The 57,671-nt window shown below is 31.3% G+C and carries 36 protein-coding genes and 1 rRNA gene (2 of these 37 running past the window's edge); 14 read left to right on the top strand and 23 right to left on the bottom strand.

Annotated features, from left to right (window positions below):
* Both L0U77_RS08000 and L0U77_RS08005 read right to left on the bottom strand, forming a co-directional pair.
* Positions 1 to 273: ribosomal RNA gene (locus L0U77_RS08000) — 16S ribosomal RNA — on the bottom strand; its annotated part reaches 295 nt to the left of the window's first position; the annotation flags it as partial.
* Between the two features lie 883 nt (positions 274 to 1,156).
* On the bottom strand, positions 1,157 to 2,482 hold the full coding sequence (locus L0U77_RS08005; RefSeq protein ID WP_233900996.1) for a dicarboxylate/amino acid:cation symporter: 1,326 nt from the start codon (positions 2,480 to 2,482) through the stop codon (positions 1,157 to 1,159).
* Positions 2,483 to 2,618: 136 nt separating this feature from the next.
* Here L0U77_RS08005 and L0U77_RS08010 point away from each other — a divergent pair, with 136 nt between their 5' ends.
* Complete coding sequence (locus L0U77_RS08010) at positions 2,619 to 3,257, top strand: DUF937 domain-containing protein (protein ID WP_233897675.1); 639 nt, start codon at positions 2,619 to 2,621, stop codon at positions 3,255 to 3,257.
* A 122-nt stretch (positions 3,258 to 3,379) separates the two neighbouring features.
* Positions 3,380 to 3,685 carry a DUF6787 family protein gene (locus L0U77_RS08015; RefSeq protein ID WP_101917608.1) on the top strand — a complete coding sequence of 102 codons (306 nt, stop codon included), beginning with the start codon at positions 3,380 to 3,382 and terminating at the stop codon, positions 3,683 to 3,685.
* Between the two features lie 29 nt (positions 3,686 to 3,714).
* Here L0U77_RS08015 and L0U77_RS08020 read toward each other — a convergent pair whose 3' ends face one another.
* From L0U77_RS08020 to guaB, 4 genes are all read right to left on the bottom strand, one after another.
* The gene (locus L0U77_RS08020; protein ID WP_233861025.1) at positions 3,715 to 4,569 is read right to left on the bottom strand and encodes a mechanosensitive ion channel family protein; all 855 of its coding nucleotides are present in this window, start codon (positions 4,567 to 4,569) and stop codon (positions 3,715 to 3,717) included.
* A gap of 13 nt (positions 4,570 to 4,582) precedes the next feature.
* Positions 4,583 to 7,417: a DNA gyrase/topoisomerase IV subunit A gene (locus tag L0U77_RS08025; RefSeq protein WP_233897676.1), complete on the bottom strand. Its 2,835-nt coding sequence runs from the start codon at positions 7,415 to 7,417 to the stop codon at positions 4,583 to 4,585.
* A gap of 97 nt (positions 7,418 to 7,514) precedes the next feature.
* A complete protein-coding gene (locus L0U77_RS08030; protein ID WP_233900997.1) occupies positions 7,515 to 9,368 on the bottom strand; it encodes a DNA topoisomerase IV subunit B in 1,854 nt (617 codons plus the stop codon).
* A gap of 615 nt (positions 9,369 to 9,983) precedes the next feature.
* Positions 9,984 to 11,459 (bottom strand): IMP dehydrogenase, encoded by a 1,476-nt coding sequence (guaB, locus tag L0U77_RS08035; RefSeq protein WP_233884137.1) that lies wholly within the window; start codon positions 11,457 to 11,459, stop codon positions 9,984 to 9,986.
* Positions 11,460 to 11,687: 228 nt separating this feature from the next.
* Between guaB and L0U77_RS08040 the strand changes: the two genes are divergently transcribed.
* The 3 genes from L0U77_RS08040 (at position 11,688) to L0U77_RS08050 (ending at position 15,628) form a co-directional block, all read left to right on the top strand.
* A complete protein-coding gene (locus L0U77_RS08040; RefSeq protein WP_193699815.1) occupies positions 11,688 to 12,911 on the top strand; it encodes an imelysin family protein in 1,224 nt (407 codons plus the stop codon).
* A 137-nt stretch (positions 12,912 to 13,048) separates the two neighbouring features.
* Positions 13,049 to 14,485, top strand: a complete 1,437-nt coding sequence (locus L0U77_RS08045; protein WP_233900998.1) for a di-heme oxidoreductase family protein — start codon at positions 13,049 to 13,051, stop codon at positions 14,483 to 14,485.
* Positions 14,486 to 14,533: 48 nt separating this feature from the next.
* Complete coding sequence (locus L0U77_RS08050) at positions 14,534 to 15,628, top strand: imelysin family protein (protein ID WP_233900999.1); 1,095 nt, start codon at positions 14,534 to 14,536, stop codon at positions 15,626 to 15,628.
* Between the two features lie 103 nt (positions 15,629 to 15,731).
* Here L0U77_RS08050 and L0U77_RS08055 read toward each other — a convergent pair whose 3' ends face one another.
* The 11 genes from L0U77_RS08055 to L0U77_RS08105 all read right to left on the bottom strand — a co-directional run bounded on the left by L0U77_RS08055 (position 15,732) and on the right by L0U77_RS08105 (position 29,561).
* A complete protein-coding gene (locus tag L0U77_RS08055; RefSeq protein ID WP_193706578.1) occupies positions 15,732 to 16,463 on the bottom strand; it encodes an ABC transporter ATP-binding protein in 732 nt (243 codons plus the stop codon).
* 5 nt (positions 16,464 to 16,468) lie between these two features.
* Positions 16,469 to 18,085 (bottom strand): ABC transporter permease, encoded by a 1,617-nt coding sequence (locus L0U77_RS08060; protein WP_233901000.1) that lies wholly within the window; start codon positions 18,083 to 18,085, stop codon positions 16,469 to 16,471.
* A 32-nt stretch (positions 18,086 to 18,117) separates the two neighbouring features.
* Positions 18,118 to 18,372, bottom strand: coding sequence for a hypothetical protein (locus L0U77_RS08065; protein ID WP_233899193.1), 255 nt, complete (start codon positions 18,370 to 18,372; stop codon positions 18,118 to 18,120).
* Positions 18,373 to 18,540: 168 nt separating this feature from the next.
* Positions 18,541 to 19,587 carry a Fe(3+) ABC transporter substrate-binding protein gene (locus L0U77_RS08070; RefSeq protein ID WP_233901001.1) on the bottom strand — a complete coding sequence of 349 codons (1,047 nt, stop codon included), beginning with the start codon at positions 19,585 to 19,587 and terminating at the stop codon, positions 18,541 to 18,543.
* Between the two features lie 81 nt (positions 19,588 to 19,668).
* Positions 19,669 to 22,149: a TonB-dependent receptor domain-containing protein gene (locus tag L0U77_RS08075; protein WP_233897680.1), complete on the bottom strand. Its 2,481-nt coding sequence runs from the start codon at positions 22,147 to 22,149 to the stop codon at positions 19,669 to 19,671.
* Positions 22,124 to 23,512 (bottom strand): HTTM domain-containing protein, encoded by a 1,389-nt coding sequence (locus L0U77_RS08080; protein WP_233901002.1) that lies wholly within the window; start codon positions 23,510 to 23,512, stop codon positions 22,124 to 22,126. Before L0U77_RS08080 ends, L0U77_RS08075 begins: the two co-directional genes overlap by 26 nt.
* Positions 23,505 to 24,623 (bottom strand): imelysin family protein, encoded by a 1,119-nt coding sequence (locus tag L0U77_RS08085; protein WP_233897682.1) that lies wholly within the window; start codon positions 24,621 to 24,623, stop codon positions 23,505 to 23,507. Before L0U77_RS08085 ends, L0U77_RS08080 begins: the two co-directional genes overlap by 8 nt.
* Before the next feature lie 152 nt (positions 24,624 to 24,775).
* Positions 24,776 to 25,945, bottom strand: a complete 1,170-nt coding sequence (locus L0U77_RS08090; RefSeq protein WP_233897683.1) for a DUF4856 domain-containing protein — start codon at positions 25,943 to 25,945, stop codon at positions 24,776 to 24,778.
* Positions 25,946 to 26,316: 371 nt separating this feature from the next.
* Positions 26,317 to 27,882 carry a bifunctional metallophosphatase/5'-nucleotidase gene (locus L0U77_RS08095; RefSeq protein ID WP_233897684.1) on the bottom strand — a complete coding sequence of 522 codons (1,566 nt, stop codon included), beginning with the start codon at positions 27,880 to 27,882 and terminating at the stop codon, positions 26,317 to 26,319.
* 39 nt (positions 27,883 to 27,921) lie between these two features.
* Positions 27,922 to 28,740, bottom strand: coding sequence for a hypothetical protein (locus L0U77_RS08100; RefSeq protein ID WP_233897685.1), 819 nt, complete (start codon positions 28,738 to 28,740; stop codon positions 27,922 to 27,924).
* A 5-nt stretch (positions 28,741 to 28,745) separates the two neighbouring features.
* Positions 28,746 to 29,561 (bottom strand): beta/alpha barrel domain-containing protein, encoded by an 816-nt coding sequence (locus L0U77_RS08105; RefSeq protein ID WP_394369913.1) that lies wholly within the window; start codon positions 29,559 to 29,561, stop codon positions 28,746 to 28,748.
* A 258-nt stretch (positions 29,562 to 29,819) separates the two neighbouring features.
* On the opposite strand from L0U77_RS08105, the gene L0U77_RS08110 reads away from it, so the two are divergent.
* Entirely contained in the window at positions 29,820 to 30,494 is a 675-nt protein-coding gene (locus L0U77_RS08110) for a phosphatase PAP2 family protein (protein WP_233897686.1), read from the top strand.
* Here the strand turns inward: L0U77_RS08110 and L0U77_RS08115 are convergent.
* Together L0U77_RS08115 and L0U77_RS08120 are read right to left on the bottom strand one after the other, a co-directional pair.
* Positions 30,491 to 32,029 (bottom strand): ArnT family glycosyltransferase, encoded by a 1,539-nt coding sequence (locus L0U77_RS08115; protein WP_233897687.1) that lies wholly within the window; start codon positions 32,027 to 32,029, stop codon positions 30,491 to 30,493. The two genes, L0U77_RS08110 and L0U77_RS08115, sit on opposite strands and share 4 nt — an antisense overlap.
* Before the next feature lie 205 nt (positions 32,030 to 32,234).
* Positions 32,235 to 34,871: a valine--tRNA ligase gene (locus L0U77_RS08120; protein ID WP_233897688.1), complete on the bottom strand. Its 2,637-nt coding sequence runs from the start codon at positions 34,869 to 34,871 to the stop codon at positions 32,235 to 32,237.
* 186 nt (positions 34,872 to 35,057) lie between these two features.
* Here L0U77_RS08120 and L0U77_RS08125 point away from each other — a divergent pair, with 186 nt between their 5' ends.
* The 3 genes from L0U77_RS08125 (at position 35,058) to murB (ending at position 37,959) form a co-directional block, all read left to right on the top strand.
* Positions 35,058 to 35,438 carry a DUF1573 domain-containing protein gene (locus L0U77_RS08125; protein ID WP_101917014.1) on the top strand — a complete coding sequence of 127 codons (381 nt, stop codon included), beginning with the start codon at positions 35,058 to 35,060 and terminating at the stop codon, positions 35,436 to 35,438.
* Positions 35,439 to 35,712: 274 nt separating this feature from the next.
* Entirely contained in the window at positions 35,713 to 36,906 is a 1,194-nt protein-coding gene (locus tag L0U77_RS08130; RefSeq protein ID WP_101917013.1) for a pyridoxal phosphate-dependent aminotransferase, read from the top strand.
* 45 nt (positions 36,907 to 36,951) lie between these two features.
* Entirely contained in the window at positions 36,952 to 37,959 is a 1,008-nt protein-coding gene (gene murB / locus L0U77_RS08135; RefSeq protein ID WP_233897689.1) for a UDP-N-acetylmuramate dehydrogenase, read from the top strand.
* Between the two features lie 1,240 nt (positions 37,960 to 39,199).
* Here the strand turns inward: murB and L0U77_RS08140 are convergent.
* Genes L0U77_RS08140 through L0U77_RS08150 form a run of 3 tightly spaced genes read right to left on the bottom strand, consistent with a single transcriptional unit; the run spans position 39,200 to position 41,971 of the window.
* The gene (locus tag L0U77_RS08140; RefSeq protein WP_233897178.1) at positions 39,200 to 40,519 is read right to left on the bottom strand and encodes a hypothetical protein; all 1,320 of its coding nucleotides are present in this window, start codon (positions 40,517 to 40,519) and stop codon (positions 39,200 to 39,202) included.
* Complete coding sequence (gene coaD, locus L0U77_RS08145) at positions 40,516 to 40,968, bottom strand: pantetheine-phosphate adenylyltransferase (RefSeq protein ID WP_233897179.1); 453 nt, start codon at positions 40,966 to 40,968, stop codon at positions 40,516 to 40,518. Before coaD ends, L0U77_RS08140 begins: the two co-directional genes overlap by 4 nt.
* Positions 40,969 to 40,993: 25 nt before the next feature.
* Entirely contained in the window at positions 40,994 to 41,971 is a 978-nt protein-coding gene (locus L0U77_RS08150) for a D-alanine--D-alanine ligase (protein WP_193700028.1), read from the bottom strand.
* 201 nt (positions 41,972 to 42,172) lie between these two features.
* Between L0U77_RS08150 and L0U77_RS08155 the strand changes: the two genes are divergently transcribed.
* Entirely contained in the window at positions 42,173 to 42,754 is a 582-nt protein-coding gene (locus L0U77_RS08155) for a PASTA domain-containing protein (RefSeq protein ID WP_101917135.1), read from the top strand.
* A 27-nt stretch (positions 42,755 to 42,781) separates the two neighbouring features.
* Positions 42,782 to 43,828, top strand: coding sequence for an RluA family pseudouridine synthase (locus L0U77_RS08160; protein ID WP_193706487.1), 1,047 nt, complete (start codon positions 42,782 to 42,784; stop codon positions 43,826 to 43,828).
* Between the two features lie 99 nt (positions 43,829 to 43,927).
* On the opposite strand, the gene cmk is transcribed toward L0U77_RS08160, so the two are convergent.
* The gene (gene cmk, locus L0U77_RS08165; protein ID WP_233881763.1) at positions 43,928 to 44,617 is read right to left on the bottom strand and encodes a (d)CMP kinase; all 690 of its coding nucleotides are present in this window, start codon (positions 44,615 to 44,617) and stop codon (positions 43,928 to 43,930) included.
* Positions 44,618 to 44,914: 297 nt separating this feature from the next.
* On the opposite strand from cmk, the gene L0U77_RS08170 reads away from it, so the two are divergent.
* The 3 genes in view from L0U77_RS08170 to L0U77_RS08180 are tightly spaced (at most 33 nt apart) and all read left to right on the top strand, a layout consistent with a single transcriptional unit that may run on beyond the window.
* A complete protein-coding gene (locus L0U77_RS08170) occupies positions 44,915 to 47,125 on the top strand; it encodes a T9SS type B sorting domain-containing protein (RefSeq protein WP_233901003.1) in 2,211 nt (736 codons plus the stop codon).
* A gap of 5 nt (positions 47,126 to 47,130) precedes the next feature.
* On the top strand, positions 47,131 to 48,996 hold the full coding sequence (locus tag L0U77_RS08175) for a PorP/SprF family type IX secretion system membrane protein (RefSeq protein ID WP_233901004.1): 1,866 nt from the start codon (positions 47,131 to 47,133) through the stop codon (positions 48,994 to 48,996).
* A 33-nt stretch (positions 48,997 to 49,029) separates the two neighbouring features.
* Positions 49,030 to 57,671 carry the 5' end (the start) of a T9SS type B sorting domain-containing protein gene (locus tag L0U77_RS08180; RefSeq protein ID WP_233901005.1) on the top strand. The gene runs 14,077 nt beyond the window's last position, so 8,642 of the gene's 22,719 nt are visible here — the first part of the coding sequence; its start codon is at positions 49,030 to 49,032; its stop codon lies beyond the right edge, outside the window.

Raw genomic sequence — 57,671 nt, forward strand, 5'->3', positions numbered from 1 at the left:
CCATGGTAAGCCGTTACCTTACCATCTAGCTAATAGGACGCATAGTCATCTTGTACCCATAAATGTTTAATAGTGGTTCGATGCCGAATCACTATATTATGGAGTGTTAATCTTCATTTCTAAAGGCTATCCTCCTGTACAAGGCAGATTCTATACGCGTTACGCACCCGTTCGCCGGTCGTCAGCATAGCAAGCTACCTGTTACCCCTCGACTTGCATGTGTTAAGCCTGCCGCTAGCGTTCATCCTGAGCCAGGATCAAACTCTTCATTGTATATTTTAAATAATATGAATGAATAAGTTTCAAAAGAATTTGTTCTAATTTAATAGAACGTGGTTATTCTACTCTTATTTACGCTGTCAATTTCAATGTTTTCAATGAACGTGTCGAGTCGACATACACAAGTATTTTACTACTCGTTTTTCTTCTCAAACTTCTTTTGTAGAAACGTTAGAATCGAACTAACTGACTTTTTACAGCCATTCCAAATTTCTTTATCGTTTTACGCTTTAGTGTATTTCTGAAAGCGGTTGCAAAACTACAAACTATTTTTAAACTGACAAAATTTAATTTAATTAAATTTAAAAAGTTTTTTTTAGTTTGTTAATGAACTTCAAAACAAGGAACTAATATAGATACATTGTCGACTGCAAACATACAACTCTTTTTTATGTTTTTAAGCTTTTTTAGCTTTTTATTTTCAAACATCTATCAATTAATTGATAATCAATAACTTATTTATTATTATTCTTGACTATAAAGTATATAAGATAGACAAAATTTAGTAAGAATTATCAAATGAACGAATATATAGGTTCGCCTTCTACAGGATTTAGATGTTTAGCAGAAATTATATTGTCACGAGCAAGATGCTCGCGATAGCGTATAAAACATATTAGCTTCACTTTTTAGACTTTTTCAAATGAATTTAAACAAGCTAATTATCAAAATAAATAAAAACGAAACTAAATAGTTAAAAACAAACACAATAAATAGACTTAGCCCCGATTGAAGCATTTGTTTGAGCTCTTTTTTTGATTTTTCTTCAAAAAAAAGCGAGTGCGGAAAGCGGGAAATAGCTCCAAAAAAAAATATCGAGAATTATTATCTAAAATTCTCGATACATTTAATATAAACACTTCTTAAAACTATTTTTCTACTTTACATCATTATAATTATCATCCCAGTTTTTAGGTTTTGGATCGCCTAATTTACCTACCGATTTCGCAACTAAAGTTGCTACAGTAGCATCTCCCGTTACATTTATAACAGTTCTACACATATCTAAAGGGCGATCAACAGCAAAAATTAACGCCAAACCAATTGCTAACTTATCCGCAGGAAAACCTACCGATTCCAAAACAATAACCAACATAACCATTCCTGCTCCCGGAACCGCAGCTGAACCAATTGACGCCAATAAAGCCGTTAAAATAATCGTTAATTGATCGCCAAAAGACAAATCAAAACTCAAGGCTTGCGCTATAAAAACAGCCGCAACAGCTTGATATAAACTCGTTCCATCCATATTTATAGTCGCACCAACCGGTAAAACAAAACTTGAAACCTCCTTATCAACTCCTACATGCTCCTCAATTCGTTCCATCGTTACAGGCAACGTTGCAGCACTTGAACTCGTTGAAAATGCCAATAATTGTGCAGGACTTATCTGTTTTAAAAACCATATCGGGTTTTTCTTGGTAAATACACTTATTAAAGTCATATAAAAAACAACCATAATTAACAAACCGCCAATTACCGTAAACGCATATTTTAGTAAAGCAAGTAACAAATCAGGATCTTTTGAAGACACTACAACACTCGCCAACAAAGCAAAAACTGCAAAAGGTGCCGATAACATAATTAAATCAACCATCTTTAAAACAGCTTCATTTAAAGAATCAAAAAAACTTTTTAAAGGCTTTGCCCGATCCTCTCCTATTAATAACATCGAAATCCCTAAGAAAATAGTAAAGAAAATTACTTGTAACATTGACTTGTTACTTCCCATTGCTTTAATAGCATTGTCAGGAACCATATCAATTAAAAATTGTAAAGGACCACTTGATTGTTGCTTATTTGCTTCCGCAATTTTAGCCTGTACACCACCACTATTTGCATACGTTTCCGTTAAACGTGTAATGGTTTCTTCGGATATTCCTTCACCCGGTTTTACAATATTCACCAATGCCAAACCGATGCTAATTGCAATGACTGTTGTACCTATATATATTGTCATGGTACGAATACCAATATTTTTAAATTTAGAGATATCTTTTAAATCTGATATTCCTTTTATTAAAGATGCAATAATTAAAGGTACTGCGATTAATTTTAATAATTTCACAAAAATAGTACCTATCGGTTTTATCCAACTTCCAACAAAAGAAGCGCCTCCATCTGTAAAAATCATTCCTATTCCAAATAAAATACCCAGAATCATTCCTATTAAAATCTGCCAGTGCAATGCTAGTTTTTTCATGTAATCGTTTTAGTTTTTTTATTTTTTAGTGAGGGCGATAAGGTAAAATAAAAAAATTAAAAAATTGTGACCTTTAATTCGTAACTTGTGTCAAAGAATTAGAACATATTACGAACCTTAACTTAAAAACAAAAAAATGGCAGGAATTTTAGACTTATTAAACAGCGACTTAGGAAAATCAATTATATCTGGAGTAGCAGGATCAACAGGACAAGACACCAACAAAACAAGTAACGTTTTAACAATGGCATTGCCTGTTTTGATGAAAGCAATGCAACGTAATGCTTCAACACCTGAAGGTGCTGAAGGATTAATGGGAGCTTTGAACAAACATGATGGTGGTATTTTAGAGAATCTAGGAGAGTTATTTAATGGAGGAGCAAATGCCGATGTTTTACAAGATGGTGGTAATATTTTAAACCATGTATTAGGTAGCAAACAACAAGGAGTTGAACAAGTTATAGGACAAAAAGCAGGTATGGATAGCAGTGCTGTTGCAAATATTTTAAAAACAGCAGCTCCTATTTTAATGGGTGTTTTAGGACAACAATCTCGTCAAAATAACATTGGTAACTCTAGTGATTTAAGTGGATTATTAGGCGGATTACTTGGAGGAAATTCAGCAGATAAAGAACAAAACTTCTTAGAACAAATTTTAGACGCAGACGGTGATGGTAGCATTGTTGATGATGTTGCTGGTATGGTTTTAGGAAATAGTGATCAAAAATCAGGAGGTGTACTAGGAAATATATTAGGAGGACTTTTTGGAAAATAACAATTTATAATTCTTGATTTTTTTTAAAACAAGAAATTAAAAAAGAGTAAACACTTGTTTACTCTTTTTCTTTTAAGTTTTTGTTGTTTTTGTTTTAACTATTTTTAACTATTTTTGCATCCATGGAAAAATTAAAACAACGTTGGGGCTTAAAAACTAACTGGGATGTAATTGCTGTAATAATTGTATTTTCGATAAATGGTTCGTTTGCCTCTTGGGTTGCCAAACCGATTACCGCTTTTTTAGGAATCTCTTCAGAGACAACTTCTCCTTGGATTTATTGGCCTTTACGTATTTTACTTATTTTCCCTATTTATCAAACAACATTGCCTTTAGTAGGTTGGTTGTTTGGTCAATTTAAATTCTTTTGGGCTTTTGAAAAGAAATTTTTAAGCCGTTTAGGATTCGGATTTCTGTTTAAAAAATAATATTCAAGTAAAAAATAATTAATTTTATATTATCCTTGTATAATTTTATACATCGGGATTGGCAACGCAACTCCTTCAGATAAAAATCGTTTATGAACAGCTTCTTTTAGCGCACATTTTGTTTTAAACTCCTGAAAGGGTTCATTTAACCAAACATAAGCACGCATATGAATATGGTCTGTATGTACATCAATTACTCGAACATCTACTTGTTCAACGTCCGTCATCACTTGTTCTGATGTTCTAAAATCAATAACCGTTGGTAATTTAATAGCTTCTTCTTGAATTATCTTTCGAGCTAAATCGATATCTGCTTTTATCCCTAATTTAAAATTATTAAAACTAAGCACATGCGAATCTTCAATTGTATGATTCAAGACAGAATCCGTGCTAATTACCGAATTAGGAATAATTAATCGTTTATTTTCAAAATTATTAATAACCGTATGTCGGAGTGTAATATCTTCTACAATTCCTACACGAGTTTCATCTAATTTGATATAATCTCCCACTCGAAACGGACGAAAAATAACAATAAACGCTCCAGCAATTAAATTCGATAATGCTGCTTGTGCCGCAAAACCAATAATAGCGGCTAAAATACCTGCCCCAGAAAAAATCAAAGTAGCTTTACTACGAAAAGCAGGTACAGTCGTGATGATATAAACAATACCGAAAAGCCCTAAAAAAAACTTTACCGAATTTCGAAAAAATAAAATACTAGTTCCTCCATAACGGTCTGTTTTTCTGCGTTTCATGATTTGAACAATCGCATATCGGATAACTCTAGAGAGAATCCATGTAATAAACACAACCAACAAAACATATCCAAGAATGCCTACAAAGGAATCTAAATTAAAATGATATTTGAATATTTTATCCATTTAAAAGTCTATTTTAAAATAATGCTGTTTGACTTTCATTATCTTTTGTGTTTTTATTCTTTTTTTGAAGCGCTCGTTCTAAGGCTTTTTTTGCCTTATCTTCTTTTGAACTTAAAAATTCTTTTGTTGGCTCAGTTTGTTCAATTCGTTGAATTGGTTCAATAGCTAAAGGCAACACGTCTTTTTTATTTTTATCTTCTTGATTATTTCCTGTAGTATTCTCTAGATTATTTTCTGAATTATTCTCCAGATTACTCTCCTCTAAAGATGGTTCATACGGTAATGATTCTAGTAAATTAACGGTACGAATTTTATCAATTGTTAATTGATTTCCTTGTGCTTTTATTCCTTTTATGGCGATAAAATCTTCAAAATTAACAGTAATATTCTCTAAGCTACGTTTTGAAAAAACAACCTCAGCCATTGGACGATACTCCGTAGAAATAATTTCTAATTTTGATTTTTCAGCTTCAGAAATAAAGATTTCTTCTTTATCTACCGTTTCAATTAAGAAGCGTTTTACATAATAGCGTTCTTTTTCGGCATCAAAATAAATGGCCGAAATCGGTTTTTGAGGTTGCCATTTTTCTAGGATAATCATATCGTTATCAAAACGAGTGGATAAACTTGGTGAAATAGCTTTTATTTTTCCTGATTGTGTAGCGATTAAAATTTTATCTTCGGCACTAAATTCGCCTAGTAATTCTCCTCGATCATCAACATTTAAACGTTGAACAGTATCATCAAACCAAATTTTACGAGGTTTTAAAGTAGATACTCCTGCGGATTTAAATTCTACTTTTCGAATACCTAATTTTGTTATTTGATTCCCACGAATTGCACGTCCTTTGATTGCTAATTCAGCAAAATCGACATCCCATTTAAGTTTTGTAATTCCAGCAACGGGTCTTAAATTAATGGTAACAGTTTCAGCTTCTCCATTCGGATTGACACTAAAATACCATAATTTTGAACCTTTAACTCCTGTGGTTAAATCATATTCTTTATCACGTGTTACGCTTAACACATTGAAGCGTTTCATATAACTAGCACCTCTTGTTCCATCGCGATATATCATATTATAAACGGTTCGTTTATCTTTCTTTTTAAAGATAGCAATATGAATAATATCTTTACCGACAAAGGTTTTTGGAGCGACTTTGGTAACCATCATTGTCCCGTTTCCTTTAAAGATAATAATATCATCAATATCGGCACAATCATCAACGTATTCATCTTTTTTAAGTGATGTTCCTACGAAACCTTCGGTTCTATTTACGTATAATTTGGTATTTCGCATAACGACTTTTGTCGCTACAATATCATCAAAAATTCTAATTTCAGTTTTGCGTTCTTTTCCTTTACCGTACTTGGTTTTTAAGCCTTTAAAATAGTTAATTGCAAAGGTGATTAAATTTTCTAGATGATGCGTAACTTCGGCTATTTTAGCTTCTAATCCTTCGATATATTGTTTTGCTTTATCGATATCAAACTTCGAAATTTTCTTAATTCTGATTTCGGTTAATCGGGCAATATCTTCGGATGTTATGTCTCTTTTTAGATGCTGAATATGTGGTTTTAATCCTGTATCGATTGCTTTAATGACCCCTTGCCAAGTTTCTTGTTCTTCAATATCTCGATAAATTCTATTTTCAATAAAAATTCTTTCTAAGGATGCGAAATGCCATTGTTCTTCAAGTTCGTGTAATTGAATTTCGAGTTCACTTTTAAGTAATTTCACGGTTAAATCCGTAGAATGTTTTAGCATTTCAGAAACGCCTACAAATACGGGTTTATTATCTTGGATTGTACATGCTAAAGGTGATATCGCATTTTCACAATTGGTAAAAGCATACAGCGCATCTATGGTTTTATCTGGAGATATTCCTACGGGTAAATGCACTAATATTTCGACATCTGCGGCGGTATTATCTTCAATTTTACGGATTTTTATTTTTCCTTTTTCATTGGCTTTTAAAATGCTATCAATTAACGAAGTTGTGGTTGTTCCGAATGGAATTTCGGTAATTACGAGTGTTTTTTTATCGAGTTGTGAAATTTTTGCACGCACACGAATTTTCCCACCTCTTTTACCGTCATTATAATTAGTAAAATCGGCAATTCCGCCTGTTAAAAAATCAGGATAAATGGTAAAACTTCTACCTCTTAAATATTTGATAGAAGCGGCAATTAATTCGTTAAAATTATGCGGGACTATTTTGGTTGATAATCCTACGGCAATTCCTTCTGCTCCTTGCGCTAATAATAGCGGAAATTTCACAGGTAAATCGATTGGTTCTTTTCGTCTACCGTCATAGGATTGTTTCCATTGCGTAGTTTTCGGATTAAAAACAACATCGAGGGCAAATTTTGATAAACGTGCTTCAATATATCTTGATGCTGCCGCTCTATCGCCTGTTAGGATATTCCCCCAGTTTCCTTGCATATCAATCAGCAATTCTTTCTGACCGATTTGCACCATAGCATCGGCAATAGAAGCATCTCCATGTGGATGATATTGCATCGTATGTCCGACAATATTGGCTACTTTGTTATAGCGTCCATCGTCCAGATCTTTCATAGAATGCATGATTCTACGTTGTACAGGTTTGAGCCCATCTTCTAGCGATGGCACGGCTCTTTCTAGAATTACATACGATGCGTAATCGAGAAACCATTCTTTATACATTCCTGTTACTTTGGTAATGGTTTCTGTATTTTCTTGATTTTCTTGAGAATCTATAGAATTATTTAATTCTTGCTCGTTTAATTCGTTTACTGATTCGTTTACAGATTCGTTTATTGGTTTATTTTCTTGTTGATTCGTTTCTTCTATTTCTTCACTCATGGCTCGTACTGCTTGAATTAACTAAAATTGACTAAAGATTATTTTTGATTTTCGCTTCACTTACTTATAAATTTTCACTTATAAAATATGAGTGATTTTATTCTTCAAGTGTATCTACTTCAATTTTTAAATTTTGGATGATAAATTTTTGTCGATCGGGTGTATTTTTGCCCATATAAAACTCCAACATTTTTTCGATAGGCATTTCTTTATCTAACATAATCGGATCTAATCGAATATCATCGCCAATAAAATGTACAAATTCATCTGGAGAAATTTCTCCTAACCCTTTAAATCGGGTAATTTCTGGTTTTCCTGTTAATTTTTTAATGGCGTCTTTTTTTTCTTCTTCGGAATAACAGTAATAGGTATCTTTTTTATTTCGAACTCTAAACAGTGGTGTTTCTAAAATATACAGATGTCCTTCCTTGATTACTTCTGGAAAAAATTGCAAGAAAAATGTTATTAGCAATAAGCGAATATGCATTCCATCGACATCGGCATCGGTTGCAATTACGATATTATTATAACGTAAATCTTCTAAACCATCTTCAATATTTAGTGCTGCTTGTAATAAATTAAATTCTTCATTTTCATAGACGATTTTCTTACTTAATCCGTAGGAATTTAGAGGTTTTCCTTTGAGGCTAAAAACGGCTTGTGTATTTACGTTTCTAGATTTTGTAATAGAACCAGATGCCGAATCTCCTTCGGTAATAAATAGCGTCGATTCTAAATAGGCTTCCTTTTGTGTATCGCCTAAATGGACTCTACAATCTCGCAATTTTTTATTATGAATACTTGCTTTTTTGGCTCTATCTTTGGCTAATTTCCGAATTCCAGAAAGTTCTTTACGTTCTTTTTCTGCTTGTATTATTTTACGTTGTAATTTATCGGCTATTTCGGTATTTTTATGTAAAAAATTATCGAGTTGTGTTTTGATAAAATCATTGATATAGGTTCTAACGGTTGGTAAATCATCGCCCATTTCGGTAGATCCTAATTTTGTTTTGGTTTGACTCTCAAAAACAGGTTCCATTACTTTTATGGCAATTGCCGATATTATTGATTTTCGAATATCGGAAGCTTCAAAAGATTTCCCATAAAACTCTCGAATGGTTTTTACAATTGCTTCTCTAAAAGCCGCTTGATGCGTTCCACCTTGTGTGGTATGTTGTCCGTTTACAAACGAATGATATTCTTCAGAATATTGGGTTTTACTATGTGTAATTGCGACTTCAATATCATTGCCTTTTAAATGAATTATTGGATATAACATATCCTCTTTGCTGTTATTATTTTCCAATAAATCTTTCAGTCCATTTTTAGATAGATATTTTTCACCATTAAAAACAATTGTTAATCCAACATTTAGATAGACATAATTTTTAAGCATTTTAGAAACATATTCGTTTCTATATTTATATTTTTTAAAGATTATTTCATCGGGGATAAAGGAAACTTTTGTACCTTTTCTTCGAGATGTTTGTTCTAAAAATTCTTGGTTAATTAAAACTCCTTGTTCAAATTCGGCTGCTGCGGATTTCCCATCTCTTGATGATTCGACTCTAAAAAAAGAAGAAAGTGCGTTTACCGCTTTTGTACCTACTCCATTTAGCCCTACGGATTTTTTAAATGCTTTGGAGTCGTATTTTCCTCCTGTGTTCATTTTAGAAACGACATCGACAACTTTTCCTAGCGGGATTCCACGACCATAATCGCGCACGATTACTTTATTTCCTTGTATCGAAATTTCGATAGTTCTCCCAGCTCCCATTACATATTCATCAATAGAATTATCTAATACTTCTTTGACTAAAATATAAATTCCATCATCTGCTGATGAGCCGTCACCTAGTTTACCGATATACATTCCTGGACGCATTCGGATATGTTCTTTCCAATCAAGCGAGCGTATATTATCTTCGGTATATTTTGTTTCTTGAGTCATAAAATTTAGGCTATTTATATCTTTGCTAAATTACTACATCCGTTGTCAAAATAAAAAAGTCTATTGCTTTAATTATCAACATTTGACTATTTATTTTTTTGATGTCCCCCTTTATTTTCTCTTTATTTTAAACGAACTATCACTAATTTCACACTAATTATTTAGTGATTATTTCAGCTATAAATATCATAAAAAATAACGTATAAGAGCCTGTTTAAATTTCATCTGAAAAAAATTATCACAGAAAAATAAGAAATCGAATCTGTCAAAGGAATTTTATTTCAGGTTCGCATCCTAATTTGCTGTATTTTTTAGCTTTTTTTGATAATTCTTGATGATTATTGTCAATTCGAGTGATTTTAATGACGAGAAGAAATTAAAATTGTATCGATAATTTGAATTATTTTATCTTGATGAATTTTAATTGACTTTATTACGATTAAATAAGTTCTCGATACTCTCGATACCTTTTTTTGAAAGAAAAGAATCAAATTCTAGGCTATCGGCTATCGCGAGCATCTTGCTCGTGACCACGTAAAAACAACGTAGAAAAATCACAAAAAAACCGCTGTTAAATTAACAGCGGTTTTTCAAAAAATATATTGTAGGCTAAAATTATCTTCTACTATAATTTGGAGCTTCTTTGGTAATTGCTACATCATGCGGATGACTTTCATTAATTCCGCTTGCGGTAATACGTACAAATTTACCTGTATTTTTCAATGTTTCAATATCTTTAGAACCACAGTATCCCATACCTGCACGTAAACCACCAACAAATTGATGAATACTTTCTTCTAAGTGTCCTTTATAAGGAACACGACCAACAATACCTTCTGGCACTAGTTTTTTAATATCGTCTTCGACATCTTGGAAATATCTATCTTTAGAACCTTGTTTCATTGCTTCTACAGAACCCATTCCACGATATGATTTAAACTTTCTTCCTTCGTAAATAATCGTTTCTCCTGGCGATTCTTTTGTTCCTGCTAATAATGATCCTAACATCACACAATCTGCACCTGCGGCAATTGCCTTTGGGATATCACCTGTATAACGGATTCCACCATCAGCAATAACTGGAACTCCAGAACCTTTTATAGCTGCGGCAACTTCTAAAACTGCCGAAAACTGAGGAAAACCAACACCTGCAACTACACGAGTTGTACATATTGAACCTGGACCGATTCCTACTTTTACTGCATCTGCACCTGCTTCTACTAAATATTTAGCTGCTTCTGCTGTAGCAATATTTCCTACAATAACATCTAATTCAGGAAACTTTGATTTTACTTGCTTTAAAACAGCCACCACGCCTTTAGTATGTCCGTGAGCGGTATCAATAATTACAGCATCAACACCTGCTTTTACTAAAGCTTCGGCTCTTTGAACAGCATCTGCCGTTACGCCTAATGCGGCTGCAACACGTAAACGCCCAAAAGTATCTTTGTTTGCAATTGGTTTCTGCGTAACTTTTGTAATATCTCTAAAAGTAATTAATCCTGATAATTTATAATTTTCATCAACAATTAATAACTTTTCAATTTTCTTTTCTTGTAAAATACTTTCAGCTGCTTTTAATGAAGTTCCTACCGATGCGGTTACTAAATTCTCTTTAGTCATTACCTCAACAATTGAACGTTCATTAACATGCTCAAAACGCAAATCTCTATTGGTTACGATTCCTTTTAAAATACCGTCTTGATCAACAATAGGAATTCCGCCAATACCATTTTCTTTCATTAACATTTTAGCATCTAAAACGCTCGCTGTTAATGGCAAGGTTAATGGGTCAATAATCATTCCTGATTCTGCACGTTTTACCTTACGAACCTCTTGAGCTTGTTGCTCAATGGTCATATTTTTATGCAATACACCAATACCTCCTTCTCTAGCCATAGCGATTGCCATTGCAGATTCAGTAACGGTATCCATAGCAGCAGCTACTATTGGTACATTTATCGTTATATTTTTTGTAAATTTTGTTTGAATTGAAACTTCTCTTGGAAGTACGTCAGAGTAAGCCGGTACTAATAAAACGTCGTCATACGTTAAACCTTCTCCTACAAATTTTGATTCGTGAGCTTGCATGTGCAATTAATTTTATGTGTGATGTTAATTAATTGCGTGCAAATATACTATTTATAATACAAATTAACCCTTATTTTAAGGTTAATATATAGAGAAGTTTCAATAATTATCAAAAAAAATAGCTAGTTTAAAATTAATCTTAATAAGTTTTGGTAAATTCAAAAACTCGATTACATTTGCATTATTATACTTAATCAATCTAAATAAAAGAATTAAAAATAAATTAAAATGAAAAAAGTACTAGGATTATCATTATTACTTGCAACCTCTTTTGTGTTCAAATCATGTTCTGATGACACACCAACTCCAGATAGTAACAAAGTTTCCCAAAAAGAAGTTATTGAAAATTATGCCACTATCGTGCATCAAAATTACTTAGATAGCTATACCGCAGCTCTAAAATTACAAACAACTATTGCTTCTTTTACAGATAATCCGACAGAAGAAGGTTTTAAAGCAGCAAAAAAAGACTGGTTAGCTGCAAGAGATATTTACGGACAAACAGAAGCATATAGAGGTTCAAATGGTCCTATCGATTCTGAAAAAAAAGAAGCCTGGGTTATCAATAATGAAGGACAAATGAATGCTTGGCCTTTAGATGAAGCATATATCGATTATGTTACTGTTGCCTCAAGCGCTTACTCAGGCGGTGAAGCTTATAAAAGTGGAATTATCGCAGGTAAAGACGCTATTACAGAAGATTTATTAATCGGTAAAAATGAAGGCGTAAACGATAAATCAATTTCTACAGGTTGGCACGCTATTGAGTTTTTATTATGGGGACAAGATGAAACGAATCCTAAAGAATTAAAAGCTGGACAACGTTCTGTAACTGATTACACAACTTTAGAAAATAACGATCGAAGAAAACAATATCTAAATGTTGTTACGGCTATTTTAGTGAAAGATCTAAAAGCATTAGTAGATACTTGGGCTAAAGGTGGCGCATATCATAAAGTTTTTATGGGATTATCAGAAGAACAAGCTTTGATTAATATTATTTCTGGTCCTTTCTTTTTAGCCAATGAAGAATTATCAGAAGAAAGAATGTTAAAACCTGTTGATTTAACTGATGGAATAGATGAATGTGGTCAAGAAGATGAGCATTCTTGTTTTTCTGACAACACACACAGAGATGTTTTAATGAATGCACAAGGAATTGTAAATGTGTTATTTGGAAAATATAGCACTATTTCTGGAGCTTCTGTATATGATTTAGCAAAACAAAAAGATCCGAAATTAGCCATTGCTTTTAAAACTGTTGCCGACGCAATGATGACTAAAATAAAAGCTATCGATACCAAAGCAAAGAATAAAAAACCTTTTGACCTTTTATTATTAGAGGAATCAATTGCAAAACCTGGAACTATTGTAGCTGGAGGTACCGCTTTGAAAAATTTTGGAGGAAAAATTAGTGAAATCGCTACCAAAATTGGAGCGCCTGTTCAATAATTTCAATAATTTATTGAAAACTATCTAAAAAAGGAACTGAATACGATACTAGTATTTAGTTCCTTTTATTCTTATTAATACTCTTATTAATTTAGACTTAATAAAATCATAACTACTTTTGTGAAAAAATTTGTACAATGAAAATACTTTACCAAACTAGCCAAAAAAGTATCCGTATATTAATAACAGCGGCTGTAATACTACTATTTAGTAATTGCTCGAAAGATACCGTGATAACTGACCAATATAAAGTTATCAATAAATATCAAGAAGGAGAAGAAAATTTAAGCGATGATTTAAGTGTTTTAACCACCAATAATAATTCGTTTGGAAAAGAAATTCCTGGATTAAGCAGAATCGATAAAATTAGATTTGCCTCTGGAAATTCATTATTTAATCAATCGTGGGTTTCTGCCCCTGCTTCAACAACGAGTTTAGACGGATTAGGCCCTACTTTTAACGCCAGAGCTTGTGCTAGTTGTCATTTTAAAGATGGACGTGGAAAACCTTTTGAACCTTCAAATATTGGTTCTGTTGGTTTTTTAATTCGATTAAGTATTGCTGGTAAAAATGCACACGGTGGCCCGATGCCTGTTCCTAATTATGGATTACAATTACAAAATCATGCGAATTTAAACATTCCTAAAGAAGCCGATATTCAAGTTAATTTCACCTTAATCAAAGGAACATATCCTGATGGAACTCCGTATGAATTACAAAAACCAACGTATTCTTTTATTAATGAAAATTTTGGTTCATTAAGTGGTGTTTTAATATCGCCTCGTGTAGGACAACAAACTATCGGACTTGGGTTTATAGATGCTTTATCAGAAAGTGAAATCCTAAAAAATGCAGACGAATTTGATACAGATAAAGATGGAATTTCAGGAAAACCAAATTACGTTTGGGATGCAATTCATAACAATACCGCTCTTGGAAAATTTGGTTGGAAAGCCAATGAACCTACCTTAAAACAACAAATTGCAGGTGCTTTTTCTGGTGATTTAGGCTTATCTACAAGTATTTTCACACAAAAAAACTGTCCTTCGCCACAACAAGATTGTAATAAAGCACCTAATGGAGGTTCACCAGAGGTAACAGACAAACAATTAGATAGAATTGTTTTATACCAAACTTCTTTGGCTGTTCCTAAAAGAAGAGATTTTAAAAACCAAACCGTTTTAAATGGTAAAGTATTATTTACCAAATTAAAATGTATTGTATGTCATGCAACCAATCTTAAAACAAGTAAGTATCCTTTTAATTCATTGGTGGAAAATAAAGAAATTAGTCCTTATTCTGATTTTTTATTACACGATATGGGAGCTGATTTAGCCGATGACAGACCCGATTTTTTAGCTTCAGGTAAGGAATGGCGCACCCAACCTTTATGGGGAATCGGATTGATACAAACCGTAAATAAACACAGTTTTTTATTGCATGACGGAAGAGCTCGTAGCATTGAAGAAGCTATTTTATGGCACGGTGGAGAAGCTGAAAAACCAAAAAATGATTTTAAAAATTTATCTAGTAAAAAACGTAAAGAATTGTTAGCCTTTATCGAATCTTTATAAAGTTTATCATGATAAAATTGAAAATAATAACCTTGAAAAATAATAAAAATGATGAAAAAAAATAAATTTATAGTACTGCTATTAATTAGCATTTTTATTGCCTCTTGCTCAAAAGAAGAAACAACATCCGTGGCTTATGAAACAGAGATTGCCAATACTATTAGCACCGAAATTATTAGCCCAAAAATACGTGATCTTGTTAAAAAAACAGCAGTACTTAAAACTTCTTTAACTAATTTTTCTACTAAAACAAATGAAGAAAATTTAAAAATAGCACAACAGAAATTAACAGAAATTACAAAATTATACGCACAATTATACACCTTTAATATCGGAGAAGTAAAAAATAATTTCATAAACAGACAACTTAATTTCTGGCCTGTTTATAATATTTCTATTGAAAAAAATATCAAAAATGATTCTTTTAAAATAGAAAATATCGAAAATTTAGGAAGTGCCACTAAAAATTTACCTGGATTAAATTATCTATTATTTAAATTCGAAAATCCTGCGGATATTATTGCAGAATATCAAAAAAACCCGAATAGAATCAAATTTTTATTAGGCGTTTTTGACCAATTCAATCAATTAGTTCAGCAATTAAATGATATCTGGTTTTCATCAAAAAACGCATCAAAAAATACTTTTGAAAATCAATTTAGAAACAATACCGACAAAGGTTTAGATAGCTCTTTTAATCAATTATTCAACGGTTTATATAATGTTATTGACAACTGTAAAGTTACTAAAGTTGGAAAACCTGCTGGTTTAGAAAGTTCATCACACGTACATCCTGAAATTGTTGAAAATTATTATACAGGAAATTCTTTAGACTTAATTTATGAAAATATCCTTTCTGTAGAAGAATTATTTTTCAGTAAAAAAATTACTTCTATTGCCGATTATATAAAATCAGTAACTAAAAATGATACGCTTAATAATACTATTTCAGCAAAAATTCAAGAGATAAAAAGCATCCTGAAAAATGATATCAAACAGCCTTTAAAAGAAGCGGTAACTACGGATAAAAAAAATGTAAAAAGACTACACACCGCCTTAAAAGAATTACTTGTTTTGCTACATAATGACGTGCGAAGTTCATTATCGATTATCATTACAGGTACCGATAATGATGGTGATTAATCTTCTTTATTTTATGTATTTTAAAAGATTTTGTAATATCAAAATAGAAAAGCAAGGGATTAAAACCCCTTGTTTTTATTTAAAATAAAATTTTAAATAACCTTTACACACTTTCAAATAATAATTTCACATAACCTTCTTTAGGATTTTCAGATACTTCTTTCGTGTTTCCTTGTTGTAAAATAACACCATTTTGCAAAACTAACATTTCATCAGAAATAGCGATGGCATCTTTTATATCATGCGTTACAAAAATTGCGGTTGTATTGGTTTCTTTCAATATTTTTAAAATGTCTTTACGCAACTGATTTCTTAAAATAACATCTAAATTACTAAAAGGTTCATCTAAAATTAGAAGTTCTGGTTTTGGAGCTAAGGCTCTTGCCAAAGCAACTCGTTGTTGCTGTCCTCCCGATAATTCATGCGGATAACTATTTTCTTTTTCTGATAAACCGACTAATTTTAAAACTTCTTTAATTCTCTCTTTTTTAACTTGAGCCGATAATTTAGAAAGTCCATAGGCGATATTATCAGCCACTGAAAAATGAGGAAATAACGCATAATCTTGAAACACCATTCCTACATTTCTACGCTGTGGCACTACAAATTCCGATATTGATGAAACTACTTTTTCTTTTAATAAAATCGTTCCTTCGGATACCGTTTCTAAACCTGTTATCAAACGAATTAACGTTGTTTTTCCGCTACCACTTTCTCCTACAATCGCAACTATTTTTCCTTTTTTCAATGAAAAAGAAACATTTTTTAACGCAATAACTTTTCCATTATCGAAGATTTTCCCAACCTTTTTTACGGATAACAATTCTGTATTCATGCTATTTAATTTTCTTTGGAGATTAAGCTATTTAAAAATAAAATAGGAATAATTCCTGTTAAAATAATACATAATGACGGCAAAGATGCCTCTGCAATTAACTCATCACTAGCATATTCGTAGGCTTTTACCGCCAAGGTATTTATATGATACGGTTTTAAAATTAAGGTTAATGGCAATTCTTTCATTACATCGACAAAAACTAAGATAAAAGCACTTAAAATCGCTGATTTTAACAATGGAAATTCCACTTTTAAAAAGGTACGAATATTCCCACTTCCCAAAAGTTTTGAAGCTTCGGATAAGGATTTCCCAAACTTTAAACTACTCGATTCTATCGGATTATATGCTACGGCTAAAAAGCGAACTAAATACGCATATACCAAAACTGTAACCGTTCCATTAATGATAAAACCTATTTTGATATCGAACGTATTTTTCATAAAAGTAACCAACCATTTATCCAATGATAACGTTGGGATTAAAACACCTACAGCAATGACTGCTCCTGGGATTGCATATCCTAAAACACCAATTTTAGCAATTGGTTTTATAAAAGATAATCGATTCCATTTTGATAAAAATATCAATAATAAAGCAAAGAATACGGTAGTAAATGCTGAAATCGTAGCAATTCCAAAACTCTGAAGCGATATACTGATAAAACTTGGCGTAAACACGTCTTTATACGTTAAAAAAGCCCAATATAATAACTGAAGTAACGGTATTAAAAAACCAAATAAAACAGGTATAAATGCGATGCTAAAAAAAGTTATTTTCAAGCGTTTCGAAACTTGTATTCTTTTTATTTTCTGATGATTTTTAGTGGCATTAAAATAGCCAATTCGTCTTCGTTCCCATTTTTCGATACTTATCAACAAAAAGATAATCGCCACCAAAATTGCGGATAAATAAATGGCTGTTTCAGGTTCTTCCAAAGAAAACCAAGCTCTGAAAATCCCCGTAGTAAAGGTATTGATTCCGTAATATTTAGCCGCTCCATAATCGTTTAAAACCTCCATTAATACTAAAACCAATCCGCCAATAAATGCAGGACGTGCTAAAGGTAACAGCAACTTGAAAAAAGTTTTTCGCTCACTCGCTCCTAATAATTTTGAAGCTTCCACAATATTACTCGATTGATTCAAAAAAAAGGCTCTCGAGGCAACATACACATACGGATATAACGAAATACTAAGCACAAAAATTAATCCTGAATGATTCATAATATCGATTTTAACCCCTAGTATTTTATCAATAAAACCGCCGTAATCAAAAATACCAGCATAGGCATACGCTGTGATATAAGACGGAATCGCCAATGGAAGAATTAATAACCATTCCAATTGTTTTCGAAACGGAATATGATAACGAGCCACAATCCAAGCCGATGAAATACCAAAAAATAACGTTAAAATTCCAGTTCCTACAATCAATAGTAATGAATTTTTAATATAATCGGGTAATAAATGAACCATTAAATGATGCCAAGTTTCGCCAGGTCCGTAAAATAAATTTACAAATACGGTTAGTATCGGAATGGCAACTAACAAAACAATGGTCAATAAAAATATTGACCATTTACTTGTATCTCGCTGTATGTTTTTAATATAACTCTTCATAAAAGTATATTATCTATTGTACTATCTTAGGATTATTTATCTTTTATTTCTTTGAGTTGTTCTTTGGATTCTTCTTTAGGTTTTTTCCATAAAAGTAAACAGACTCCCATCCAAAGTAAAATAATTATAAGCATTCCTATAAAGAATATATTTTCTCCACTATGTATTGAATAACCTTGTATTCCAAATATATAATATGCAAAAAGAGCTATAAATATGACCTGCCCAATAAAATAAATAATAATTCCTTTTTTTGTTAAATATTTTAATAATAGTACTTCTAACATGCTTTTTTATATTTTAGACTCTAAGAGCATCCTGATTTACCACATTTTTTAGCTTTTTTGTGATTTTCAGCTCCTTTTAACAAGGGGTTTTTAACCCCTGCCGTCATTTTTTGACATTATATTTTTTTCAGATGAAATTTAAACAGGCTCTAAGTATAAGAAACTATATTATTTCCAACTTGCTTTATCAAAAATCAGGACTGCTTTTTTATTATTTTCACCTAATTTGGTTAAGGATAGGGTATCTTCTTTGAAAGTTCCCCAAGATTTTAACAAATCAGAAACCTCCACTTTTTTATTTACAGGATATTCATAATTCGAATTTGCAAATTTTTCTTGTGATTTTTCACGTACTAAAAACGCTATAAATTTGATTGCATTTTCTTTATTCGGTGCATATTTTGCGACTCCTGCTCCACTTACATTTATGTGTGTTCCGTTAGTGGTTTGATTTGGAAAAAACACTTTAATTCCTTTTCCTGCTTTTATTTCTTCAGGATTTTTTGAATGTACTAATTTCCCGATATAATAGGTGTTTACAATTGCTAAATCTCCTTCACCAGCAACGACTACTTTTATTTGGTCACGGTCATTTCCTTTTGGGGAACGTGCCATGTTTTTAACGATACCATTTGCCCATTTTTCGGCTTTTTCCTCGCCATTATTTGCAATTATTGATGCCAATAATGATTGATTATAAATATTACTTGAAGAACGAACTAACAATTTATTTTTCCATTTATTTTCGATTAATGCTTCATACGTTGATAATTCTTCAGCACTTACTTTTGCTGGATTATACACAATTACTCTAGCTCTTTTTGTGAGTGCAAACCAATGATTATCGACATCTTTTAAATGTGCTGGAATTGTTTTTTCTAAAATTTCTGAATTTACAGACTGCAACAATCCTTTATTTTTAGCTCTTACTAATCGCCCAGCATCTACGGTTATTAAAACATCGGCAGGCGATTGTGCTCCTTCAATGGTCATTTTTTGCATTAATTCATCTGCCTTTGCATTTACAACATTTACTTTGATGCCTGTTTCTTTTTCAAAATCAGCAAATAATTCTTGATCAGCTTTATAATGACGATGTGTATAAACGGTTACTTCTTCTTGTTTTTTGAGTTGATTATCTTCTTTTTTTTGTGCTTCTTTTTTACAAGAAGCAAAAAGTATCGTGATTACTAAAATGGTTAGTATATTTTTCATTCCGAATGTTATTTATTGATTAATTAAAAGTAAACAAATATACTTATTTAGATTCATTCTAGCATAATGAGAATCGAAATTTTAGAATTTAAATTCTAATGTTACATAATAACTTCTTGGTGATGATGGCAAAATACCAGGTCCAGGATATCCTGTAGCTCTTCTGGTAAAATAATTTTTGTTTAATAGATTATTAACTCCAGTTTCTAGTTTCCAATTTTTATGTGCATATGAAAAAGAAGCATCAACAATACTATAACTAGGAATTGGTCCTACTGTTCCTTCTCTTTTACTTCCTTTTTCATCGATATTAGCATTGGTTGCATCGGTAAATTGTTCTGATAAATGTGTAAATTGCAGGCTTGATAAAAAGTTTTTATATCCAAATTTAGCACCTGCTTTCAGGTTTACAAAAGGAATAAATTCTACTTCATTTCCTGCTACATTTTTAAAAATAGATTCAATATATTCTGATTTTGTAAACGCCAAATTATTAAAAACACTCAATGAATATTCTTTATTAAAGTGTAGCATATTTGCCATATTTAGCTCGACTAAACTCTCGAATCCGTAGATAAAAGCATCTCCAATATTAGTACGTAATCGGTCTCCTTTATTTTTACCTTTATCGGCAACGACCAATCCTATTCGATTGTTATAATAAAGTCCGTATCCGCTAATATCGTACGATATACTATTATTCCAACGTCCTCGAATACCGATATCGGTAGTAGCTCCTTTTTCATCGTCAATAAATTCATCAACAACAAAAGAAGGACTTACAGTACGAATATCATTAAATGTTACTGAACGATAATTTTGAGAAATATTTCCATACATTTCAAAAGATGTTGAAGGTTTATAACTTGCTCCGATTCCTAATAAAAGAAAATTTCGTTCCTTTATTTTGGCATCTATTCCATTTAGCACACCGCCAACAAGTGGATTTCCTGCGCCATCTCTATCAATACTTTTATATGTTCCGTTGCTTTCTGTTTTGATGTATTCAAAACGAACTCCAGGAGTAATGGCTATTTTATCTGTAATATTAAAAATATGTTCTCCAAAAACGGCAATATTTTTATTAGGGAATACAAAATCTGAATTATGATATCCTTCAGATTTCACTAAATTAAAATCAGCATCGCTTCCTCTTGTTCCTTGTCCTTGTTTTTCTGAATTTCTTGCTTGATAATATTTAATTCCTAAGAGGTAAATATTTTTTTGATTTCCAAATTTATATTTTGATAAGAATCGCGTTTCAACGCCCCAGTTTTTAAATTCCCCAATCACTAAATCTCGCACATCGTAGTTATTATCGGCTAATAATTCATCGGAAACGGCTATTGGATTTAAGGTTTGAAATTTATATTGTCCTCTATAACCGACGGCTTTTCGGGAAGCATCTAATCCAAAAAAGTTGACATTTAACACTGAATTTTCATTAAATTGATGGTCTAATTTCACTGCCCACAAGTTCCAATTTACTCGAAACCAGTTTCTTGTACGATTACTTTGTGTTGGATTTTCATCAAACATGGTATCGGTTAATCCTCCTGATTGTTTTGCTAAATAATTCAGATAAGTTGCTTCAACGGTTAGTGTTGTTTTTTCTGATAATTTATGGTCTATATGCGCATAAATATTGATTGAATTAAATTTTGAATTGGGTCTAAATCCGTCGCCTGTTTTATAGTTTGCGTATGCGTAATATCCTGTTTTTCCAACAGTACCGCTTACGCTATTAAACGAATTTATCAATCCGTAAGAACCTGCAGATTGTCGTGTAACGAGTTCAAATTCTTTTGTTTTGTGGGGTTGTTTGAGTTTAAAGTTTAGCAAACCACCAAATTGAGTTCCGTATTGCAACGAGGCAGCACCTCGAACTACTTGTATTTCTTGCAATGCTTCGGCAGGAGGCGTGTAATAACTCTCAGGATATCCTAAAACATCGGCACTAATATCATAGCCATTTTGACGGGTATTAAAATTTGAAGTTCTGTTAGGATCTAAGCCTCTTCCTCCGATATTTAATTGCAAACCAGCATCATCATTTTCATAAATATTTAATCCGACTACTTGGCTATAAATTTGACGTGCATTATTGGCAGCCTTATTTCCTACGGTTTCATTAAGTAAAACTACTTCGGATTTTTTCCCTGCATAAATTGCCGTTCCTTCTACGGCTTTTAATCTTTTCAAAGCAAAAACCTTTCTTTTTCGTTGATTTATCACCACTTCGGATAATTCTTCTCCGATATAATCTAGGCTAATATTTAGGGTTTTATTATTGATAAGTTTAATTTCTTTTTCTACAATTTTATAATTATAGGAAAAGAAAATTAGTTTTAAAGTTCCTTTTGATACATCATTAATTTGATAAATTCCTTGTGTATTTGTTTTGGTTATCACGCCATTATTTGCGTTATAAACCTCAACATTTTCGACGGGTATTCCTTTATTATTTACTACTTTTCCTGATATTTGATATTGTGCAAACGTAGTTGAAAAAGCAAATATTGCTATAATAAGAATGCTATAATCCTTTAATTTTAATTTCATGATTAAATGGTATAATCCAATTTTTGTGCTTAAAACTTTCTTTTTGTTGATATAAATCTACTTTTGAATTGACAAACGGCATGCTTAATCTTCCGTTTAGAGTTACGTAGCTATCAACAAAAACTTGTGGGTTTTTGATGCCCTTTTTTTTATAAGTATCTCCTAAAAAATGTGCAAATTCTAATATAAAATCTGGCTGAAAACTCATTTGTTTTTCTTGTGTGGTTGATAAATATTCTTTGTTATCAACATAAAAATACTTGTTAGTATCTTTATCGACTATTTTAAATTCTGCATATCCTGCTTTTTCGATAAGCATTACTCGCCACGAAAATCGATAACCTTCTTCTGTCCAAAATAATTCTCCTGGATATAATAAATATCGAAAAGGAAAGAGCAGTTGAAGGACAAAGAAAACAGTCATTATTTTTAGTATTACTGCTTGCTTTTTTATCTTGATTAATGTGTTATTTTCATTATTTTGATGATTATTTTCATCAAAAAATGCTTTTGAAATTTTAAATATTCGAGCTATTACAGCCAGTATTTTATGATGAACTTTGGCATCAAAAAAGATAATTGTAGCTACAATCATGATAAACGGAAACATGCCAATAGGAAACAATATTCTGGTAAAAACATGAAATATAACCACGGCTATAAAGGCGAATATTCGGGTTCTTTTATAGTATAATAAAAATGGAATTGTTAAATCATAAATAGCTCCAGACCAACTCATCGCATAATGAAACCATGTTTTAGACATCAAACTTCCTATAATGGGCAAATCATTTTGTATGGGAAGCCAAATATTTAATGGCGATGCTCTAAATAACCAATCAGAATTTAATTTTGCCAAACCTGCGTAAAAATAAACGATCGCTAACATAAACTTTAAACAATCAATAGTCCAAAGGGGTATTTTCTGATATGCTAATTTTTTATTCAATCTTGCATCGACTGAAAAACAGGCATTTGCGGGTAAAAAAAACAGGATAAAAGCCATTAAACTCACAAAATAATAATGATTTAAATAATATGTTTTATCCATCAATTCGATGTATGAAAAACTCAAAAAGAAAACAAAAACGGCATATTTATATTTGTAACCAATCGTTATGAAAATTGCGGCAATAGCACAGATTAAAAATATAAAATACGTGTATTCTCCTATGGGTTGCACCCATTGAAATCCGTAAAAAGAAAAGAAATTTTTAGGGTTGATATATAATTGTTCAATCCAACCATTGTATGTAAAACGTACCAGACTTGAGAGCATCATAAAACCAAAAAAAATACGGAAAACTGCTAATGGAGCAGCTTCCGTATTTTTTTGTAAATATAGTTTGATGTTTTTAATCATTATCGGCGTCTGTAGAGGTATTTTTAATACTTAAAGCACTCATCATATCTGGTTTAAAACTTTTCAATAATGATTGCATTTTGTCATATGTATTTAAAAAAGGTGTTTTATCTGTTTTTATTTGACTTGCAAAATCAGTATTTAAAGCCTTTGTGCTATTTTGAATCGCTGTAAATTTAGCATCTATTAAGGTTGCTAAATCCTTACGATTTAAAAATTCTAAATATTGATGTAAACTTTTCCCACTTGTTTTATCATATCCAATTCCTTTGTAAAAGTTTTTGGTTGCTGTTAAAGCGGTTGTAAAAAGTTCTTTTGATAATTCTTTTTGATAATAATATGCTTCTACTTTTTCAACGGCGATTGTTCCTGATCTAGCTCCTGAAGGCGTTGCTATTTTATTATCTCTTAATTCTTTTTCATAAAAAGGGATTACATAAAAATTCACTAATTTATCAACGCTACTAACATCGGTGTATCCATCTTTTGCGATAAAAAGTTCTTTGTAACCTCCGTTCCAATCGTCGATAACGGTTTTGGTTAAATCGGCAATTTTTTTGGTGATATCATTTAAGTAATTTTTAAAATAAACGGCATTTTTAGCGGTTGTATAAAAGGTAATTGTTTCGATATCTGTCCCTTGTCCGTTTAGCAAATAATCTAAGGCAGGAAAACCTTGTACGGCGTATAAATTAGGAGATTCTAAATTATATTGCACCTTATTTTCTTTATTGGGAGTTGCATATTTTTTTAGATTCTCAACATTAGTAGGAACGGTATTCATACGATTAACCATATTTAATTCCTGTGCTTTTCCTACTTGAAAGATGGCAACTTTTTGCCAAGAAATATAGGCGTTTTTCCAGGCATCTCTAGCGGTATTTAAGGTTGCTACTGTTGGTTTTTCTGAAAACGCATCAACGGATTCTTTTAAAGTTACTGTTTTGGTATTAAAATCGGAATATGCAGGAACAATGATATGATTTGCCCAAAAAGTCAGCATTTCTTTTCGTTTAAAATCATCTGGATTTGTTGGATTGTTTCCGCCTCCATTTTCTCCACCACAAGCCGATAAAAGAAAAATAAAACTGATGTATATTAATTTTTTCATTGTAATTAGTAAATTAAGTATTGATTATTTAATTTTTTATTAGTCTAAATAACAACTGCAAAAGTAAAAAAAAATAGCTATTTTAAATAGCTATTTTTTATATAAATTATTTCACTAATTAATTTTTGTTTATTTGCATTTATTTACAAATATTACAATGCTTCTGCTACTGTAAAACCGTAATAACTTGCTAATTTTTTTGATAAAACATCTAATGTTTCATCTTTTACAGACCATAAACCATCTTTTTCTAAGGCTTCAATCGTGCTGTTCATCATTGTACCGACTTGTTGTATCCCTGTTGGTCCGTTAGCGTGTGCAAACATCATTGCGTGTGCAAAACCATAAGCTTCCGACAATGCGTGTAATGTACTTGCATTTTTAGCACCTTTTCCTTTCACTAAATAATGTACCGTTCTAATAGCGATTACTTTAGACAATTCCATTCTTAAAATTGCTGCTTGTTCGTGCATTACCTCGTAATTTTTAACAACAATTGCTTGTCGTCCTTTTTTAAAGGCATTGTTTACGTTATCGAAAATTCCTTTAAAATCTTCATCAGCTTCTACTGATTTTAAATATGAATTTAAAAATCCTTTTCTAGCATCGGTACTATTTACAGGTTTTTTATAATCATCTTCTAAACCAAAAACATAACCATATGCTTCATCCCAACCATGTTGTAATTTAGTATATTTAGCGCCTTCTTTATATGGTTTATCTGCATCATTATCAGCAGTTGCACCTGCTAAATATTCTTTTGATACATATTTATTTACAATTTGGTCTAACATAATAGCACCAATCATTGTTTTAGCAACCGCTTGATTTACCTCAATACCTTTTGCATTTACGTATCTTTTATTCTCTAAATTACCCGCAATACCTTTAGATGCATCGTTTGTTTTTGCTGGTACAACATTTTGTGCAAAATCTTTAATCCAGCCGTCTATTTTTGTACGTAATGCATCACTTTGAACGCTTGTTAAAGTAGAACTACTTCCTGATGCAATCGTTTCTCTTAATATTTTACCTTTTAATGTTGCATCAGCAAAACCAGTTCCCTTAGCAAACATATTGGTTAATTTTGTTAAAGCAACTTCAGCAGAAACGTCTTCTTTAATAGCAAAACCATCTTTTCCTAAGGCGTTTTTAAATTCACCTGCCATTTTTAAACGAGTAACTTGTCCTGAAAAACTTACGTTTTCAAAATTATACGTTGCTGGAGCTTCAACATTTACAACTGGGTCGGACTTGTCTTCTGAACAAGAAGCAAAAAGTAACGTTGAAAGCACTAATGTTGATAGAAATATTCTTTTCATTTTTTTATTTTTTAACTTATTAAGATTAAATTTAAACAATTATTTGTTTTACGAGTGCAAATGTAAAATAGATAATCATTTAAACAAAACTTATTAAGACTTATTTTAAATAAAAAAACAAACTTTTAGTTCTAATGATTTTTTTCTTTCAAAAACCTATTTCAATTTGATCTGAAAAAATATAGTGGCAAAAAATGACGACAAGGGGTTAAAACCCCTTGTTAGAAGGAGCTAAAAATTGTGGCAAATCAGGATGAGAAACTAAAATAAATTCCCTTTAACGCATTTTTATTTTTAAAACAAGGGGTTTTAACCCCTTGTCTTGAGCTTACTCTCTTACCTTCAAATTACCTTCAAACTCTAGAATGTAGTTATTGTTTTTTAAGATATTGAATAACCGCTTTTCTAATATCGTAACTTACTTCTGATGATTTTGGAGTATGTATAGAAAGTACGTCTGGATTTTTTTCGGATAACATTGGAATATCATATCCTTTTAATAAATAATCTGAAAAAGCAACCGTATATATTTTATTATTATTTATTTGCTGATTTTTTATCTTCCAGATATCGCCTATTTTTGTTGCGTTATAACGCTGTAAATAAGCGCCAGTTCCTGCCGAATTTTCGCCAAATTCTAATACTTCTTTTAGTAATTTTCCTTTTATTTTCACTTTCAGAATTTGTCCTCCATAAGGCAATACTCTAAAAATATCAATAACGCTTATTTTTCCTACTAAAGCATCATCAATACGAACAGAACCACCATTTACCAAAGCACAATCAACCGTATTATTGTAGGCAAAACTCATTGATTTTGCGATAATTTCACCCATATTTGTTTGTGTACTTCTAATAGGTGTTTCTCTAGCATCTAAAGGAATTTTTGTTTTATAAATCACTTCGTACGGATTCGATACAATATCTTGAATTTTATTTTTTAGAATCGTTTGCCATTTATCAACAATAACGCCTATTTTTTGATCGGTAGGAATTTTGTGATTAATTTCTTTTAATTCTGATTTTAGTTTAATTTTTTTAGTGGTTGGATCGTATTCAAATCGATGAATATAGACTGTTTTAGCATTGGCATCTGCTTTGGCTATAACAACATTTCCGATTTCATCATAACTATTCGTATGCTCATGTCCGCCCATTATTAACGGAAGATTTGGTAATAATTCGGCAACTTTTTTATCTTGTTCTAAGTTCAAATGTGTTAGTCCAATAACGACATCTACCTTGTTTTTTATTTCATTGTAAGCTCTTTTTATCTCCTGATATACATCGCCATAATACACATAACTTTTTGGGTTTGATGCAATACAAGCACTTATAAAACCAACTTTTAAGGTCGAACCGTCAGGATTTAAAAATTCTCTGATATATGAATCTTCTAAGCTTTCTTTTTTTCCGTTGATTACTTTATGAAAATAATGATGTTTTCCATTTTTATGATGCAATACATTTGATGAAATCCAATCAAAATGACTTTCATTTAATCGTTCTTGTAAGTTGGTGTAACTTAGGTCTAGTTCATGATTACCAAAGGCGACCAAATCAAAATTCATCGCATTCATTACCTCCACCATTTGCTGACCTCTCACACGAGCTCCATCAACTTTCATAGCTCCTATTAATGATGGATTTAAGAAATCACCTGCCAAAACGAGCATGGTATTTTTATTTTCATTTTTTAAGTTTTGATGCACCGTTTCTACTCTTGCCATTCCGCCAAACTTACCACTTTGAATCGGAGCGATTTCGTACACATCGTTTAATTGTAGAATATTAAAGTATGTTTTTGTGGAATCTTTTTTAAATTGATAAACAGTTTTCGAATTATTTTTCGAGTTGTTTTGTGTATTTTTTTGAGAACCACAGCTACTAACAAGGACTGTTAGTAGGACGATTATTAGTAGTTTAAATTGTTTCATTTATATTTTTAATCTATTTTTTTGATAATTTACAAATCTTTAATGAAGATATTTACGGGTATTTTGTCTGATTGTTTTACGATATTCTACTAATTCTGGAAATTGGTAAAAAAAATTTCTTTTTTTATGAGCGATTGTTCTTGGTTTTTTAATTTTTGGTCTTAAAACGAATGCAGTCCAACTCTCTACGATATCTTCTTCAGGACTTTCTGCGGCGTAATCTGTTAAAAATTCTGTAGAATTATTTTGATATAAATCGTATAATTTTTCCACACAATTTGCTTCAGTATAGCAATAATCTCGTTGAATTTTATCCCATCGAGTCAATAGATTTCCTTTCCAGAATAGGTTTACAAATCGGTTGATATAACTTTTTCGATACGCCTCTCCTTCATGTGTTAAATAAAGTTCACCTTCTCCTTGTTCTATTTTTGTAGTTGGTCTTATTTGTGTTTTATTGAGTGTTAATAAGTGTCCAAATTCATGCACCATCGTATAAATAGATTCGTGTAATCTTTTTTTATTTCTAGTTTTAAGATTTACATCTTTTACATCTATTTCGAGTTGCCATTTATCATTTCTAGCATTTAAAGACACTAATGCACCGACTTTATTATCTACGCCATCGGTCATTAAAACGATTCGTTTAACATATTTTGTAGTTAATTCTTTTGGGAAAATACGGTAAAATTCTTTCCAATAATCGTTCGCTAAATCATTTTTATTCGAATTATTGATAATTAAAATACCGTCTTTAATTTGCCACACTCCTATTCGCTCATCAGTTATAGATTGGCAAAAAACCGTTTGACAAAAAACAATTAGAAAGAAGAAAAGTATGTTAATTTTAAATTTCATAAGCTTTAAAAAACTTCAAGAGCTTTATTATAAGCACTCTCAAAACTCATTGGTTTTATATTTGTTGCTATTTTTTTTGCAGTAAAATATGACAATAATTTTTCTGTTGGCATATTCCCTGTTAATTCATCTTTTGCCATCGGGCAACCTCCGTATCCCATAATTGCGCCATCAAAACGTTTGCATCCTGCCTTAAAAGCACTGTCTACTTTTTCGTGCCATTTTGCGGGAGTCGTATGTAAATGAGCTCCAAATTCTATTTCAGGATAACTCGGTATTAAGTTGGAGAATAGATAATTGATATCTTCAGGGGTTGAACTACCAACGGTATCTGATAAAGATAAAATTTTAACGCCTAGTTTGGATAATTTTTCCGTCCATTCTCCTACTATTTCTACATTCCACGGATCTCCATACGGATTTCCAAAACCCATTGACATATATGCCACAACTTCTTTATTACTTCTATTGGCGATTGATAAAACTTCTTTTAAAGTATCCACCGATTGTTCAATTGTTTTATGCGTATTTCGCATTTGAAAATTTTCAGATATTGAAAAAGGATATCCTAAATAATCTATTTCTTCAAATTGAGCGGCATCATTTGCGCCTCTCACATTTGCTACAATTGCTAATAATTTACTACGTGTTTTTGACAAATCTAACTTCGATAAAACAGCGGCAGTATCTCTCATTTGAGGAATTGCTTTGGGCGACACAAAGCTTCCAAAATCAATCGTATCAAAGCCTACATTTAATAGTGAATTAATGTATTTTACCTTAGCTTCTGTAGAAATAAAACGATTTTTTATTCCTTGCATTGCGTCCCTCGGACATTCTATAATTTTTATAGTCTCAACCATTGTGCCAAATATACATATTTTGATTTAGTTTATAAATCTTCTTTTCTTTAGATACTATTAATTAACATTTCTTTTATTAAATAAAAATGAACTCTTTTTATCATTATTCAAAAAGAAAAAAAACAATTAACTATTTCATAAAATCAATAAAAAAATAATTAACATTTAGATAAAAGCGGTTTTTTAATTTTGGAACTCAACCTTAAATAAACTGTAATGTTAAATTATAAAGACGCTATTTATATTTCGAAAAAAGAAGAATATGATAACTATCTTAGTTTTTTAAGTTCTTTTATTAAAAAAAACCTCATCCTTTTTTTATCAATAGTTATTATTCTTTCTACTTTATTTTTCTCTAGCACAAGTATGCCTAAAGGAGATTTTTTAATTACTTTTAATAAATATCACAATTCGTTTTTAGACTTTTTTTTTAAATACATTACCTATTTAGGAGATGCTCTATTATACTTGCCTTTAGCTATTTTATGTTTTTTTATAAAAAAGAAAAACATAAAATATTTAATTTACTTACTACTGATACAAACAGGTTTTTCTTGGTTTTTAAAAAAATTAATATTCAAAGGTGCACCGCGACCAAAAGCATACTTTAGTAATGATTTATTTAGCTCTTTACATAAAGTACCCGAAGTAACTATTCATAGTTATAATAGTTTTCCCTCAGGGCATACGCTAACTGTATTTTCTTTATTTTTCTTTACGCTATTTTTTTTTAAGATAAATAAAAACTGGCAATTTACGTTACTTCTTTTAACTTGTTTAGCAGGTTTATCTAGAGTTTATTTATTACAACATTTTCTAATAGATGTAGCGTTTGGTGCTTTTTTAGGATTTATTTCAACATTTATTGTTTTAGTCATCAAAAAAACTTAGAACTTTAAAATTAATGTTGTAGGATTTTCAAACAAATCTCTTTCTCTTGCAACTTCTATTAAACCTAAAGATTCAAATAATACTTCATTCTTTTTATGAGCCCGAGTAATAACCATTCCTCCTTTGGGATGATTATCTATATGTGTTTTTAAGTCATCAATATTTTTAAAAATAGGAATTTCTTTTTTCATTTTAAAAATAAATGCTGAATTTATAACTCCATAACCTACTACATTTTGATTTTCTTCAAATAATGAAATTGTTTTCTCTACAGGATTTTCTTTATCAATAATAGGAAAAACTCCATAAAAAAATACCAAAGCCATCAAAAGCCAACTAGCACTTAAAGCATGAATCCATTTGTACGTTGTGTTTCGTAATTTGTAAGCAATCAATGCTCCTATAGTAATTATAAAGAAAGATGTTCCCAAAAGATAAAGATTATAAATAACTTTATCTTGCTGTATTCCTATAATTATTCCGATAGGCAAAATAATTGACACTACTAATATTGCGATTAAAAAAGGTTTTTTATTTTGAACCTTCATCAATATTGCTGAGAGCAACATAAAAATCCACGGATAAGCAGGAACGGTGTAATTTGGTAATTTTGTTCCTGAAATCATAAAAAAAGCAACAATACTTACCGAAACACAAAAACTGAATAAAAGAAAACTGTTTTCTTTTATAATTATCTTAATTAATTTATATTTTAATAAAAAGAAAAACCAAGGAATTAAACCTAAAATCACAAAAAGTATGGTTAATAAAAAAACACCTCCATGCCCTTCCATTTCGCTGGTAAAACGCTCAAAATTATGTTTAAAGAAAAAATTATTTGTAAACTCACCTTTTGTAGCCTTATGAACAGCATAAAACCACGGAAAAGCAATACTTAAAGACAATGGAATCCCTAAAAAAGGATTAATTTTTTTGATTGTTTTCCATTTAAAATCTTTCATTATAATTAAAAATAAAAAAACCGCTAAACTTAATAAAACAATACCTACCGGACCTTTGGTTAAAAATGATAAGCCTAATGATATATAAAATATAAACCACCATTTTCTTTTCCCTGTATTATAAAATTCATAAAAACTAAGCCCTGAAAGTGTCATTAAAAAAATAAAATAAGGATCAGGAACACTCCAGTGCATTTGTATATTAAAATGTAAAGAACTAACTAAAAGTAAACTTGCATAAAAAGCGGTTTTAGTTCCTACATATTTTTTTGAAAACAAATACAAACAAACAACCGTTAACACCCCCATTATTGCAGAAAAAAATCTGGCAGCAAAAGGATTTACGCCCCAAATTTTATATGACAAAATCATAAAGTAATAATGTAAAGGAGGTTTATCTGATCTTAAAACACCATTATACGTTGGTATGATATAGTTATTATTTTGCATCATTTCTCTGGCACAAATAGCATTTTTAGCTTCATCTAAAAAATAGATATCAATACTACCAATACCTGCTGTAAAAACTATTAGCGAAATAATTAAAAGTATATAAACGTTTTTATGTTTCATAAATACAACTTGTTTTTAATACAAAAACAAATGTATCTATTCTACTTTTAAGGAATTATTAAATATATAAAGCCATTTATTAACATTATCAACTAGAAAGATTCTTATTAAGATAATAAATAAAATGATATTCATATAATTATAAAATACAAAAAACCCGATAATTTTTTACAATCATCGGATTTATCTTTTTATGAGAAAAAAATTATTTTAAAGAAGCTAAACTACTTTTAATCGTTTCAATCTTCGCTAACGTATCTGATTCTTTTTTACGTTCAATAACAATTACCTGATCTGGTGCATTGCTTACAAAACGCTCATTTGATAATTTCTTTTGAATTCCGAATAAGAAACCTTCTGCTCTTTTTAATTCAGCATTTAACTTAATAGTTTCAGCTTCTACATCAATTTCTTCTTCCGCTACAGGAATAAAATATTCGTTCGATTTTACTCTAAACGAAGCTCCATCAACTTTTTCTGAAACATACTTAATTTTTGATGCGTTGGTTAATTTTTCAATTAAAACATCAAATTTATTGGTGAAATTTTCATTATTTACTACTGATAATTCAACAGCATCTTTAAATGAAATATTTTTATTTTTTCTGATAGTTCTAATTCCTGATACAACATCCGTAGCAAATTCGAACTGACCAAGTATTGTTGTATCTACTTTTTTAAGTTCAGGATATTTTGCAATAATTAACGCTTCTTCTGGCGTTCTATCCGTAATATGTTGCCAAATTTCTTCGGATAAGAAAGGCATAAATGGATGTAATATTTTTAAATTATCTTCAAAAACAGCAATTACGGCATCAAATGTTTTTTTGTCAATTGGTTGTTGATACGCTGGTTTTACGGCTTCTAATAACCATGATGAAAAATCATCCATAATTAGCTTATAGATAGCCATTAAAGCATCTGATAAACGATATTTAGAAAAATGATCTTCAATTTCAGCTAACACCGTTTGAAATTTAACAGCATACCATTCTAAACCTATTTTTGCTGATTCAGGCTGTTCGATAGTTTCGTCAATTTCCCAACCTGTAACTAAACGGAAAGCATTCCAAATTTTGTTTGAAAATCCTTTTCCTTGCTTACATAAGTCTTCATCGAACATTAAATCGTTACCTGCGGCAGCACTTAATAATAATCCGACACGAACACCATCGGCACTATAATCTTCAATTAATTTTAAAGCATCAGGTGAATTCCCTAACGATTTCGACATTTTTCTACGTTGTTTATCACGTACTAAACCTGTTAAATAAACGTTTTCAAAAGGACGTTCATCTTTATATTCGTATCCTGCAACAATCATTCTTGCTACCCAGAAAAATAAAATATCTGGTCCTGTAACTAAATCGTTTGTTGGATAATAATATTTGATTTCTTCATTTTCAGGATTATTAATTCCATCAAAAACAGACATTGGCCATAACCAAGAAGAAAACCACGTATCTAACGCATCTTCATCTTGTCTTAAGTCGGACGCCGACAGCGAAGTATTCTTTGTCTTATCTTTTGCTAAAACTACCGCTTCTTCAATACTTTCAGCAACTACAAAATCTTCTTTTCCATCGCCATAGAAATACGCAGGAATTTGTTGTCCCCACCATAATTGACGCGAAATATTCCAATCACGGATGTTTTCCATCCAATGACGGTACGTATTTTCAAATTTCTTCGGATATAATTTAATTTCGCTATCTTCTCCTAAAACAGCATCAATAGCAGGTTTTGCTAACTCTTCCATCTTTAAAAACCATTGATCTGACAATCTTGGTTCGATAACAGCATTAGTTCTTTCTGATGTTCCTACTTTATTAATATGAACTTCTGTTTTTACTAAAATTCCTTTTTCTTCTAATTCTTTAACGACTAATTTACGAGCTACAAAACGATCTTTTCCTTGATACTGTAATCCAAAAGAGTTTAAAGAAGCATCATCATTAAAAATATCGATTACTTCTAATTTGTGCTTATCTCCTAAAACTTTATCATTTTCATCGTGTGCTGGAGTAACTTTTAAACATCCAGTTCCGAATTCAACGTCTACATATTCATCTTCAATAATAGGAATTACACGATTACATAAAGGAACAATTGCTTTTTTACCTTTTAAATGTGTAAAACGTTCATCATTTGGGTTGATACAAATTGCAGTATCTCCGAAAATAGTTTCAGGACGTGTGGTTGCGATGGTTAATTTTTCGTCAGAACCTTCAATTTTATATTCTAAATAATAAAGATTTCCTTGTTTTTCAACATGAATAACTTCTTCATCAGAAAGGGTTGTTTTTGCTTCAGGATCCCAATTTACCATTCTATAACCACGGTAGATTAATCCTTTATTATATAAATCAACAAAAACTTTAATTACAGATGCTGATAACGCAGGATCCATTGTAAAGGCAGTACGTTCCCAATCGCAAGAAGCACCTAATTTTTTCAATTGCTCTAAAATAATTCCTCCGTATTCATTTTTCCATTCCCAAGCGTGCGCTAAGAATTCTTCACGAGTTAAATCATTTTTATCGATTCCTTGTTCTTTTAGTTTTGCGACTACCTTTGCTTCGGTTGCTATTGATGCGTGATCGGTTCCAGGCACCCAACACGCATTTTTACCTTGTAAACGAGCACGACGGATTAACACATCTTGAATCGTGTTGTTTAACATGTGTCCCATATGCAATACTCCCGTTACGTTAGGTGGCGGTATTACAATGGTGTAAGGTTCTCGCTCATCTACTTCTGAATGAAAATAGTTATGTTTCATCCAGTAATCGTACCATTTTCCTTCTACTTCTTTAGAATCGTATTTTGATGGAATATTCATATGTTTTATGTATATTTATGCCATAAGTTTTTTCAAATTACTTATGCTTTGGCATTGTTTTTGAAATTAAAAAAACAAAAATACAATTATCTATAGTGGTATAAAAAATTAGATGTTGGTTTTTTTTAACTAAAAAAATAATATTAAATTTGTAACGGATTAATTTCCTTAAATAACGTATCAATTATGAAAACCATTTTATCATTTGTAGCTGTTCTTTTTATAACATTAACAGTTAGCGCACAAGAATTTAAATTTGAAACAGAAACTATCGACTATGGTAAAATAGCGGTTGGTTCTGAAGGAAAACGCACGTTTGAATTTACGAATATCGGTGATGAGCCTATTATTATTAAAGATATTATTTCTGCTTGTGGTTGTACGGTTCCTAAAAAGCCTGAAGCGCCAATTATGCCAGGTCAGAAAGGGAGTATCGATGTTTCTTACGACACCAAAAGAGTTGGAGGATTCTCTAAGGCGTTAACGATTGTTTCGAATGCAAAGAACACCAGAAAGCGTGTTAAAATCAAAGGATTTATTTCGAAAGATGTAGCTTCTGTAAAATAATTAAGACTAAATAATAGTTCTTTTTAAAGTCTTTTTAAAGTGTCAATATTGCATAAATATTGACACTTTTTTTTTGGAGCTATTTCCCGCTTTCCGCACTCGCTCTTTTTTTGAAGAAAAATCAAAAAAAGGAGCTCAAACAGATGCTTCAATCGGGGCTAAGTCTATTTATTGAGTTTCGGCATTATCTAAAGTTCTTTTTATTTATATATAAGCTCTATTTTTCGAAATATATTTTGCAAATTTGCATTAAACAACCATAAAATTATATCCTATGCCTACTATTTCTTTAAAAGGGAATTCTATGCCTCAATCACCAATTCGTAAATTGGTTCCCTTTGCAGAGGCTGCTAAAAAAAACGGCACAAAAGTGTATCATTTAAATATTGGTCAACCTGATATTAAAACGCCTAAAGTAGCGTTAGATGCAGTTAAAAACAATACTATTGAAGTATTATCATACGCTCGTTCGGAGGGTTCTGAACAATACCGAACGAAGCTTGCAAATTACTACGCTAAAAACGACATTCATGTAACGGCAAATAATATTATTGCCACTACGGGAGGTTCTGAAGCGTTATTATTTACTATCGGAAGTATTACCGATCCAGGTGATGAAATTATTATTCCTGAGCCTTTTTATGCGAATTACAATGGTTTTTCTACGGCTTCAGGAGTAAAAGTAGTTCCTGTAATTTCTAAAATAGAGGATAATTTTGCCTTACCTGCTATTGAAGATTTTGAAAAATTAATTACACCGAAAACAAAAGCAATTTTAATTTGTAATCCAGGAAATCCGACTGGATATTTATACAGTGCTGCTGAAATTGAAAAATTAAAGCAAATTGTTTTAAAGCACGATTTATTTTTAATTGCTGATGAAGTATATCGTGAATTTACCTATGATGGTGCAAAGCATCATTCAATAATGACTTTAGACGGTTTATCAGAAAACGCAATTATGATTGATTCTGTTTCAAAACGTTACAGTATGTGTGGTGCAAGAATCGGTTGCATTGTTTCTCGAAATGAGGAATTTATGAACACTGCAATTAAATTTGCACAAGCACGTTTAAGCCCACCAACCTATGCTTTATTAGCTAGTGAAGCGGCTTTAGACACCCCTCAAAGTTATTTTGATGAAGTAATTGAAGAATATCAAGAACGTAGAAATACCTTAATTTCTGAATTACAAAAAATTGACGGCGTAAAAGTTGCGAATCCAAAAGGAGCTTTTTACTGTGTCGTAGAATTACCTGTTGCCGATGCTGATAAATTTTCACAATGGCTTTTAGAAGAATTTAATGATCATAACGAAACAGTTATGGTAGCTCCTGCAAGCGGATTTTATTCGACAGAAGGAGAGGGAAAAAATCAAGTTCGTATCGCTTATGTATTAAATAAAGTTGATTTAATTCGTTCGGTTGAAATCTTAAAAATTGCTTTGACAAAATATCCTAATAAATAAAAGCATCAATAAATTCATCAAAAAAATTGAAATTCATTGAAAATTTTGAAAATTCAAGAAAATATATCTTTAAAAAACTACAATACGTTTGGCATTTCTGTGAATGCCAAACGCTTTGTTAGTATTGATTCCCTTTATAATTTACAGCAACTTTTAAAATCAGAAAAAGAGTTATTTTTAATTTCTGGTGGAAGCAATATGCTATTAACAAAAGATATTGAAAAATTAGTGGTTCATCTTAATATCAAAGGGATTTCTATTGATAGTGAAACTGAAGACAACATTTTTATCACCGTAAATGCGGGTGAAAATTGGCACGAATTTGTGCTTTGGTGCGTTTCTCAAGATTATGGAGGACTTGAAAATTTATCGTTAATTCCTGGAAATGTAGGAACTTGCCCGATTCAAAATATCGGAGCATATGGCGTGGAAGTAAAAGATACGATTACGCGTGTGGAAGCCGTAGCGATTGAAACCCAAAAATTAGTATCCTTTTCAAATGAAGATTGTAATTTTGGCTATCGAAATTCTATTTTCAAAAATGCTTCGAAAGGCAAATATATTATTACTTCTGTTTGTTTTAAATTGAGTAAAAAAGAACATCAATTACATACTTCTTACGGTGCTATCGAAGCCGAAATAAACTCTAAAAACATTGTAAATCCAACGATAAAAAATATTTCTGATGCCGTAATTGCTATCCGAAAAGAAAAACTTCCCGACCCTAAAAAAATCGGTAACAGCGGAAGTTTTTTTAAAAATCCTATTATTTCAAAAGAACTTTTTGAAACGCTTATCAATCAATTTCCGTTAATGCCGAATTATGAAATTTCAAAAAATCAGGTTAAAATTCCAGCAGGTTGGTTAATTGAACAAATCGGATTTAAAGGTAAAAGATTTGACAGTTGTGGCGTTCATGAAAAACAAGCCCTCGTTTTAGTAAATTACGGAAATGCTACTGGAAATGAAATTCTAAAACTAGCACAAAAAATTCAAAAAATTATTCTTGATAAGTTTGATATTTCTTTAGAAATTGAAGTCAATATTATATAAAAGTCTATTTAAACTTCCGTGAACAAAGTAAAAACAAGATTTAGCACAAGCAAGATGCTTGCGCTAGCCAAGGATATTCTGATAAAAAACTATTTAAATTTCCTGTAAAAATTAGATATCGCTATCGCGAGCATCTTGCTCGTGAACAAAGTTAAAAACACAAGAAATAAAAACTGTTTTAGCACAAGCAAGATGCTTGCGCTAGCCAAGGATATTCTAAAAAAAATCTATTTAAATTTCCTGTAAAAATTAGATATCGCTATCGTGAGCATCTTGCTCGTGAACAAAATAAAAAACACAAGAAATAAAAAAACAGTTTTAGCACAAGCAAGATACTTTCGCTAGCAAAGGATATTCTAAGAGCCTGTTTAAATTTTATTTAAAAACATTTTATAGTTGAAAAATCGAATCCGTCAAACTGAATTTATTTCAGTTTCGCATCCTGATTTGCCGTAGTTCTTCTCTTTATGCGATTCTGAAATAAATTCAGAATGACGAGAATTTGGTTTTTTATTTAATTTTTAAACAGGCTCTAATAAAAAACTATTTAAATTTCCTATAAAAATTAGATATCGCTATCGTGAGCATCTTGCTCGTGAACAAAATTAAAAACAAATAAAAAAACAGTTTTAGCACAAGCAAGATACTTTCGCTAGCAAAGGATATTCTAATAAAAGTCTATTTAAATTTCCTGTAAAAATTAGATATCGCTATCGCGAGCATCTTGCTCGTGAACAAAGTAAAACACAAGAAATAAAAAAACTATTTTAGCACAAGCAAGATGCTTGCGCTAGCCAAGGATATTCTAATAAAAGTCTATTTAAATTTCCTGTAAAAATTATATATCGCTATCGCGAGCATCTTGCTCGTGAACAAAGTAAAACACAAGAAATAAAAACTGTTTTAGCACAAGCAAGATACTTTCGCTAGCCAAGGATTCTTTGTTTTAAACGAATTTCTATAAAAAATAAGAAAATTATAAGAGCCTGTTTAAAAATTAAAGAAACTGTCAGTTCGAGTGATTTTTTTCCTTCAAAAAAATTGTATCGAGAACTTTTTTAGCATCAAAATTCATCAAGATAAAATAATTCAAATTCTCGATACAATTTTAATTCCTTTTAGTCATTAAAATCACTCGAATTGACAAGAATCATCAAAAAAAAAAGGAAAGAACTACGGCAAATCAGGATGCGAAACTGAAATAAATTCAGTTTGACGGATTCGATTTTCTGTTTTCATGCTATAAAACTTTTTTTTGATAAAATTCAAACAAGTTCTTAAATTGAGAACTAAATATCATACCAATAGAAATCAGCAAAAAACAACTGACAATAACTAAAAATTCAAAATAATAGTTACATATATCAAATTGTAACCAACCGATAATTCCTTTATAAAAAATTACAATTTCAGTTAAAAAAAAACCAATTAAATAAAACAAAATGCTTTTTTTAGTGAGTTTTATCAACTTAAATTGATGTAAAAAAAGAATGATCGAAAGGCTGATAATCCCCAGAAAAATAAAATGCAAATAACCAATTATAAAATCAATATTTGAAAAAATAATGATTGAAAAATAAGGAATTGTAGCAATGAGTTGAAATACTAATTTTAACATCAAAAAAACAACCACTATTTTTAATAGTTGAAAAGTTACTACCGAAAATCTCGAAAAAATACTTTTGATTTGCTGTTGATAAACCATTAAGTTTTTAATCAAAAAAGAAAAAGAAATCAATTGTAACAACGCACCAAAACCACTGATTAAATAAACAAAAATACTAGGTTTCATCCATAAAAGTGAAATTCCAAAAGTTAAAAAAACACCGCTGTTAAACATCCAAAAAAATACTTGAAATTGCTTTTTTGATAATGTAATTTTAGCTTTTTTATTTTGCTGATTATCTTGTTTATAATCGTTATTTTGTTCTAAAATATAGAAGAAAATACCAAAAATTGCTAAAATAAACCAACCATTATATTGAAAATGAAGGTAAAAATAAATAGCATTTTTATATAAACTACTGCCAATTCCTTCCGTTTTTATAATGATTCCTAACGCCCAAGGTCCTAAACTTGAAAGCATCATATACCATAATGAAATCCGAATACATTTGTATGAATTTGTTTGTTTTTGAAGGGGTGAAGTATGCTTGAAAATAAAATATCCGAAGAAATAAGAGGCAATTAAAAATAAGGTAGAAAATAAAATCGAAAAAAAGGCGTAGCCCATAAAAGGAAAACAGATAAGCATACCAATAATGCTTATCTGTGTGGCGAAAAATATTTTTTGATACTTTTTTTTAGAACGAATATCAAGCTCATTTTTCTTGAAATACATCGCGTAAATAAGCGTCGTAAATGCCGTGTAAACCCAACCCAGTAAAGCCGTGTGAGAATGTGCGTGTACCATAAAACGATAATTTATAGGCACATCAATTACAGCAAATAAGCGAAGTAAAACACCTAAAAAAGCAATGATTAAAAAATATGCTAAAGCAATTTTACCATGTTTCTGTAAGAAATTAGACGAATTTTCGGCATTAAAATCGAAAATCATACGCGAACCGCACCAGGAACTAAACCTGTATAATCACCATTATTTCGGATAACATCACGAACAATAGACGATGAAATATAACTTTTTCCAGACGATGTCAATAAAAAAACAGTTTCTATTTCTGATAATTTTCGATTCGTGTGCGCAATGGCTTTTTCAAATTCAAAATCCGCAGGATTTCGCAAACCTCGTAATATAAATTGAGCCTTTTCTTCCTGACAAAATTTTACGGTTAATCCGCTGTAAATAACAACCTTAATTTTTGGCTGATTCTTAAATGTTTCTTCAATAAAACGCTTGCGTTCTTCCAATGAAAACATATATTTTTTATCGGCATTTACCCCGATAGCAATCACTAATTCGTCAAATAAGGTAACGCCACGCTCAATAATATCAACGTGTCCTAAGGTAATCGGGTCGAAAGACCCAGGGAAAACTGCTTTTTTCATATTTTTAATTAATTAACGTCATTTTTTAATGTGTTAAAGCAGTTTCAATGGCATCACCAAATAATTCAGTTAATGAAATACCAGCATGTCTTGCTTGTTGCGGTAAAATACTCGCTTCGGTTAATCCAGGAACCGTATTCATTTCTAAAAAATGAGGCTCATCATTTACAAAAATATATTCCGAACGAGAAAAACCACGCATATTTAATACGTCATATACTCGTTTTGAAATTTCGATAACACGATTTTCTTGACTTTTACTGATGCGTGCAGGTGTTATTTCTTGCGATTTTCCTTCGTATTTTGCCTGATAATCAAAAAAATCGTTTTCAGAAACAATTTCCGTAATCGGCAAAACCCTCGTAATACCTTTGTGCTGAATTACACCAACCGAAACCTCGGTACCATCTAAAAAACTTTCAATCAATAGTTCCGAATCTTCTTGATACGCCATTTCTAAAGCAGGCATAAATTCAGCTTTTGTATGTACTTTTGAAATCCCAAAACTAGAACCCGCATTATTAGGTTTTACAAAACATGGTAAGCCAACTTTTTTAATGATTTCATCAACATTAATTTGATCACCTTGGTTTAAATATACCGAAATGGCTGTTGAAATTCCGTAATTTTTTACAACACTTAACGTATCTCGTTTGTTAAAGGTTAATGCCATTTGATAAAAAGGAGCAGACGTATGTTTAATTCCGATTAAATCAAAATAAGCCAAAATAGTACCGTTTTCACCTGGATTTCCGTGAATTGCATTGAAAACAGCATCAAAAATGACTTTTTTACCTTTTATATCCGCAGAAAAATCATCCTTATTAATAGGGAATTCTAGGTTTTTTTTATCAACTAAAACCCATTTGTCTTTTAAAATATGTACTTTATATACATTATATTTTTCTTTGTCGAGATGCTCGTAAACAACCGCACCACTTTGTAAGGATATTGCTACTTCAGAAGAATATCCACCCATAATAATAGCTATATTTTTTTTCACTTTTACTGTGTTTGAATTTTTTATATTGTAAGAAATTGAACATCTAAAGATGCAAACTTACCAAAAAAACTAGTTTAAGTCTTTATGAATTAAAAATACTAATATTTTTACTGTAAATTTGCAAACGTATCAAAAAAAAATACAAAAAATTATCTCCAAGAAATAGATCAAAATATATCAAAAAAAATATCAAAAAATAATATGAGTAATTTTTCAGAAAAACTTAAAAATTTATTGCAATTCCTAAAAAGTAAAACCTTTTTTATACAAATAGGAATCGCTATTGTTTCATTACTGATACTTGTCTTTGTATTGCAATGGTGGTTAGGTGTGACAACAAATCACGACCAAAAAATACAAGTTCCTAATTTGCATAAAATGTCGTTATCGGCAGTTGAAAAAAAATTAGACGAACTTAATTTAGATTTTATCATTATTGATAGCGCAACCTATAATCCTGATTATCCAAAGAAATCAGTCATAGAACAAAATCCAGAAGTAGGTGATTTTGTCAAAGAAAAAAGAAAACTATACTTAACATTAAATCCGTCTAAATATAGAGATATTGAAGTGCCAAACCTAAACGGACGTACCAAAAGACAAGCAACAACACACTTACAATCGCAAGGTTTTATTGTCGGAAAAGAAGTTACACTGGTAAACGATATCGGAAAAGATGTTGTTAGAGGATTGAAATATAAGGGCGAAAAAATTACGCCAGGAACAAAATTACCTAAAAAAACAACCATCACTCTAATTTTAGGAGATGGAAATGGTAACTAATTGATATAAAATATATATAAGAGATTCATGCAGGAAGACACAAATTTAGAAATAGAAAATGACGATTTATACGAACATCACAAGTTTGTAGCAACCGCTGGGCAAGAGCCTTTAAGAGTTGATAAATTTTTAATGAACTTCATTGAAAATTCAACACGAAGTAAAATTCAACAAGCCGCTAAGGCAGGAAATGTATTGGTAAATGAAGTGGCTGTAAAAGCGAATCATAAAGTAAAACCAACCGATATCGTTCGTGTAGTTTTGGCATATCCGCCTGCGGAAAATTTATTGGTAGCTGAGGATTTACCAATCGACATTGTCTATGAAGATGATGATGTAATTGTGGTTAATAAAGTCGCAGGAATGGTCGTGCATCCAGGACATGGAAATTATTCAGGAACCTTGGTGAATGGATTAATTCATCATGTTGAAAATTTACCAAAAAACTCTAACGAACGCCCTGGTTTGGTGCATCGTATCGATAAAGATACTAGCGGATTATTAGTTGTCGCTAAAAATGAATACGCAATGTCGCATTTATCAAAACAATTTTTTGATAGAACAACCGAACGCTTATATTATGCCATCGTTTGGGGAGATGTAAAAGAAGATACAGGAACTATTGAAGGAAATATCGGACGTAGTTTTAGAAATCGCTTGCAAATGGACGTGTTTCCAGAAGGCGATTACGGAAAACATGCCGTAACACATTATAAAGTTTTAGAGCGTTTAACCTATGTTACCTTGGTGCAATGTAAGTTGGAAACAGGAAGAACACATCAAATTAGAGCGCATTTTAAACATATCGGACATACCTTATTTAATGATGAGCGTTATGGTGGTAACGATATTTTAAAAGGAACAACCTTTACAAAATATAAGCAATTTGTAAACAATTGTTTTAAAGTATTGCCAAGACAAGCATTACATGCCAAAACATTAGGATTTACGCATCCGAAAACAGGAGAATTTATGCAGTTTAATACTGAAATTCCTGCAGATATAGAAGCCTGTTTAGCAAAATGGCGTACCTATTCTGAAAATTCTAAATTACAAGAATTAGACGAAGAATAATTTCTTATTTTAAATGAAATTATATAAAAAATACAAGGGGTTGAAACCCCTTGTTACTTCATGAAAACGTTATAAATACTTTATCAATTAAAATAAATTTTAGTGTAATCTCATTTCAACTAGTGTCATAATTCGTTCAAATTGGTCTTTTAATCCCATGTTTGAGTTGTCAAATTCAATCGCATCATCGGTAAGAATCAGCGGAGAATCAGCTCTAGTTTCATCAATTCGATCACGCTCTTGAACATTGTGTAATATCTCTTGATAAGTTACTGTATCACCGCGATCTAATAATTCTTTATAACGGCGTGTCGCTCGTTTATCCGCAGAAGCCGTCATAAATAACTTTAACTCGGCATCAGGAAAAACAACCGAACCGATATCACGACCATCCATTACGATTCCTTTATTTTTTCCCATTTCCTGTTGTTCGCTCACCAGCTTTTTTCGAACTTCCGAAATCGTAGCAACTTTACTAACCAAACGAGAAACTTCAATACTTCTTATCGCTTTTTCAACATTCAGACCATTTAAAAACATTTCTGCAAAACCTAAGGCATCGTTATAAACAAAAGAAACCGAAATATTTTGTAAATCAGCAATTAAATCATTAGGGTTGAAATGCGTATCTGAAATATAATTTTTTTGCATTGCATACAGCGTAACAGCTCGGTACATAGCTCCTGTATCAACATAAATATAGCCTAGTTTTTTGGCCAATTGTTTGGCGATAGTACTCTTACCTGTTGATGAAAAGCCATCAATAGCTATGGTGATTTTTTGTGTCATATTAAAAAAATATATAAATAAAAAAATATAAATATAGTTACGAATATACAATAGATTTTTATTTTTTAAGAAAGGTTTTTTAAAATAATAATGTTCATTTTTATTCAAGATTTAACATAAGTTTAAGTTTTTTTAAGAGAAGCTAAGTGCTTATTTTTTATGGTTTTATTTGCTTTTTTGAGTTGTTTTTTGTATGTTCGAGATAGATTTTAAATATCATTATAATTTGTTATATTAAAAGTTTATATTTGCTTTCCCTTTCCCCTTAAGTACAATATTTTTTAAGTATAATTTAAAATGAAAAGAATAATTAAAAGCATACATATACTTTTAGGGATATTCCTCTTTTTTGCCAGTACGATACTATTTTCTCAAGAGCTGTTAAAGCCAGAAATACAGTTCGTGTCAGCTTGTGATACAGAGATTCCTACAGATTATAAAGTTGTTTTTAAATATTCAACGACGGTATTTGCTTCGGATAATGAATTCACAATAGAATTATCTGACGGTAATGGAACTTGGGGTGCTCCCGTAAATTTAGCGACAGTAGCCACAGAAAATGAAACATTTACCTTTTCAAGAAGTTTTCAATTACCTGATAATTCGTACGGTAAAAATTATAAAATTAGATTAGTTGCTACTTCACCAGCGATGATTAGTCCCGAATCGGATTCTTTTGAAGCTTATAAAATGATTTCAGGAACATTTATTTTAAATGATTTTAAAAATGTGTTTCTGTGTGATGGTGATACCTCTGAATTAACATTAAACACGAATCAGGAAGGAGATTATAAATGGTTTAAAGATGGCGGTATCGTTGCTACAACAACTCAGCCTGTATTGGAAGTTTCGACACCAGGGAAATATCAAGTTAAAATTGATTACGGTGCGTGTGGTTTTAAAGAATCAACATTAATAGATGTTTTTGTTGTTACCGAATCAGAAAAAAAAATAAAAGGACCAGATGTCGTTGAAATTTGTGGCGATCAAGCACATACGTTCGAAGCAAATGTTGAAAATCCATCGTATATCTATAATTGGTACTTTAATACCAACTTAGTGCAATCCTCATCATCAGCAACATATACAACACCAACAGTAGGGCAATTGGGAAATTATTATTTAGAAATTGATACAGGAACTTCTTGTATTACCGCTTCAAATGAAGTAGAATTAACATCAAAAGTTACAGCGACAGTAACTGTTTCTAATGAAACACCTTTAGTATCAGTACTGTTGTTAGGAGAAAAAGTTGATTTGTCGATTACTGTAAACGGAACAGCCGATTATACTATTGAATGGTATAAAGATACCAAACGATTATTTGGTATTGGAGGAACTTCTATCGAAGTTAGTGTTCCTGGAGAATATATCGCAAATATTGTAGAAACAAGTACTGGAGGATGTACCGTATCTACGGCTTCAAAAATAATGAGCGTATTAGGTGTGAAATCTTTTTTGCCTGTTATTATTGCTGATGAAAATTATGAAGAATGTAATGCGTCAGGGGTCGATTTGAGTCTGAAACAAGTAAATGTTGTTGCCTCGGATGATGAAATATATGTTTTAACACCCGAACAATTAGCATTATTATCATACCAATGGACGTTTAATAAAGTTGATATTCCATCGGCAACCAATAAAGAATTAACACGTAGTTCACATACACAATCGGGTGTGTACACGATACAAGTTAGTCACGGTGGTTTGGATAAAATGCCCTCCAATGAATTGGATATTAAAATGATCGCTAAAATCCCTACGACAACAGCAAGTTCAGCATCAAATTCATTATGTTCAGGAGGTAAAATTATTTATACGATTGATGAATTAGTAACAGGATATACCTATGAATGGTTTCAATCAGTAGCAGATTCAACAGAAAAAACACTAATCGCTACCAATATTACTGATTTAGAAGTTACCGAAATCGGAACTTATAGCTTGAAAATGAGCGGTTTTGGTTGTTCAAAAATAATTGAAGAAAAAATAGTAGTTTTGTTTGATGATTCTGCGATAACGGTAACGCCTTCAGAAAAAATAGTCCTTCCTGAAGGAGAAGAAGTTGTTGTAACCGCTAGCGGAGCAGAATCGTATAAGTGGTATAAAGGTACAGGTGAAAATCAAAATAATGCTAATTTACTAGGAACAACTGAAAATTTATCCGTAAATACGCTAGGTTTTTATACCGTAATTGCGACAGTAGGTTCTTGTTCTGTACAAAAAACAATTGAAGCAATTGAACAGGATAATCAGCAAGTTGTACCAAACGTAATAACTCCTAATGGAGATGGTAAAAATGATTCTTGGAAAATATCCAATAGATATGCTTTTCAAGAAGAAATAACTGTAGAATTGTATGATTCAACAGGTAAATTAATAGTAAAAACAACCGATTATAAAAATGATTGGCCGCTAGAAGATTTAGGAAATCAAGTAATTTTTTATTATAAAATTATTCGTGATAATCAAATTATAAAAGCAGGAACAATATCCGTGTTATATTAATGAAAATGATAGTCAACATATTAAAAAAAATTAGTGTACTTTTTATTTTTCTAATTAGCGTAACATCAGTAGGGCAAATATTAGGGAATAATGGACAGAACTATAATTCTTTTAGTGCTCGAAACTTTATGAAATTTAACCGTTTTTTAACGGTGCCTACTTTTTCCGCTTTGCGAGAAAATAAAACGGCTTTAACAGGAATTGTGCGCAATAGTAATATCGATTTTGAAGATAATCCAAGATTGCATTTACTTTCCTATTCAGGGAAAATGCGTGAAAGCGTAGGAGCTGGTTTTGTAGTGTATCAACAAGAAGTTGGAGCAATGAAAGATTTTGGAGCAATCGCAAATTATGCACAAAAAATCCAATTAAATCAAAATATGGATTTAACTTTTGGATTTAATTTCTTATATAGTAGAAGTAGTATTGATTGGGCGAGAGTTCTTGTAAATGATCAGGATGATTTGTTTTTATCAAACTTTCAAGATATTCCTATGGTGATGTTACAACCTGCAGTAACACTATCTTTTGGTAGTTTTGATGTTGGTCTGTTCTTTGAAAATTTAGTCGATTTTAATTTGAAAAAAAGTGAAGTAGCGACCGATTTTGGTCAAAAAACCTTTTCGGCACACGCTATGTATTCTTATGAATTTAGCTATGCCGCAGGTATTTTTGAACGTGCCGATTTAAGAGCTTTAGTAGTCGCATCAAAAGCAGGTAAACAAGGATTTAATGGTTCAGGAAGTCTTATTTTAGACCTACCAAAAGCAGGTTGGATAAAAGCAGGATACGATAAAACATATGGAATATCCGCAGGTTTAGGTGTTAATATTTCTGATGAATTATCCATCGGTTTTAGTTACGAAAAAAATGAATTTGCAGCAACCAATGAAGTTGGATTAACCTATAATTTTGGACAAAAAAATTATATCAGAAATAGACCAAAAAGAAGAACAGGTAACGTAAATGTAACATTGCCAAAAAGAACACCTAAAAAAACGAAAAAGAAAACCGATTATAAAGATGAAGAACATCATGATTTATCAGATGAACTTCAACAGGCTCAAGATTCTATTAATGTATTAAATGAAAAAGTAGATGAGGTGCTTCGAATTTTGAAAAATCAACCACCATTAATCAAACAAAAAATAGAAGAACCAAAAACATTTATACCCAAAGAAATCAAAGGAGATGAAAAAGATACTTCCTTAAAAAGAAGAAATAAAGCACCTTGGCGTGAAAGTACAATTACACATTCTGGAGGTGGAGGTACGATGTATTACGTGGTTTCCGATAGATACAGAAATAAAGAAAATGTCGATGCTTTAATAGAAAAATGGAGTAGATTAGGCGCAGAAGCTAAATATATCTTCGATCCTACCGATAAATGGTATTATGTGTATATTGACAGATATGCTAAAAAAGTAGATGCTATCGAAAAAGTAGACGATTTTAACGATAAAACACGTTTATTTGAAAGTAATGATAAAAATGATCAATCATCAATAAAATTAAATAGCGGAAAAGATCCGGTATATGTGGTTAAATTAACCATCGGTGAAGCAGGTGATTCGTATAAAGAACCTAAAAAACAACCACCCGCTAGAGTAAGAACCATGTCGAACTCACAAGGAATTGAGCCAGGATATTATTTACAAGTATATGTAAATTCAAAAAAATCATTAGCCGATAGAAATGTTGATGAACTAAGAAATGATGATATCAAAGCAGGATATTTTATAAATCCGACCACAGGATATATGCATGTATATATCGCTAAAGTAGATAGCAAAGAAGAAGCTATTCGTTTGTATAACAATAATTTAAACGGCGCGTTTTACGATCGTAAAACCATAGTACGTATAAAATAATTTTAGATTACCCCAACAATAAATTTTCATAATATGATAAAAAAAATACTTTTATTAGCTAGTTTATTCTTTACACTAATTTCATTCTCGCAAAAAATAGATGCTTCATTAGAGCATTTAAGAGAAGGTGAGAGTGTAATGATGGAAAGAACAATGCCTTTGCCATTAGGGCAGAGACCTTCAGGTTTTACGCAAAGTGATATTGATAAAAGCTCAGCAGGTATGGATTTAACTTTGCGAGGTAATATGACTTTTATAGGGAATAATAACCTTAGTGTTGATGTTAAAAAAACTAGAGATTTTAGAGAGTTAAATAAAGCATTTGATTTATATCGCTATCCTTATATTTTGAATAATGGTAGTGTTTATACAGGAAATGAGACGCCAAATGACTCATATGATTTAGATTTGTATATATATCAAAATGGTAATATAAGACAAGATTTAGGTAATGGTTCTGCTTACATGGATTATGTTGATGTTGATGGTTCTGTTGATGAGAATGGAGATGGAAAAGATGATACTTTTTCATCAAGCACATCTACTTTAAGTTTACCTAATTGTTCACGTGTAGCTTATGCAGGGTTGTATTGGGCAGGTGTATATCCAAGAGAACATTGGCTTACAACAACGAATCCCTTAAGGTCGGATGATTATGATAAGATAAAATTCAAATATCCTTCATCAACTACGTATAAAAATATAACAGCTGATGAAACTATTTACAATAACAATGAGCCTTATATCTGTTTTAAAGATATAACGACTGAAGTACAAGCAGAAGTAAACCCTAACGGAGTCTATACAGCAGCAAATATTAGAGCTACTAGAGGAGTCGATCATTATAGAGGTTTAGGAGGTGCTTCTGGTTGGGTAATGATTGTAGTTTATGAAAATGATAATGAGTCAAGTAAGAAGTTTTCAGTTTTTGATGGATTTGCAGATATACATGGAGAAACAAAAGATGCTAGTGGTAATGTAATAACTCCAGCAAATGAAGCGGAAATAACTTTTTTGAATTTTAAAACCATACCAAAAGGACCTGTTAATGTAGAGTTAATAATGGCTGCCTTAGAAGGGGATAAAGCAATTCCAGGGGATAATTATCAAATTAAAAATGCAGCAAACAATTATGTAAATGTATTTAACACTATTAGTCCTCAAGATAATTTTTTTAATGGGTCTATTAGTGTTTTTGATACTTATTTAGCTGGCAGAAACCCAGCGAGTACCAATACCCTTGGTTTTGATATAGATCATATTAAAATAAATAACCCAAATAATAGTATTATAGGTAATAATGAAACATCTTTAGATGTTAAGTTTACTACAGGAGGAGATGTTTATTGGCCATTTTTAAATGCGATGTCTGTTGAGGTTGTAGAGCCTGAAATTAAATTAGTGAAAACAGCCGTAGATGCTACAAATACACCTATTACATCAGAAGTAGCCTTAGGAGGTGAGGTGTATTATAATATTACCTTTCAAAATATTGGTACTGATAATGCGAAAAATACCGTAATCGTTGATGAGTTAAAAACAACAGTAGATTTTAAAGATATTCCTGGCAATATTGAAGTTTCTGATTCTCGTATAAGTTATACCTACGAAGCATCAACAACTTTAAATGGAGGCGGTGGAAAATTAACCTTTACCGTACCCGATGATTTAGTTAAAATAAATGGTGCAGAATATACTATCAAAATAAAAGTAAATGCAACTTCTGATTGTAGTAAATTAAGAGATGCTTGTTCGAATAAAGTAAAAAATCAGGCATTTGCTACTTATGAAAGAGATGAATCAAAGTTAAGTACTTCGAACCCTGGTTATGTTGATGGTTACAATGAATTAACAACAGCAAGTTATGCCGGTTTAGAACCTACGTGTAATTTAGGAGTTCAAGGAACAACAAATTTTGTAATAGATACAAGTAACTGTAAAGGTTCTATACAATTACTTTGTGGTGGCGATGTTGAACTAAGTGCAGGAGCAGGTTTTGACTCGTATGAGTGGATAAATATTGCAAAACCAGCAATAGTATTAGCTACAACTCAAAATTATAAAGCAATAGAAGCAGGAACTTATCAGGTAACGGCAATAGCACCAAGTGGTTGTACCGATAGAATAGAAACTATAGAGGTAATAGGTGATAATTTAGCGACAAATCCTTTAGAACCTTTTGCTGATCAAATTTTAACAAGCTGTACAAGTAATACAGAAGAACTTGCTGAAATTTATTTATGTGGAACAGCTGATTTTAGAGAGATAATTTTACCTTTTGGGGCAAGTTTAGCAACGACCGTAAAATGGTTTAAATTAGATGAAAAAAAACCATGTGATCCAACCAAACCAACAGAATTACCAACAACAACAAGTAATTGTGCGAATATTGCAACAGGCTGTTCTTGGGATGAAATACGTACTAAAACAGGTAGAGAATTATCAAAGAAATTCGATAAAAAAGGACAATATAAATTAGAAGTTTTATACGATGGGCAATGTCCAAAAACGTATTATTTTAATGTGTTTTCTGGAGCTTTAAAACCTAAGTTTGATAAAAAAAATATTGTTTGTGGAGCTAATGGAAGTATTGTCGTAAATGGTGTGCCAGATCGTTATGAATATCAATTAACGTATCCTAGTGGAACTACTACGATTGGTTTTCAAGATAGTAATGAATTTAAGAATTTATCTGAAGTTGGTAATTATGATATAACAATTAAATTAAAAGGATCAACACTTGCATCTTGTAGTTTTGATTATATAGTAAAAATAGATGAACAAGCACTAGGTTTAACAGTTGCCCCTGAATTTAATGCTGGCTGTGATGGAAAAGCAATAATAACAGCACAAGTAAACGGTACCTTACCAGGTAATTATATTTATACATTATTAAATAGTGTTGGTGGAGTTATTGAAACAAAGGCAGCAACTCCTGACAGAAGTGTGACTTTTGAGGTAACAAATGCAGGATTGTATAGTGTAAAGGTAGCAACTACTACGACTACTTGTACAGAGACAGTAACAACCAGAGTTATTAAACCAACTCCGCTTACATTAACCGCAGTAGCAACTAAAAATATTACCTGTACTGCAGGTTCATCTGATGGAATAATAACTTTAGCAGGAGCTAATGGTGTACCAAATGCTACAGGCGACAAATATTCATACGCATTATTATCAATAAATGGAACAGCCGTTAGCCCAAAAACCTATTTTACAGATACAACATATAATGTGGTAAATGGTAAAGAAGGAATTTATGTTTTTGAAGTTATTGATAGTAATAATTGTACAGCAACTTCAACCGCTAAAATTAGTGTAGAAGCACCTTTACAATTTACACATAAAGAAACTCAAGTAAATTGTAATAAGAAAGGAACTATAACAGTTGATGTTACTAAAAATACGGGTTATAAATTAAAATATAGTATTGATAATAAAGTTACTTGGCAAAGTTCAAGTTTTTTCGATGGTTTAGATGTTACAACAGCAGCAACATTATATACCGTTTATATTAGAGCAACTAAAGGAACATATCAATGTAATTATCAAATATCAGATATTGAAATTACAGAAGCAACAGGTTTAACTAATGGTTCAGCAGTTGCAACAGGTTTATCTTGTGGTACTCAAAATAATCCAGAAGGAAAAATTAAATTTACTGCACCAACAGGTGGAACAGCACCTTATACTTATTTTTATAAACATTCTTTGGATACTAATTTTACATCAACAGGAAATACAAGTGTTAATGTATCTAAAACGGGAAAATATGAAGCAAAAGTAGAAGATGCAAATGGTTGTTCTTTAGATTTAATAATTAAAGATGAAATAACAGCGTTACCAACACCGCTAACTATAGAGCATGAAATATTAATTTGTGGTAATACAGCAACAGTTATTATAACACCAAAAGATCCTTCTTATACCTATAGTATTGATGGTACAAATTTTCAAGCTAGTAATGTATTTAAAAATGTAGCTCAAAATTGGTATAAATTTAGCATAAAATATGGTAAATCGTGTACTGTAGAAAGTCAGTATGTATCTCTTTATGGGCAACCATTTACTGGGCGTTTTATCAGTAAAACAGACAGTGATTGTTCTGGTTCTGATAATGGAACAATAACTATTAATGCGAGTAATATTCAAGGAGGAAGTTATGAATATTCTACTGATGGTGGAACTACTTGGGAAGAAACAGGAGATAATCCGTATAGAATCGTAGGATTAGAGGCAAAAGAACATCATTTAAAGATTAGAGAAGTAATAGGAACAGCACCTAATGTGATTAGTTGTGAAAAAGATTTAGGAAAATATACCATAGGCGAGCCTGATAAATTAGAGTTAATAGAACCTAAAATTACAACAGATGCAACTTGTACAACAGGAGCAACAATTACTGTAGAAGCAAAAGGAGGAAATCCACCTTATAAATTTAGTATTGATGGTGGTGCTTCTTGGGAACCTGAAAATGGAATATATGCAAGTGATAAATATAAATTTACTAATGTAAAAGCTGGTGATTACCAAGTAATGTTATTGGATAGCAAAAAATGTGATGAATGTGGTTGTACCGATAATCCTTTTGAAAATGGAAGTTTTGAAAATCATTATTATGCAAATTCATCATCAGCGGGTTATTTAACAACTCGTGAAGAAAATATTCCAGGTTGGGATACGACAGAACCTAAAAGGAATGAAATAGAAATTTGGTATAATGGTTTTCAAGGTGTAAAAGCTTTTGATGGCGATGATTTTGCGGAATTAAATGCCAATGAAGTAGGTTCTTTATATCAAGAATTTTGTACAAAACCAGGGGATAAAATTACTTGGTCGGTAGCTCATAGAGGTAGAAGTGGTACTGATGTTGCTACGGTAAAAATAGGAAAAAGTCTTGCTACTGCCGATATTAAAAAAACAATGTCTGATGGTAATACTGCTTGGGGAGAATATTCAGGAACTTATACGGTACCAGTAGGACAAACAACAACGGTAATTGCTTTTGAAGCTGTATCTTCAGTAGGAGGTGCAAGTTATGGTAACTTTATTGATGGCGTAAAAATAGAAATTAACAGGAAAACTTGTGTTCTTAAAGATATTGAGGTAAAAGCACCAGCAGGTGTAACACATAGTGCAGAAGTTACAAATAGTTGTTATGATAATTCAAAAAATCCAGAAATAAAAATTACAGCATTAACAGGAATTGCACCGTATCAATTTAGTATTGATGGTGGAACGACTTGGGAAACTCCAACAGATGTAAATGATACAGAATTTATATTTAACAATACAAACGGATTAATTTTACCAACAACTACCGCTAAAGATTATACCATACAAATAAAAGATGGTGGCGGTTGTGAATCGCCAGTTAGTAAAGTTACTATTAATCCGAAGGTGAAAATAACAACAGCAAAAACACCTAAAAACTGTAAAGATGATGCAACAATTACAATAACAGCATCAGGCGGAGTTGGGAATTATGTATATGAAATAAACCCAAGTGCAGGAACAACAATTGCAGGAAATAAAATAACAGTTACAAATGCCGATATTTCTTACACCGTAAAAGTTAAAGATAATAACGGAAATACCGAATTTTGTACAGCAGAAGAAATTGTAAAAATTACTGAAATTAAAAAACCTGTAATAACAAATATAACTGCAACAGAATTAGATTGTACAGTAAATACAAAAGCGAGTATTTCTTTTGAAGTATCCGAAGGAAAAGCACCGTTTAAATATACCGTAAATGGTGGAACATCAAAACCAATAACAGGAAATACACATACAATTTCTGGTTTAGATGCAGGAACTTATAAAATTATTGTAACCGATGCGAATGGTTGTAAATCTTTAGAGAAAATTCAAAAAATTAAAAAATTAGTTGCTTTAACTGGTGGTTCGGCAGTGGGGACGGATTTAGGTTGTAGTGGAGATATTGATGCTATAAAAAATTATGATGGAACTGGTTTTATTTGGAGTTTACCAGGTATTTGGAGTTCAGGAGCAATCACTTTTACTGAACCAACAACAGGTACAGCACCTTATACCTATTATTATAAAAAAGATGGAGATACTGATTTTACACTAGTACAAGGAGATTCAGTTTCTGGTTTGCCTTTAGGTTATAACCCAAAAGATACTACCTATAACACCAAAGTAGTAGATGCAAAAGGTTGTAGTATTCCTTTAGATGATGTTACTATAAAAGTGCCTGAAGATACAGGAAATAACAATCATACATATACACATAATTGTGATGGAAGTGTTGATGTAGTCCTTCAACCTTATGACCCTACTTATATTTATATAGTTGACGGAAAACCTGCTCAATCAGGGAATAATGTTTTTGAAAAAATACGAAGTAATAATCTTTATTATATGATATTTTCACAAGAAGGTTGTTTACTTTATATGAGTCTAACTTGGGATGGCGTTTTTTTTGAAAATAAACTTCTCCAAGCAAAAATAGTTGAACAGAATAATGTACCTGTACCTGTATGTGCAGGAGGAAAAGGAAGCGTAAAAGTAGAAGCTTTTACTAAAAATGGTTCTACAGAAGTTCCATACCAACCAAATTTTGAATACTCATTAGATGACGGAGCAACTTGGGCGGAATCTGTTGGAAATCCTTATACAATTACAGGTCTTAGTATAGGAGATAATACAATAAAAATAAGAAAAAGAAAAGAAGATTTAGCCGTAGGAGAAGAACATTGTAATAATATAGAATTAAAGAAAACCGTAGTTGAAATACCTGTTATAGAAATAGAAGCAACAGCTACACCAATTGGTTGTTTAACATTAACAAGTACTATTACGCCAAAAGTGAAAAATAGTAGTTATTTTAAATATTTAGATTATGAATTATTAGATAGTTTAGGAAATTCATTTACACCTAAAAAAATAGCAGAGCATAGGGATAGTACTAAGCCTAATTTTACAAATATACCCGTAGGGAAATATAAAATGGTAGCTAAGTGGTTAGGAAATAGTTATGAAAGTTTCCTTTTAGGTTGTAAGTCAGCACCAATAGATGTAGAAGTTGAAGCACCAAAAGACATTAAATTTACCGCAACACCATCAGTTTGTCATAAAGGAAGTGATGCAACAATTACCGTAGATGTTACAGAAGGAAATGGGAATTATAGGTATGTTCAATATAATAAGAATGGTATAAAACCTCCAACACAACAGCAAACCTCCAATGTGTTTACAGGATTATCAGCAGGAACACATACTATTACTGTTTTTGATGGTAAGGGTTGTTCAAAAACAATAGAAGATATTGTAATTAACCCACAATTAAAAGTATCAGCAACAACAACACAAGCAAGTTGTAAAGATGGAACTTTAACAATTACAGCATCAGGCGGAAAAGATACAAATTATGTATATGCCGTTGTAGCAAAAGATGCAACAGCTCCAACAGTTTTTAGCGCAACAAAACCAACCGAAATTAAAGAAGGAACTTGGGATATTTATGTAAGAGATAATGGAGGAACAGGAACTTTAGGAACGGATTATTGTCAAGCAAAATTGACTACGAATGAAGTAACTAAAATACCAAACCCGACAATAGATACTGTAACGGCTATACAACCTAAATGTTTTGGTGAAAAAGGAACAATAAATGTAACAGTTTCAGGAGGAACAACAGATTATACAGTAACTTTAACAGGTTTATTGGGAACAACATCAGTGCAACCACAAACAGGAAATTCATTAAACTATGAATTTAAAGATTTAGTTGCAGATACTTATACAATTAAAGTTGTAGATGCCAATACTTGTGAATCCGCAGAAAAAACACAAGAAATTAAAGTTCCATCAGCATTAAAAGATGGTAAAGCTATAGCTACTGATTTAGCTTGTGGCGTATCAGGAGGAAGTATTACGTTTACAAATCCTACGGGAGGAACACCAGACCCAACAACAGGAAATTATACTTTTTATTATAAAGAAAACATTGCTTCTGTTACAAATTATACACCAGTTTTAGGAAATAATACAAATACGGTTACAGTAACAAATTTATCGGCAGGAGATTATTTAACGAAAGTAGTCGATTATGAAGGTTGTTCTTTAGATTTAAACACAGTTACAAATCCAATTACAATAAAACCATTACCAACTGTACCAATTTTTGACCCTACAACAATTACCTATAACTGTGATGGAACAGCAACTATTCAAGTAACACCAACACCAGCATATAATTATATGCTAGATAAAGATAAAACAACGACTAATAATACAGGAGTATTTACAGCTGTAACACCAGGTTCTCACACGGTTTCTGTAGATTATGGAAGTAATTGTTCTACGGATATTATTGTTGAGGTTAAAGCAAATCAGGGATTTACGGCAATCATAACAGGGGAAACAAATCCTGTGTGTAAAGGTGCCGCAAACGGTAAAATTGAAGTAACGGCTTCTTTTCCATCAGTAACACCAACATCTTTTGAATATTCTACGGATGGAACAACTTGGATTACTGTAAATTCAAATAAAGTTACAATTGATGGATTTAATGCAGGAACTCCTGATATTACTCACACGATAAATGTTCGTCCAACAGGAAAAACATCGCCATCAGCTTGTGATGTTACTTTAACTAAAATATTAACAAACCCAACGGAAGTAAAAGTTACAAAAGCACCGCA

This window comes from Tenacibaculum piscium (assembly GCF_021390715.1).
Classification (GTDB): Bacteria; Bacteroidota; Bacteroidia; order Flavobacteriales; family Flavobacteriaceae; genus Polaribacter; species Polaribacter piscius.

Bases quoted from the DNA above. Each gene is read 5' to 3' on its own strand.
- L0U77_RS08005 (WP_233900996.1), bottom strand. From the start codon at position 2,482: ATGAAAAAACTAGCATTGCACTGGCAGATTTTAATAGGAATGATTCTG.
- L0U77_RS08010 (WP_233897675.1), top strand. From the start codon at position 2,619: ATGGCAGGAATTTTAGACTTATTAAACAGCGACTTAGGAAAATCAATT.
- L0U77_RS08015 (WP_101917608.1), top strand. From the start codon at position 3,380: ATGGAAAAATTAAAACAACGTTGGGGCTTAAAAACTAACTGGGATGTA.
- L0U77_RS08020 (WP_233861025.1), bottom strand. From the start codon at position 4,569: ATGGATAAAATATTCAAATATCATTTTAATTTAGATTCCTTTGTAGGC.
- L0U77_RS08025 (WP_233897676.1), bottom strand. From the start codon at position 7,417: ATGAGTGAAGAAATAGAAGAAACGAATCAACAAGAAAATAAACCAATA.
- L0U77_RS08030 (WP_233900997.1), bottom strand. From the start codon at position 9,368: ATGACTCAAGAAACAAAATATACCGAAGATAATATACGCTCGCTTGAT.
- guaB (WP_233884137.1), bottom strand. From the start codon at position 11,459: ATGCAAGCTCACGAATCAAAATTTGTAGGAGAAGGTTTAACGTATGAC.
- L0U77_RS08040 (WP_193699815.1), top strand. From the start codon at position 11,688: ATGAAAAAAGTACTAGGATTATCATTATTACTTGCAACCTCTTTTGTG.
- L0U77_RS08045 (WP_233900998.1), top strand. From the start codon at position 13,049: ATGAAAATACTTTACCAAACTAGCCAAAAAAGTATCCGTATATTAATA.
- L0U77_RS08050 (WP_233900999.1), top strand. From the start codon at position 14,534: ATGATGAAAAAAAATAAATTTATAGTACTGCTATTAATTAGCATTTTT.
- L0U77_RS08055 (WP_193706578.1), bottom strand. From the start codon at position 16,463: ATGAATACAGAATTGTTATCCGTAAAAAAGGTTGGGAAAATCTTCGAT.
- L0U77_RS08060 (WP_233901000.1), bottom strand. From the start codon at position 18,085: ATGAAGAGTTATATTAAAAACATACAGCGAGATACAAGTAAATGGTCA.
- L0U77_RS08065 (WP_233899193.1), bottom strand. From the start codon at position 18,372: ATGTTAGAAGTACTATTATTAAAATATTTAACAAAAAAAGGAATTATT.
- L0U77_RS08070 (WP_233901001.1), bottom strand. From the start codon at position 19,587: ATGAAAAATATACTAACCATTTTAGTAATCACGATACTTTTTGCTTCT.
- L0U77_RS08075 (WP_233897680.1), bottom strand. From the start codon at position 22,149: ATGAAATTAAAATTAAAGGATTATAGCATTCTTATTATAGCAATATTT.
- L0U77_RS08080 (WP_233901002.1), bottom strand. From the start codon at position 23,512: ATGATTAAAAACATCAAACTATATTTACAAAAAAATACGGAAGCTGCT.
- L0U77_RS08085 (WP_233897682.1), bottom strand. From the start codon at position 24,623: ATGAAAAAATTAATATACATCAGTTTTATTTTTCTTTTATCGGCTTGT.
- L0U77_RS08090 (WP_233897683.1), bottom strand. From the start codon at position 25,945: ATGAAAAGAATATTTCTATCAACATTAGTGCTTTCAACGTTACTTTTT.
- L0U77_RS08095 (WP_233897684.1), bottom strand. From the start codon at position 27,882: ATGAAACAATTTAAACTACTAATAATCGTCCTACTAACAGTCCTTGTT.
- L0U77_RS08100 (WP_233897685.1), bottom strand. From the start codon at position 28,740: ATGAAATTTAAAATTAACATACTTTTCTTCTTTCTAATTGTTTTTTGT.
- L0U77_RS08105 (WP_394369913.1), bottom strand. From the start codon at position 29,561: ATGCAAGGAATAAAAAATCGTTTTATTTCTACAGAAGCTAAGGTAAAA.
- L0U77_RS08110 (WP_233897686.1), top strand. From the start codon at position 29,820: ATGTTAAATTATAAAGACGCTATTTATATTTCGAAAAAAGAAGAATAT.
- L0U77_RS08115 (WP_233897687.1), bottom strand. From the start codon at position 32,029: ATGAAACATAAAAACGTTTATATACTTTTAATTATTTCGCTAATAGTT.
- L0U77_RS08120 (WP_233897688.1), bottom strand. From the start codon at position 34,871: ATGAATATTCCATCAAAATACGATTCTAAAGAAGTAGAAGGAAAATGG.
- L0U77_RS08125 (WP_101917014.1), top strand. From the start codon at position 35,058: ATGAAAACCATTTTATCATTTGTAGCTGTTCTTTTTATAACATTAACA.
- L0U77_RS08130 (WP_101917013.1), top strand. From the start codon at position 35,713: ATGCCTACTATTTCTTTAAAAGGGAATTCTATGCCTCAATCACCAATT.
- L0U77_RS08140 (WP_233897178.1), bottom strand. From the start codon at position 40,519: ATGATTTTCGATTTTAATGCCGAAAATTCGTCTAATTTCTTACAGAAA.
- coaD (WP_233897179.1), bottom strand. From the start codon at position 40,968: ATGAAAAAAGCAGTTTTCCCTGGGTCTTTCGACCCGATTACCTTAGGA.
- L0U77_RS08155 (WP_101917135.1), top strand. From the start codon at position 42,173: ATGAGTAATTTTTCAGAAAAACTTAAAAATTTATTGCAATTCCTAAAA.
- L0U77_RS08160 (WP_193706487.1), top strand. From the start codon at position 42,782: ATGCAGGAAGACACAAATTTAGAAATAGAAAATGACGATTTATACGAA.
- cmk (WP_233881763.1), bottom strand. From the start codon at position 44,617: ATGACACAAAAAATCACCATAGCTATTGATGGCTTTTCATCAACAGGT.
- L0U77_RS08170 (WP_233901003.1), top strand. From the start codon at position 44,915: ATGAAAAGAATAATTAAAAGCATACATATACTTTTAGGGATATTCCTC.
- L0U77_RS08175 (WP_233901004.1), top strand. From the start codon at position 47,131: ATGATAGTCAACATATTAAAAAAAATTAGTGTACTTTTTATTTTTCTA.